This is a genomic window from Curtobacterium sp. Curtsp57, assembly GCF_047324335.1.
In the GTDB taxonomy this organism is placed as follows: domain Bacteria; phylum Actinomycetota; class Actinomycetes; order Actinomycetales; family Microbacteriaceae; genus Curtobacterium.
This window is the reverse complement of sequence record NZ_CP168511.1, coordinates 346,029-403,149: the sequence shown is the minus strand read 5'-3', so window position 1 is coordinate 403,149 and position 57,121 is coordinate 346,029. Positions and strand designations below refer to the sequence as shown.

The following is a 57,121-nucleotide window of genomic DNA, read 5'->3' as shown; positions in this document are numbered from 1 at the left end:
CCGACGTACGCGACGAGGTGCGCGAACGGGCTCTCGGACTGCGACAGCCCGACCCGTCCCCACGCGAACCCGCCGTACGGCCAGCTCCCGGAGAACCACTCGCGTCCGGTCCACAGTGCGGCGACCACGGCCGGGAGGCCCCACACGCGTCCGGCGGTCGAGGGCAGGAGGCGCGCGACCCAGCGGTACGTGAGGGCGATCGCGACGCTGCCGAGTGCGAACATGGCCGCCTCGAACAGCGCGAGCGCGAGCCACGGGACCGGACCCAGGTAGCGCCCGGCCCACGAGATGGCCGGCACCCAGAACGCGACTCCCCCGAGGTAGCCGAGCCATGCCGCACGGCGCCACCCCTGTCCCATGGCGGACAGCAGCAGACAGGCCACCGCGGGGTAGGCGAGGAACCACCACCCGGGCGACGGGAAGGACAGGGCGAAGAGCAGCCCACCGATGACCGCCAGCGGCAGCGCGATCCGCACCGGCAACGCCGCGAAGGGCGCGCGCGGACGCACACCGGTCTCGGGAACCTGCACCGGGCCTCCCGTCAGACCGTCGCGTACGCGACGATGCCGCGGCGGACCGCGTCCGTCGCACGTCGGGCGGTCTCGGCGAGCTCGGGGTCGCCGGCGTTCTTGATCTGGTCGAGGAGGTCGATGACCTGCTTGCACCACCGGACGAAGTCACCTGCCGCCAGGTCGAGCGACCGCAGGACGTCGTCGAGCGCCGAGCCGGACGCCCACCGGAACATGCCGACGGCGATCGCGGGGGTCGGCGGCTGCGAACCGGACAGCCGGGCGTCGCGCTCCACGTCGTCGAGGCGTGACCAGATCGTCAGGGTCTCGTCGAGCGCCGGGCGGAACGCGCCGCGCGGCAGTGCGTGCTCGGTCCCCGGAGCGTCCTCCCGACGGGGCTGGTAGACGATCGTTGCTGCCATCGCGGCGAGCTGTGCGGGCGTGAGGTCCTTCCACACCCCGGCCTCGAGGCACTCGGCGACGAGCAGGTCACGCTCGCCGTAGATCCGCTGCAGACGACGACCACCCGCTGCCACGGTGAGCTCGCCGTCCTCGGCGCCGCCAGGTGCGCCGTCGGCGTCGTTCCCGCTCGGCACGAGGTACCCGAGCTGGACGAGCACGTCGGTCACCCGGTCGAACGTCGTCGCGACGGCGCCGGTCCGGGAGCGGATCTGCTGCACGAGCTTGTCGTTGACGCGCTTGAGCTTGTACCAGCGCTCCGCCCAGCGGGCGTGCGCTTCGCGGTCGGGACAGGCGTGGCACGGGTGACGCTGCAGGGCGCGCCGCACCTCGGTGATCTGGGACTGCCGTTCCTGGCGGGCACCGTGCGAGGCTTCGCGGCCACCGGGGACGTTCGTGCGTTCGAGGTCCGAGAGTCGCCGTCGCAGCGCCGCGTACTCGGTGAAGTCGCCGAGGTGGCACGCCATCGACCGCTGGTAGCCGTCGAGCGACTCCTGCTGCGACCGCACCTTCCTGGCGAGGTCGACGACGGAGCGGTCCGCCTGGAACTGCGCGAAGGACGTCTCGAGGACCTCACGCGTGCGCTGTCGACCGAACTGCTCGATCAGGTTCACGGCCATGTTGTACGTCGGCTTGAACGAGGAGTTGAGGGGGTACGTCCGACGGCTCGCGAGCGACGCGACGGCCTGCGGTTCGAGGCCGTCGGTCCACTGGATGACCGAGTGCCCCTCGACGTCGATCCCCCGACGGCCGGCTCGACCCGTGAGCTGCGTGTACTCCCCCGGCGTGATCGGCACACGGGCCTCGCCGTTGAACTTCTCGAGCTTCTCGAGGACGACCGTGCGCGCCGGCATGTTGACCCCGAGCGCCAGGGTCTCCGTCGCGAAGACGACCTTGAGGAGCTTGCGCTGGAAGAGGTCCTCGACGACCTCCTTGAACGCGGGCAGGAGCCCGGCGTGGTGCGCCGCGACGCCCCGCTCGAGGCCTTCGAGCCACTCCCAGTACCCGAGGACGGCGAGGTCCTCGTCGAGGAGCGTCCGGCAGTGGTACTCCGCGGTCTCGCGGATCTCGTTCCGCTCCTCGCGGGTGGTCAGGGACACCCCGGACCGCAGGACCTGCCGGACACCCTGGTCGCACCCGTTGCGGCTGAACACGAAGAAGATCGCCGGGAGCAGCATCCGCTCGTCCAGCATGCGGGCGATGTGCTCGCGGTGCAGCTTCTCGGTGCGCGGACCACGGCGGTCGACGTACCCGCCACGACCCCGACGTCCGCGGTGGCCGCCACGACTGTCGTTGCGCGAGCCTCCGCCGACGAGACGCAGCAGCTCGGGGTTCACGCGGTTGGTCGCCGCGGCACCGGACGAGTCGAAGAGGTCGACCATCTTGTTGCCGACGAGCACGTGCTGCTCGAGGGGCACCGGACGGTCCTCGGACACGATGACGTCGGTGTCGCCGCGGACGGTCTGCAGCCAGTCGCCGAACTCCTCGGCGTTGGACACCGTCGCGCTGAGCGAGACCAGACGGACCTCGGTCGGCAGGTGCAGGATCACCTCTTCCCAGACCGCGCCCCGGAACCGGTCGGCGAGGTAGTGGACCTCGTCCAGCACGACCCATGCCAGGTCGTCGAGCAGGTCGGAGTCCGCGTAGATCATGTTGCGGAGCACCTCGGTCGTCATCACGACGACCCGTGCCCGGGGGTTGACGTTGGTGTCGCCGGTCAGGAGCCCCACCTCGGACTCCCCGTACGCCTCCACGAGTTCGGCGTACTTCTGGTTGCTCAGCGCCTTCATCGGCGTCGTGTAGAACACCTTCGCCGTCGGCTGCCGCATCGCCAGCCAGATCGCGAACTCGGCGACGATCGTCTTGCCGGCGCCGGTCGGAGCGGCGACGAGCACGCTCCGCCCCTGGTCGAGCGCATCGCACGCGGCGAACTGGAACGCGTCCAGGTCGAACCGCAGGTCCGCACGGAACAGCTCCAGGTTGCGCGACCGGCTCCGGACGCGGGCGGCCTGGAACCGCTCGGCCGCGCTCAGCCCGGTGTCGGTCACAGGCCGTACTCGGCGTCGAGCTTGGCCTGGCGCTTCGCGAGACGACGGTCGTGCAGCCAGGTCACCACGCAGGCGGCGACGTAGAGCACCATCATCGGGATCGCGAGCAGGAACATCGAGATGACGTCGGCGCTCGGGGTCACGATCGCGCAGAAGACCAGGATGCAGAGGATGGCCACGCGCCAGGACTTGATGATCGACTTCGCCTCGAGCACGCCGACGAAGTTCAGCAGCACCAGGAACACGGGCAGCACGAAGGCGATGCCGACGGCCACGATGAGCTTGATGACGAAGTCGTAGTAGGCCTTCGCATCGACGATGGAGGTGTCCTGGCTCGACACGAAGCTGCCGAGGATCCCGACGATGTGCGGCAGGACGTACCAGCCGAAGTAGCACCCGGCGAAGAACAGCGGGATCGCCGTGCCGAGGAAGCCCCACACGTACTGCTTCTCGCGCCGGACCAGCGCCGGGACGATGAACGCCCAGATCTGGTAGAGCCACACCGGGCTCGCGATCACGATGCCGATCGTGATCGCGATCTGCAGCTTGAGGTCGAACGCGCCCGTGATCATCGGGAAGTTCAGCTCGGCGGTGTGCCCACCGACCTTCGCCAGCTGGGACACGGGGGCGCGCAGCGAGTCGAGCACGAACGGGGTCAGGAACCAGCCGCCGACCGCACCGACGAGGACCGCGAGGACGGCCTTGAACAGGCGGTTGCGCAGCTCGATGAGGTGCTGCCCGAGGGACATGCGGCCTTCGGGTTCCTTCGGACGGCGACCCTGCCGCTTCTCTCGCCCGCGCGCGGTCGTCGAAGCCATGCGTCGATCCTACGGCAGCGCGGCCCCCGGTCGGCGGCAGGACGTGCGAACGCACAGCGCACCTTCGGGCGAGTGGTCACGACACCCCGCTCGGATCCGCCGACCGGTCAACGTCCGTCGTCGTCGGGATCACCGACCGACGGTCTGCGACCGGTGGGCGGTCGATGCGCGGGGTGTCGCGACCACTCGCCGCGGTCGGCGGCCTCTGCGGGTCCGGTGGGCGGTCGGCGGACGGGAGGCACGGTGCGGGCCGGGAACGAGCCTCCCGTCCGGTGGACGGTCGCGACCAGGGCCCGTCCGCTCCCACCGCGCGTCGGCACCGCCCGCGTCGACCCCCGCGCGGGGTCGCGGCGCCACGCGCGCGGCGGCGGGTCGCCACGCGCGCGGCGTCGCGTCGCCACGCGCACGGCGTCGCGCGCCGCTGCCGTCAGGACGCGGGGAGCGCGGACGCCGCGAAGGCGCGCACGGCGTCACGCGCAGCGGGCGGGTCGAGCACGACGGCCCGCCCCGGCAGGCCGGCGACGAGACGCACCACACCGTCGAACCCCGCGGACGCGGCGAGCCGGATGCGCACGCGCCGATCGGCGTCGGGCACGTCGGCGGTGTCCGCGAGGAAGTCCGCCACGAGCGGCAACGACGAGGCGTCGAGCTCCACGGTCACGATCACGTCGTCCGCGCTCTGCTGGAACAGCGTGTCGGGGATGGTGACGTCGTCCGTCGAGTGCGACGCCTGGCGGTCGTCGACGCGCACGGCCGACATCCGGTCCAGTCGGAACGTGCGGAGCGCTGCACGATCGAGGTCCCAGGCGCGGAGGTACCAGTCCGTGTCGATGGACTCCACGCGGAGCGGGTCCACCGAGCGCGTGCTGCCCTGGGTCCGCGGGCCGGCGTAGTCGAACACGAGTCCACAGCCGTCGGACATCGCCTGCCGGATGGTGGCGAGCGTGGCGTCGTGGCGCTCCTGGCCGACGGCGACGTTCGCGGATGCTCCACCAGCACCGCGGGAGAGCTTCGCCATGAGCGCCCGGATGGCGTCGCGGTCGGCGGCTTCCGGCAGCGCGGAGAGGTACTGCAGGCCTGCGATGAGCGCAGAGGCTTCTCGTGCGGAGAGCCGCGGGGAGTCGTCGATCGCCACGAGGTTCGTCAGCACGATCATGTCGTTCTGCTCGAAGTCGTCCCAGGCGATGTCGAACAGGTCGCCGTGCTGGTACTGCATCGTCTCGCCGGGGATCCCCGACACGGCGATGAGCTCCACCGCGCGGCGGATCCTGGTCTCCGGGACGCCGAAGTGCCGAGCGGCCTCGGCCACGGAGACCCGCTCGCGGTCGATCAGGTACGGCACCAGTGCGAGCAGGAACGCGAGCTTGTCCTGCGCCTGGAGCGGCTGGGGTTCAGCCACGGAGCACCCCTTCGCTGTGGTCGGCGACTCCGCCGTGGTCGGCGACGAGGCCGCGGAGACGGTCGAGCACGCGGTCGCGGACGTCCGCGGGTTCGAGCACCTGTACCTCTGGGCCGAAGGCGGCGAGTTCCTCGGCGAGGATCTGCGGGTCGACGTAGTGGAGCACGAGGACGCCATCGCCCTGTGCGGTGGTGTCCCGCCGACGGCCGAGACGGCGTTCGGCATCCGACCCGGGGAGGACCGCGATCGTCGCCGTGCGCTCGGACCAGAGCCGGTCGAGTTCCGCGAGGGTCCGCTCCCCCGCACCGGCGGGCGCCGGGTGGCGACCCGGCTCGTACGTCGTGACGGGACCGACGATCCGCGAGAGCAGGTAGTTCTTGTCGGAGTCCGTCGAGGGTTCGTGTGCGGCGAGCATCCACCGGCCGCCGTGCTGCACGAGCGCCAGCGGAGCGACATCGCGCCGTCGTGCTTCGTGTTCACCAGGGGTGATGTAGTCGAACCGGACGGCTGCCGCGCGGTCGAGCGCGGCACGGAGTGGTTCGAACGCGGCGTCCCGTGCGCGGAGCCGCGGAGCGTACGCGTCCATGCCGGTCGCGCCGGCGCGGCTGTCGTCATCACCGGCGGAACGGACCTTGAGGAGCGCTCGACGCGAATCGGACGACAGGGCCCCTTCACGCCACGCCATCGCCGCGAGCGACAGCAGCGCGGATTCGTCCGGGGTGAACCGGACGTCGAGGGGCAGGTCGTACTCGCCCTTCGGGATGCGGTACCGCAGAGTCTGGTTGTTGCCGGACGACCCGGGGGTCTCGATGGTCTCGAGCGGGATGCCGAGTTCGCGGACGTCGTCCTTGTCGCGTTCGAACTGCCGCTCGAGCGACGCGTTGTCACCACCGGCCGCGAACCGCTGTCGGTAGCCCTGGACGTTCGTCAGGATCTCGGACTTCGTCAGGCCCGACTCGGTCGACAGCAGCGCGAGCACGAGGCTGAACAGGCGTTCTTCCGCCGGTACGCGGGGCACACGGGTGGCTGGCACGAGCCGATCCTACGGCAGCGCGGGGGCACCGGAGTGCACCCGCGCGCGGGTTCGTGGAGAGCGGACGAACGTCGTCAGGACCGGGATCCGGGTCAGGACTTCATCGAGCCGAGCACGTCGATGACGTACGCGTAGGCCACACCCTGCTGGTGGACGATCGCGAGCACCTGGTCGCCGACCTTCCGGCCGACGAGCGCGCTGCGCACGCCTTCCTGGACCTGCCCCTTTGCGAGGGGCACGGTCTGGGCGCCGGTCCCGTCGGTCCAGCTCGACCCGGCGACCGTGGAGTCGTTGCCCCACGTGACGGCGGTGTACTTGATGACCGCGGTGTCCTTGTCGGTGAGCACCTCGCCGTGGCCTTTGCGGAGCAGGTGGGTCTCATCGGAGGACGGTGCCGCGGACGACGGCACCGTGATGCCGGGGGCACCGTCGGGCGCCAGGACGACGGCGGGCATGTGGTCACCCGCGAGCTGCGGGGTCCCGGTGGCGCGGGAGTCGAACGCCCGCTTGACGTCGATCACCGCGACGACGGCGTCCTCGGTCTTCTTGGTCGAGGTCGCGCCGCTCGACAGCGCACTCTGCGGCAGCGCCACGGCGAGCCGGTCGCCGACCTTCGCGCACTCGAGCGCCTTGCCGAGGGCACCGGCGTTCGAGGAACCCGCGGTGATCGGCGCGGTCGTGCCGGAGTACCCGCTGGTCTGCGCGACCTTCCCGGTGGCGCCGTCGACGAGCGTGTACTCGATGAGGACCGGCGTGCCGTTCCCCACCGTGCGGCCGTCGCCCTGCTTCAGGACCGAGACCTGGGTGCCCTTCGTGGTGAGCCCCGCGGGGATCGAGACCTTCGGCTCCTTGCCGAACGCGCCCGACGCGGTGACGGACTCGGACGCGGCACCGGGAGCGTTGCAGCTCGACGGCGTCGTGCCGGCTCCGCTCGACGCGCATGCCGTGAGCGACGCGGCCAGTCCGATGGTGACCAGGAGTGCGGGGATGGTGCGCACGGACCCTCTTTCCGTTCGATGCGGGGCGGGCAACGGTCGGTAGCCTACCGGTCGTCTCCATCAGGATCGGACGCGTCCATCGCGCCGGCTCCTGCCGCGTCCGCGGCTTCGGCGGCCGCGACCTTCCGGGCCTGTGCCGCCGCCTGGCGCGCCACCTTGCGGAGCTTCTTGTCGCTGGCGGACCGTTCGCCGACGGCGCCCGGCGTCCAGGCCTCGACGTCCTCGTCGGAGAACTCCGCCTTGCCTGCGCGTCGCTTCAGGTTCGGGAGGACCACACCGTCGGCCAGACGGCGTGCCGTCACGAGGAACCCGGTGTGTCCGACCATGCGGTGGTCCGGTCGGACGGCGAGCCCCTCGACGTGCCAGGTGCGCACGAGCGTCTCGCTCGACTGGGGGTCGGTGAACCGGCCGGTGTCGCGGAGCGCCTCCGCCGTGCGGCTCAGCTGCGTGACGGTCGCGACGTAGCAGACGATCAGCCCGCCGGGCACGAGCGCGTCGGCGGCCGCGTCGACGCACTCCCACGGCGCGAGCATGTCGAGCACGACGCGGTCGACGCTCTGGGGTTCGGTGGCACCGGGGAGCTCCTCGACGAGGTCGCCGACGGTCACGCTCCAGTTGTCCGGCACGGCGCCGAGGAAGGTGCCGACGTTCCCACGGGCGATCTCGGCGAACTCGTCGCGGCGCTCGAACGACTGCAGGCGGCCGGTCGGACCGATCGCGCGGAGCAGCCAGAGCGAGAGCGCGCCGGAGCCGACACCGGCCTCGACCACGCGGGCCCCGGGGAAGACGTCGGCGAACGCCACGATCTGCGCGGCGTCCTTCGGGTAGACGATCGCCGCACCGCGCGGCATCGACATGACGTAGTCGTTCAGCAGCGGCCGGAGCGCGAGGTACTCGTCGCCCGAGCTCGCGGTGATGACGGATCCGTCCGGCTGCCCGATCACGTCGTCGTGCGCGAGCATGCCGCGGTGCGTGTGGTAGATCACGCCGGGCTCGAGCGAGAGCGTCGTGAGCTTGCCCTTGGGGCCGGTGAGCTGCACGCGGTCGCCCGCGCGGAACGGCCCGCGCGGCGGGGTGTGCGGGGTGCCGCCGGTCGTGTGCGGCAGTCCGGTGGTGTCGGGGAGCTCGGCGTTCACCGTGCGACCTCCTCGGCGTCGGTGGCGGACCCACCGGCTCGTGCGGCCAGCGCCGGCGAGGTGAGTGCCACCAGCCGGTCCACGTCGACACCGGCGAGCGACGTCAGGTAGACGTCGCCGGCCGTCTCCGGCAGCGGCACGATGTGTTCGACGGCGATCGTGACGGCGCCGGACGCGACGGCCGCGGCGACACCGGTGGCGGAGTCCTCGATCGCGACGCATGCGGTGGCGTCGACGCCCAGCTGGGCGGCTGCGGTCAGGTACGCCTCGGGGTGGGGCTTCGGGTGCTCGACGTCGTCGCCGGCGACGACGACCCGGAACGGGTGGTCCGCCAGGGCGTCAGCGGCGACGAGCGCCATGGTGCGGCGGGACATCGTCACGAGTGCCGTGGGGATGCCACGGGCGTGCAGTTCCTCGATGAGCTCACGCGCACCGGGTCGCCACGGCAGGTCGTCGTGCGCCAGCCGCTCCATGACGTACGAGGTCATCCACTGGACGATCTCCTCGACCTCCATGTCGACGCCCTTGTCCCGCAGGATCTCCCCCGAGCGCTCGAGGCCGCTCCCCACCAGGGAGAGCCCGTCCTCGTGGGTCCACTCGGCGCCGTAGCGGCCGGTCAGCTCCACTTGGGACTGCTGCCAGATCGGCTCGGTGTCGATGATCGTGCCGTCCATGTCCCACAGCACGGCTGCGGGCTGGACGAGGGCGAGGGGATGCGCGGTCACGGGCGACGAGTCTACCGGCGCACGCGGTCGCCGAAGGCCCTGGGGCCTATTGTGGATGCCTGATCGTGTCCGGTCGGCTGTGGACGGTTCGCCTCCCGCGCCGACCCGCTCCACTCCACCTCCAGGAGGTCCGCTCCGTGCCACAGCACTCCCCCTTCAACGACGGCCGCCTGCTGGTCGTCGCGTTCGAGGGCTGGAACGACGCCGGGGAAGCCGCCAGTGGCCTCGCCCGGCGGATCGTCGACGCACTCGGGCTCGACGAACTGCGGGAGATCGACGGGGAGCAGTACGTCGACTACCAGTTCAACCGCCCGAACGTCGGCAGCGACGACAACGGCGTCCGCGGGATCCAGTGGCCGCGGATCGTGCTGCACGGCCCCGGCGACGTCGGACGCCCGGTCATCGGCGCGGCGGGTTCCCCGGCGGAGCGCGACGTCTTCGTGCTCGTCGGACCGGAGCCGTCCCGCACGTGGCGGGCGTTCTGCGCCGAGATCATCGACCTCGCCGACGTGTACTCCATCGACGCGGTGGTGTTCGTCGGCGCCATGCTCGCGGACGTCCCGCACACCCGTCCGATCTCGGTGTTCGTGTCGAGCGAGAACGCCGGCGTCCGTGCCGCGTTCGACGTCGACAAGTCGTCCTACGAGGGCCCCACTGGCATCCTCGGTGTGCTCTCCGACACGATGGACAAGGCCGGGCTCACGACGCTGTCCCTCTGGGCCTCGGTCCCGCACTACGTGCACAACGCGCCGTCGCCCAAGGCCACGCTGTCGCTCCTGGACAAGATGGAGGAGCTCACCGACGTCACGGTCCCCCGCGGCACACTCCTCGACGACGCGACGCAGTGGGAAGAGGGCATCGACGCCCTGGCCTCCGACGACGAGGACATGGCGTCGTACATCGAGCAGCTCGAGCAGGCACGCGACACCGTCGACTCCCCCGAGGCGTCGGGTGACGCCATCGCGCAGGAGTTCGAGCAGTACCTGCGGCGTCGGGAGCGCAAGGACGGCAAGGACGGTCCCGGCCAGGCGGGCGAGGGCCCGTGGCGGCCCCCGCAGCCACCGCAGTAGGAGCGCGCGACGACGGACGGGAGGTGGGCCCCACCAGCCGGTACCGGCGCACCGCGCCAGCGGGGTGACGGCCGAGCCTGGAGGGACGGTGCCAGCTGGCACCGAGCCTCCCGTCCGATTCGGCGCCCGTCCGGATCCCGCGCCCCGCCCGCCGCCTGCCGCCCGCCGCCCGCCGACTGGTCACGACACCCCGTCCGCCTCCGCCGACCGGCCACGAACTGTCGCTCGCGGGCAGCCGGAACGACGGATCGTGGCCGCTCGGCAGACGTGAGCGGGGTGTTGTGACCGGTCGGCAGGTGCCGCGGCAGACGTGAACGGGGTGTTGTGACCGGTCGGCAGGTGCCGCGGCAGACGTGAACGGGGTGTTGTGACCGGTCGGCAGATGCCTGGCGGCAGGTACCGGTAGTGGGCGCGCGTCAGGCGATACGGATGCCGAGCAGGGCGTCGACCAGGTCGACGAGCTCGGGCGTGCACCGGGTCCCGCCGGCGACCGCGGTGTCGACGGCCGCGACCGCACCCGGCGTGTCGAGGTCGTCGGCGACGCGCGCTCGGATGCGCGCGATGACGTCGTCGGCGTCATCGGCGTGTCCCGCGCCCGCCGTCGCCCACGAGTCCCAGGCTGCGAGCCGCCGGATGGCGCTCGACAGTTCGGCGTCGAACCACTCCCAGTCGTCCGAGTACCGGTGCGACAGGAGCGCGAGCCGGATCGCACGGGGATCGGCCCCGTCGTCGAGCAGGCCGCGGACGGTGACCAGGTTGCCGAGCGACTTCGAGATCTTTTCGCCCTGGTACGCGATCATGCCGGTGTGCACGTACGCGTGCGCCAACGGCTGGTGCGCCAGCGCCGCAGCGTGCCCAGCACTCATCTCGTGGTGCGGGAAGACCAGGTCGCTGCCACCGCCCTGCACGCTGATCGGCAGGCCCAACCGGTCGCCGGCGATGACGCTGCACTCGATGTGCCAGCCGGGGCGCCCCTCGCCGAGCACGGTCTCCCAGCGCGGCTCCCCCGCACGGGCGGCCCGCCAGAGCAGCGGGTCGAGCGGGTCGCGCTTGCCTGCTCGGTCCGGATCGCCGCCGCGGTCTGCGGACAGGGCCAGCATCGTCTCGCGGTCCATGCGGCTCTCGTCGCCGAGCGCCCAGGACTCGGTCGGACGGTTGACGTCGAAGTAGAGGTCGTCGCCGGCAGAGTCGGGCGTCGGCACGCTGTAGGCGTAGCCGGTCTCCTGCAGGAACGCGACGGCCTCGGCGATGCGCTCGACCTCGTCGGTGACGGCCACGTAGTCGTCGGGCGGCAGGATGCGCAGGGCTTCCATGTCCCGTCGGAACAGGTCGATCTGCGACGCCGCGAGCTCCTGCCAGTCGATGCCGTCACGGGTCGCCCGCTCGAGCAGCGGGTCGTCCACGTCGGTGGTGTTCTGCGCGTACTCGACGTCGAGCCCGGCGTCGCGCCAGGCCCGGCCCAGCGTGTCGAACGCCAGGTACGTCGCGGCGTGTCCCAGGTGCGTGGCGTCGTACGGGGTGATCCCGCAGACGTACAACGCCGCACGGTCGTCACCGTGGGTCGGGTCGACGGGCTTCCCGGTCGCCGTGTCGTGCACGACCGGACGGGGCCCGGTCCCGCCGACGTCGGGGACGGACGGGGCCTCCCAGGCCCTCACGGCTGGATCACTCCGAGCGACAGCAACACGATGAGAACAATACCGAGTGCGATGCGGTAGTAGACGAACGGCATGAAGCTGCGCTTGCTGATGTAGTTCATGAACGCCGCGATCACGACGAACCCGACGACGAACGCCACCACGGTCGCGATGACGGTGTCGGCCACCCCGAAGGGCGCGCCGGTGTCGCTGAGGCTGGTCGCGGCCTCGTACAGGCCGGACAGGAACACCGCCGGGATCGCGAGCAGGAACGCGAAACGCGCGGCTGCGGCACGGGTGTACCCGAGGGCGAGCCCCATCGAGACGGTGGCCCCGGAGCGCGAGACACCGGGGACCAGAGCGAGCACCTGCGCGATGCCGATCAGGATCCCGCCGCCGAAGGTCATGTGCTCGATCCGTCGTTCCTTGCGGCCGATGCGGTCGAGCACACCGAGGACGATGCCGAACACGATGAGGACGATCGCGACGATCCAGAGCGAGCGGAAGGTGGTCTCGATGGAGTGCTGCAGCAGGAGTCCGACGACGCCGATCGGGATCGTGCCGATGATCACGAGCCAGCCGAGTCGCACGTCGGGGTCGTTGCGCGGGACCCTGCCACCGAGCGCCCCGAACCAGCGTTTGACGATGCGCGTGATGTCCCGCCAGAAGTAGATGAGCACCGCGGTCTCGGTCCCGAGCTGCGTCACGGCGGTGAACGCGGCACCCGGGTCCTGCGCGTCCGGCAGGAAGAGTCCGACGATGCGCAGGTGTGCGCTGGAGGAGACGGGCAGGAACTCGGTCAGTCCCTGCACGAAGCCGAGGAAGATCGCCTCGAGGATGTGCACTGGCGCGGCCTTTCGGGTCGTGGTCGCCGGTGGCCACCCGACAGCATATCAATACGACGCGAGCAGGTCCCCGAGGACACGACGACCGAACGCGAGCGAGTCCAGCGGCACGCGCTCGTCGACACCGTGGAACATCGCCGGGAAGTCGACGCCGGCCGGCAGCTGGAGCGGCACGAAGCCGTAGCCCGCGATGCCGAGGGTCGACAGCGCCTTGTTGTCGGTCCCGCCGGACAGCAGGTACGGCAGCACGGGCGCACCCGGGTCGTGGCGGTCGAGGACGTCACGGACGGCGTCCACGAGCGGTCCGCCGAAGTCCTGCTCGAGACCGATGTCGCGGAAGGACATCACGACCTCGACGTCGTCGCCGGCGAGCTCCCGCACGCGATCGAGGACCGTCTCTTCGTCACCGGGGAGGCACCGGATGTCGATGAGCGCCTCGGCGGCGTCGGGGATGACGTTGTGCTTGTACCCGGCCTGCAGCACCGTCGGGTTCGAGGTCGTGTGGAGCGCCGCGTGGATGAACCGGGACGCCGATCCCGTCGCGAGGGCCACTTCGTCCGGGCCGGTCACCGCGGGGTCGACGCCGAGGAACCGTGCGACCTCGGCGACCATCGCCTCGGTCGTGGCGGACAGCCGGACGGGCCACTCCTCGCTGCCGATCCGGGCGACGGCCGCTGCGAGCTTGGTCACGGCGTTGTCGCGGATGACGTGCGAGCCGTGCGCCGCGGTGCCCTTCGCGACGAGCTTGATCCACATCAGGGCCTTCTCGCCGGTCTGCAGCAGGTAGGCGCGGCGATCACCGAGCGTGATGGAGTAGCCACCGACCTCGCTGATGGCGGCCGACGCTCCGGCGAACACCTCGGGGTGCTCGGACACGACGTGGTGAGAGCCGAGGACTCCCCCGGCTTCCTCGTCCGCGAAGTACGCGATCACGAGGTCGCGCTCTGGTGCCCCCTGCGCGGCGATCACGTCACCGAGGGCGGTGAGCATCATCGCGTCCATGTTCTTCATGTCCACCGCGCCGCGGCCCCACAGCATGCCGTCCTTGACCACGCCGCCGAACGGGTCGACGCTCCAGTTCGCGGGATCGGCCGGGACGACGTCGAGGTGGCCGTGCACGACGAGCGCCGGCTTGCTGCGATCACGCCCGGGGATGCGTGCGACGACGCTCACCCGGTCGGGCTCCGACTCGAACAGCTGCGGCGTCGCGCCGAGCTCCTGCAGCTTGGCTTCGACGTAGTGCGCCGCTTCCGTCTCGCCTCTCGAGCGGCCCTCGCCCCAGTTCGTGGTGTCGATCCGGATGAGGTCCCTGGCGATCGTCGCGGTGGCTTCGAGCTCGGTCGTGGTGGCCGCGGGATCCGTCGTCATGCTCCAACGCTATCGGGCACCGCTGACGCGCCGGAACTCGCCGTCGCCGGAGGACGCGCCCGGGATGCGCGCCCGTGTTCAACGTGCGTTCAGAGCCGTGCTAATGTCTTCTCCGGCAGCAACGCCGGGGAAATCCGCCGGAGCGGCCGACAACTGAAACGAACACCTGTCCGGGTGGCGGAATTGGTAGACGCGCTAGCTTGAGGTGCTAGTGCCCGTATTAGGGCGTGGGGGTTCAAGTCCCCCCTCGGACACGCAGTGTTGAGACACGCGGCGAACGGCTCACCTTCGGGTGGGCCGTTCGTTTTTGCGCGCCCGTTCGGCTCCTCCGTGACAGTCGTTGCGTCCGCAAGGAGCGACAGAGTCGCTGTCGTACGACAGCGGGTACGTCGCAACCGCGCGCGTGCAACTGTTGCGCCCGCAAGGAGCGACAGGGTCGCTGTCGTGCGACAGCGGCCTGGTCGTTCCGAGTCGGGAGGGTGCGCGGCCAACGGGACCAGCAGACGGACGGGAGGCCCGGTGCCAGCTGGCACCGGGCCTCCCGTCGGTCAGGCGGTCGCTACTTCGTCGCGTCCACGAAGGCGCGGCGCGGGTCGGTCTCCTTGATGAGCGAGGTCGCGTCGCGACCGGAGACCGCGCCGGTCACCCAGCCGATGACGATGCGCGCCTTGCGGTTCAGGGTCGGCATCGCGTAGACGTGGTACGCCCGGTGTGCGAGCCACGCGAAGAGGTTCGTCATCTTGATGCCCTTGATGTTCGCGGCACCCTTCCCGACGCCGTACGAGGCGACGGTCCCGATCGACGGGTGGCGGTACTCCTCGAGCGGCTTGCCCGTGATCGTCGCGACGACGTTGTCCGCCGCCACGACGGCCTGGCGCACGGCGTTCTGCGCGTTCGGCGGGTAGTACGCCGGCTGCTTGTCCGCGGTGAGGTCGGGGACCTGCGCGACGTCGCCGAGACCCCAGACGCCCGCGACGACCTCGTGCGTCTCCTCGTTCTCGACCTGGAGCTTCGCGTTGGCGGCGAGGTGCCCCTTCGGCCCGCGCGGCAGGTCGGAGGCGTCGAGGAGCGGGTTCGGCTTGACGCCGGCGGTCCAGACGAGCAGCCCGGTGGCGAACTCGTCGCCGTCGGAGAGCTTCACGACGCCGCCCTCGCAGCTCGGCATGGTGGTCTTCAGGCGGACGTCGATGCCGCGGGCGCGGAGGGACTCGAGGGTCCACTTCGACAGCTCGGGGCCGACCTCGGGTGCCACGCGGTCGAGCGCGTCGATGAGCACCCAGCGCGGCTGCTCCCCCGCGAGCGACGGGTAGGTCTTGATCGCGGCCTGCGAGACGTCGAACAGCTCACCGATCGCCTCGACGCCGGTGTAGCCGCCGCCGATGAAGATGCTGGTCAGGAGCCGGCGACGCTCGTCCTCGTCACGGGTCGCCGCAGCCTTCGCGATGTTGTCGAGCAGCTTCGCCCGGACGTACGCCGCCTCTTCCACGCTCTTGAAGCCGACACCGACCTCTTCGAGTCCGGGCGTCGGGAAGGTCCGCGTGACGGAGCCGAGCGCGACGACGAGCTGGTCGTAGCCGAGCGTGCGGTCGTCGCCGCCGGCCGTGGCGATCGAGACGGTCTTGTCGGCGGACGAGATCCCGGTGACCTTGCCCTGGATCACCCGGGTCTTGCGCAGCGCACGACGGAGCTCGACCGTGACGTCCTTCGGCGCGATGTGACCGCCGGCGACCTCTGGCAGGAACGGCAGGTACGTGTAGTACGTGTTCTGGTCGACGAGGGTGATGCGCATCGGGACGGTCGCGGCGTGCTTCTGGAGCTGCTTGACGGTTGTGTAGCCGGCCGAGCCGCCACCGAGGACGAGGACGTGAGGGATGGAGTCTGCCATTCCTCCGGTCTACTCGATCTGACCTTGCTGCGTCATGTACGCCGCGCAGAATGCCGAGATCCGGTCGAGATCAACGACGACCGTCGCGCAACCGCCACCACGCCGTCTCGGCGAGGTCGACCCCGAGGTACACCCCGTGCGCGGTCCGGCGCGACTCGGTGAGGCTGAAGCGGCGGAGACGGTACCCGCCACCGAACCGGTCGATGATCGCCTCGGGAGAGGACTCGGCCGTGCGCTTCACGAGCCAGGTCCGGTCGTCGACGGCGACGATCACGCGCGCACCCGGGTCACCGGCGGCCGCCGATGCGGGAGCGCAGCAGGTCGATGCGTTTCTGGATCTGCTCGATGCTCGCCTGTGCGACGGCCGGTCCCCCGCTGATCCGACGGAGTTCCGCGTGGATGGCGCCGTGCGGCTCGTTCGAGTGCCTGGACCAGATCGACACGAGCCGCTGGAGCTCCGACCGCTGTTCCTTGAGCGTCATGTACATGGGCCGGTTCTCGGGCGCTGCCGCCTTCGGTTGGCCGTCCTTCACGGCGCGACCCTTGGATCGCTTCGCCTGGGTGGCCTGACGCGCACGCAGCAGGTCGCGCACCTGGTCGGGTTCGAGGAGCCCGGGGATACCGATGAAGTCGAGTTCCTCCAGCGAGCCGATCTCGCCACCGGTGCCGAACTCACCCCCGTCGTAGAGGACACGGTCGAACGACGCCTGCGAGTCGAGGGCCTCGAACGGCTGCACGTCGAGGAGGCTCTCCGAGGCACGCTCTTCCTTGTTGGCCTCGGCGACCATCGCGTCTTCCGGGTTGTACATCCCGTCGTCGGCGTCCTTCGGGCGGTCGAGGGCGTGGTCGCGCTCGAGCTCGAGGGTCGCGGCGAGGGCCATCAGCCCCGGGACGCTCGGCAGGAACACCGACGCCGTCTCCCCACGGCGACGTGCACGCACGAAGCGGCCGATCACCTGCGCGAAGAACAGCGGCGTGCTCGCGCTGGTCGCGTACACCCCGACGCAGAGCCGGGGGACGTCGACGCCTTCCGACACCATCCGGACCGCGACCATCCACCGTGAGGTGTCCGCGGCGAACGCGCCGATCCGGCTCGACCCCGCCGCTTCGTCGGAGAGGACGACGGTCGGGCGCTCCCCCGTGATCTGCTGCAGGATCCTGGCGTACGCACGCGCGGTCGTGGTGTCGGTCGCGATGACCAGGCCGCCGGCGTCCGGCACACCGCGCCGGACCTCGGTCAGGCGCTTGTCGGCCGCCGAGAGCACCGCCGGCATCCACTCGCCTTCCGGCGACAGGGCCGTGCGCCACGCCTGCGCCGTGATGTCCTTGGTGACCTGCTCGCCGAGGGATGCCGACATCTCGTCGCCCATGCGCGTCTTCCAGCGCATCTGGCCGGCGTACGCCATGAACAGCACGGGACGGACCACGCCGTCCTGCAGGGCGCGTCCGTAGCCGTAGTTGTAGTCGGAGATCGACGTGCGGATGCCCTGCTCGTCGGGGGCGTACTGCACGAACGGGATCGGTGCGGTGTCCGAGCGGAACGGCGTCCCGGAGAGCGACAGGCGCCGGGTGGCCCCGCTGAACGCCTCCCTGATGCCGTCGCCCCACGTGAGTGCGTCCCCGCCGTGGTGGACCTCGTCGAGGATCACGAGCGTGCGCCCGCCCTCGGTGATCTTCCTGTGGACCTCGGGGTTCATGCCGACCTGGGCGTACGTGATCGCGACGCCCTGGTAGTGCCGGCCGAACATGCCGTCGCCGTTCTTGAACATCGGGTCGATGCGGATGCTCACGCGGTCGGCGGCGTCCGCCCACTGACGCTTCAGGTGTTCCGTCGGTGCGACCACCACGATGCGGTCGACGGTGCCCCGGGCGAGCAGTTCGGTCGCCAGCCGGAGCGCGAACGTCGTCTTGCCGGCACCGGGCGTCGCGGCCGCGAGGAAGTCGCGCGGTTCGGTCTCGAAGTACTTGGTGAGCGCTTCGACCTGCCAGGCGCGGAGCTTCGACGCGGTGCCCCATGCCGCGCGGTCCGGGAAGGCCGGCGAGAGGTGCTCCGCCGCGGCGTTGCCCGCGATCTCGGCCAGTTCGGCCGGCGCGAGTTCGGCCGATGCCGATCGGGCCTGCCCGAGTTCCTCCGACGGCGCCGTGGCCCGCTCGGTGTCGAGTCCGTCGGCCGCGGCGTGCTGCTGGTGTTCGTACTCCGCTGCGCTCACTGTCCCCGATTCTACCGTCACCCGATGTCCTGTCGGGCGTGCGGAGGTCGTTGCTCGGGCGTGCCGCGGACCAGCGACGCCGGTCGGAGCACGCCGGCGCCGAAGCGGGCCGTGACCGCGTCGACGGTGGTCTCGGTCTCACGCCACGGCGCGTCGTCGTCCCACAGCGCGTTGCTCGCCGCGGTCGGGACGAGGTTCTCGCCGCGGACCCCGATGAGCCGGATGCGGTTGCCCGGCTTGTGCAGCACGTCGTACAGCTCGACGGCTTCGCGGTGGATCCGGCGGGCCACGTCGGTCGGCTCGGCGAGGGTCCGCGAGCGGGTCACCGTCGTGAAGTCGGTGTAGCGGACCTTGAGGGCGATCGTGCGGGCCTGGACGTCGGCACGGCGCATGCGGACGGCGACCTTCTCCGCCAGGCGCAGGAGCTCCCGAGCGACGGCGTCGCGGTCGGTGAGGTCGGTGCCGAAGGTGACTTCGTGCCCGATCGACTTCTCGCCGACGGCCGTGTCGACCACGCGGGGGTCACGCCCCCACGACAGGTCGTGCAGACGCTGCCCACCGGCAGGGCCGAGCGCGGACACGAGTGAGCCGAGCGGCGTGGTCGCCAGGTCGCCGACGGTGCGGATGCCACGGCGCTCGAGGATCTCCTGCGTCTTGCCGCCCACACCCCACAGCGCGGACACCGGCTGCGGGTGGAGGAACGCCACGGTCTCGGCTTCGGGGACCACGAGGAGCCCCGCTGGCTTGGCGCGGCTGGAGGCGAGCTTGGCGACGAACTTCGTCGACGCGGCACCGACCGAGCAGTGCAGCCCGGTCGCCTCGAACACGGCGCGGCGGATCGCGGTGCCGATCTCCCACGGCGTGCCGTACATCCGGACGGCCCCGGCGACGTCGAGGAACGCCTCGTCGATGCCGAGCCGTTCGACCCTGGGGGTGAATCGATCGAAGACGTCCATCACCGCTTCGGAGTTCGCCCGGTACTTCTCGAAGTGCGGCTCGACGATGATCGCGTTCGGGCAGCGGCGCTTCGCGACGGCCATCGGCATCGCCGAGTTCACGCCGTACTTGCGGGCTTCGTAGGTGGCGGCCGTGACCACCGAGCGGTCGGAGTCGTGCCCGACGATCACCGGCAGCCCGCGGAGGTCCGGCCGGTCGAGCAGTTCCACCGAGGCGAAGAACGCGTCCATGTCGACGTGCAGCACCGTCGCCGTCAGGTCCGCGACCGGTTGGTCGGAGACGAGGCGGTTGCGTCCGTCCTGCTTGCTCACACCGAGATGGTGCCACCGACCGCCGACATCGGCGTCGAGGCGTCGCCGACGACCGTCATGCCGACCCGCTCGGCCAGCAGCGCGAGCGACTCGTCGATGCGACCGAGCGCGTGCACGCGGTCCCGCAGCGCGTCGCCGTCCGGACCGTCGGGGAGTGACTGCGCCACGTCCTCGAGCCGGTCGGTGATCCGGGTCCAGACCCCCTCGGCAGCGGCAGCGGGACCGGCCACGACCCGGTCCGACAGCGTGTCCACGGACGCGGCGAGGTGTTCGGCCGCACCGCGCAGGGTTGCGGGGACGACCGCCGGGGCCGCACCGGGCCTCCCGGCCAGCTCCCGCGCGAACGCCGCAGCCGCCTGCAGCGACGCCCGCATCCGCGCGTCGGCGCGCGCCGGCCCGCCCGTCGGGAACCGCACCATCGGCTTCAGGACGCTCTCGAGCTGGTACGTCGCGTTGTCGACGGCACGGGAGCGGGAGCGCAGGTCGAGCCGGTCCGACCGGGAGGCCGTGGTCCCGTCCGCCTCGTCGCCGTCGTCGGTCGCGTCTGCGTCCACCCCCACGGTCGCCAGCACGAAGGCCCGCACCGCCACGAGCTGCCGGCGGACGGCACGACGGACGACGCTGCGCGTCGCGAGCGGCAGCACCACCAGGCTGACCAGGATCGCGATGGTCGCGCCGAGCAGGTTCTCGGCGAGGCGCATCGGGATGAGCGCGTCCGTGAAGGTGCCCGAGTAGTCGTAGACCTGGCAGAGCACGACGACGAGGCACGCCGCCCAGACCGCGTACAGACCGCCGAACCCGTAGGTGCCGACGGCGAGCAGCACGCAGACCATGACCATCGTGACCCAGGGGTGGTCGGTGCCGAGGACGTGCACCAGTCCGATGCCGACCGCACCGCCGACGATCGTCCCGACGCCGCGGTGGATCCCCTTGCGGACACGCTCCGGGGTGGTGTTCGTGCCGGCGAGGACGATCATCACGCCGATGACGCCCCAGTAGAAGCGACTGCCGTCGAGGAGCAGGGCGAGTGGCTCCGTGATCGCGACGGCGATCGCCGCGTGCACCGCGGTCCGGAGCGACGCCGTCATGTGGAACCGGCGCCACGGTCCCTCGGCGATCTCGTCCGCGACGACCGGCACGGCGCCGACCGGGCGGCCACCCGCGAGGATCACCGGGGACGCGAACGGCACGCCGTCGCCCGCGCGGGGCAGCTCGTCGCGGAGTTCCCTCCAGCGCAGCCCGGCCGTCCGGAGGTCCGCGAACTCCCGGCCCATCCGCTGCACGAGCACCGCGGTCCGCGACCCCCGGTCGGCAGCGGTCGCCGTGATCGCGAACCGGGCTCCGAGCGTCCGCCCGGCGTCGTCCCCGGCGCTGCCGCCGTGCCGGAGCACCGTCGTGAACGCCCGGAGCGCTGCGTGCCGGACGTCCTCGGGCGCGCCCTGCTCGACGAGGGCCGCTGCGGCACGACCGAGCTCGTCGATCGCGAAGTGGGTGTCGAACACGAGTCGGTGCAGCTCGTCGGCCGTACCGTCGACGCCGCTCGCCGCGAGCATGCCGTCGACCGTCAGCGCGATCTCGTGGTACTGCGCACGCCGGTGCCGGAGCCGCCGGAGCGCGCGAGCACGACGGCGCGGTTCGTCGGCGGTCGCGAGGGCGGCGGTCGCCGCCTCGAGCACGTCCGACCCGCGCGCCACGAAGCCGCGCCGGGTGCGCATCAGGGAACGGTACGGGTTCGGACGGAGGAACACGGTCCGGATCACGATCGTCACGGCGAGGGAGCCGGCGACGACGATCGACAGCGGCAGCACCGCCGTCTCCGGGAGCGGCAGCAGCAGCCCGCACAGGTACCCGGAGAAGGCCACGATGGCGGTGTCGGACGCCCACTTCCCCCACTGGAACGCCAGGAACTGCACGAAGAGCAGCACGACGATGAGCACGAGTTCGACGATGCGGAACGGGTGCAGCGCGATGCTGCCGGCCAGGGCGATCACGAAGGGCACGACGACGGCACCGGTGCGCCCGGCGACGCGTCCTGCGCTCGGGTCGACGATGACCAGGCACGTGATGAACGCCGGCATCGCACCGATCATCAGCCCGAGGATCGCTGGCAGCCCGAACCCGAGGGCGATCGCGTACCCGACGGCCATGCCGGCCGGGACGCAGAGCAGGGTGCGGAGGGCGCCCTCGCTCTTCACGAAGCCCGGGTCGAGGACGAGCAGGCGATCCCACAGGCGCTGGCGGCGGGTCCGACGCCGTGGTGGCGTCCGGTGCGTGGGTGCGGAGCGGCCGCGGTCGGTCCGTTCGATCGTCGCGTCCGTCGTGCTCGTCACCTGGCGCATCGCCTCCTGCGGGGAAAACACCAATAGTACCGCATCTGAACTACTTTGCTGACGGGGGTCCGAGCACCTCGGTCGCGATCGTGCGCGCGGCCGAGTCCCGCGAGGACGGGTGGTACTGCCCGGCCCGCACGTCCCTGGCCAGCCGCGCGAGTTCGCTCGACGCCCGGTACGACCCGCCGCCGACGACCCGCATCGCCTCGTCCACGACGGACTGTGCGGCGTCCACCGTGCGGGCCTTGGTGCCGACGAGGAGCGGGAACCACCGGGGCCCGTGGTCCTCGAGCTCGTCCACGTCCCGAGCCAGCGCGTCCACCTGGAGCGCGACGGCGTCGACCGCCCCGCGCATGTCCGCGATCGCCCGGCGCACGTCCGGGTCGTCCGCACGCGACGTCCCGTCCATCCCCCGCCGGTCGCGGACCCGCTCCACCGCGAGGTCGAGCGCCCGCGTGGCGATCCCCACGTACACCGACGCGACGAGCAACTCGAACGCGGCGAACACCCCGAAGACGAGCGGGTCCGCGGTCGGCCCGACCGGCAGCGACCGCACGATCCGGTCCGCGGGCACGTGGACGCCCTCGAGCAGGGTCGTCCGGCTCTGCGTCGCCCGCATGCCGAGGGTGTCCCAGTCGTCGAGGTGCCGGATGCCCCCATCGGCACGGAGGGCGAACCCGTGCACCAGTCGCGGCTCGTCGCCCGTCGAGTCCTTCCCGAAGACGCTCAGCACGTCCCACGCTGGTGCCAGCGACGTGGAGACCTTCGTGCCCGTGAACCGGTAGCCGCCATGCCCGTCGGGCGCGGCCTCGGTCAACGAGTCGAAGAGCACACGGTCGTTGCCGGGTTCGCTGACCCCGAAGGCCAGCAGCCGGTCCGCCGCGGCGTGGTCCGTGACGGACTGGAGGAACGACTCACCACGAGCGGACACGCTGCGGGCCGCCTGCACCCAGACCTGGTGCATGCCGAGGGCCAGCGCCGTCGCCGGCGCGGCCCGGGCGATCTCCCGCTGGACCGCAGCAGTCGCGCGCAGACCGAGCCCGCTGCCGCCGTCCGCGATCGGCACCCCGATGCGCAGGTACCCGGCCGCACGGAGTTCGTCGAGGTCCTCGGTGCAGAACGCGTTCTCGGCGTCGTACCGTGGCGCGCGCTCCGCCAACCGGGCGAGCAGGTCGTCCGGAACGGTCCACGGCTTTGCCTTCGTCATGGCACGAGACTATGTTCCGAGGCGTGTCAGATCGTCATCCGTGGTCCAGGTACGTCGCGATCGGTGACTCGTTCACCGAAGGGCTCGGAGACCCGGACCCGACCGTGCCGGGTGGGTTCCGCGGCTGGGCAGACCGGGTCGCCGAGGTCCTCGCCCACCAGACCGACGACTTCGCGTACGCCAACCTCGCGATCCGCGGACGCCTGCTCCAGCAGATCATCGACGAGCAGGTGTCGGACGCGCTGGCGCTCGGGCCCGACCTGATCACGATCTCCGCCGGCGGCAACGACATCATCCGCCCGGGCTCGGACCCGGACGAGATCGCCTCGCGCTTCGACCAGACCGTCGCCGACCTGCGACGCGACGGCGCGACCGTCGTCATCTTCACCGGCCCGGACGTCGGCATGACCCCGGTGCTCGGGCTCGTCCGTGGCAAGGCGGCGATCTACAACGAGCACCTGCACGCCATCGCCCTCAAGCACGGTGCGCTCGTCGCCGACATGTGGGCGCTCCGGGTGCTCCGCGACTCACGCATGTGGGCGCCCGACCGGCTGCACCACTCCCCCATGGGCCACGCGACGATCGCCGCGGCCGTGCTCGACTCCCTCGGGGTGCAGCACGGACTCGAGCCATTCAACCCGGAGCCCCTCGCCGCGCGGCCCTGGCGCGAAGCCCGCGCCGAGGACCTCGGCTGGGCGAAGGAGTACCTCGTGCCGTGGGTCGTCCGCCGCATCCGGCACACCTCGTCCGGCGACGGCATCAGCCCGAAACGCCCGGAGCTGCAGACGATCGTCGAGCACCGGAGCGACACGCCCTAGCGCGTCAGCGACTCTGGACGAGCCCGAGCGCGTCAGGCACCCTGGAACGGGTTCGTCCAACGCCACCAGATGCCCGGATCCGGGATCGCCTGTTCCAGGACGAGCGGCACCGTCACCGGGTCGTGGTCCGTGATCGCGAACCGCACCCGTCCGATCCGCTCACCCTTGGTACCGAGCGTCACGGGGTCCAGCTTCGTCGTCGCCGTCACGGTGGTCTTGCCCCACACCAGGACCTCCGACGCGGACTCCGTCACGGCGTCGGTCTCGTCCTTCCACGGCGTCGAGTAGGTACCGAAGGTCTGCCCGGCATGGGTCAGCGTGACCACGTGGAAGTTGTCGGCAACCGAGTGCAGCAGTCGCTGGATGTCGGCGTCGAGCGCGTCGTGGTCCTTGCCGCCGAGCATCGCGCCGATCACCGTGACCGTCTTCCCGCCGCGCTGGTACGTCGCCGCGAAGAGCAGGCACGCACCGGCTTCGTCGAGGGTCCCGGTCTTGATGCCCTCGACCCCGTCGATCCCGAGCAGCTTGTTCGAGTTCTCGATGTCGCCGACGTCCGGGATCGTCGCCTGCTTCGTGCCGACGACCTCCTTCACCACCGGGTTCGCCAGCGCGAGCTTCCCGAGGTCCACCAGGTCCGTCGCCGTCGAGACGTTCTTCGCGTCGAGGCCCGTGGGCTCCTGGATGGACGTCTCGTCGAGGCCGTGCTCATCGAGCCACGACGCTGCGGCCTTCTTGTACGCGTCCATCGACCCGAACGCCCAGAGCGCCAGCGAGCCCGCGTAGTTGTTCGCCGACTTCATGAGCATGACCTGCAGCGTCTGGTACTCCGACAACCGGAGCCCTGACGGCATCGGGGCGACCTCGCCGTTCTGCGCGAGGTACTGCGCGTAGAGGCCCTCCATCTCCGGCGTGAACGCGATCGTCGGACCCGCCTGCCCCTGCGACAGGGGCTTGGCGTCCAGCACGACCAACGCGGTCACGACCTTCGAGATGCTCGCGATCGACCGCTGCTTCGTGTCACCGCTCGTGCGGAGGCTCTCCGGGAAGCCGGGCGCCTCGACCGCGGTCGCGCCGTACGACGGGAACGTCAACGCGGGCAACGAGGACGTCGGGGCCGCGTACGAGGTGGTCGTGGCGCTCGCCGGGGAGAACGGTACGACCGCTGCGGCGACGAGGTACCCCACCGCCAGGACGAGCACCGCGACGACCGAGATCGTCACCGGCCTCCTGACGGCGGAACGGGGGCGGCGGACGACACGTGACACGACAAGAGAGGGTACCGGGGCCGGGTACCGGCCACCTGCGGAACCGCCGCGATGTGGAGAAGGTTGGTCGAGCCTCCCGGCCCTATCCCCGCGCTCGCTGCGCCGACCGCACCGCCCACAGGCCGACGGCGCTCGCCGCCGCCACGTTGAGGGAGTCGACGCCGTGGTGCATCGGGATGCGCACCGTCGTGTCCGCGGCGGCGATCGCGGCGGACGTGAGCCCCTGCCCCTCGGTGCCCATCACCAGCGCGACGCGATCGGGCACGTCCGCCGCGAAGGCGTCGAGGTCGACCGAGCGGTCCGTCAACGCCATCGCGGCGAGGTGGAAGCCCTGCGCGCGGAGCGACTCCCCCGCCTCCGGCCAGTCGCCGATCCGTGTCCACGGGACCTGGAGCACCGTGCCCATGCTGACCCGGACGCTGCGACGGTAGAGCGGGTCGGCGCACCGCGGACTCACCAGCACCGCGTCCGCGCCGAGCCCCGCGACGCTCCGGAAGACGGCGCCGACGTTGGTGTGGTCGACGATGTCCTCGAGGACGACGACGAGCTTCGCGTCCCGGACGACGTCCTCGACGCTCGGCAGCTCGGGGCGCTGCATCGCCGCGATCGCGCCGCGGTGCATCCGGAAGCCGGTGAGGTCCTCGAGCAGGTCGTCCGGGCCGACGAACACCGGACCGTCGTGGTCGGCGACGAGCGGCAGCACGCTGTCCAGCCACTTCTCCTGCACCAGGATGCTCCGCGGGACGTGGCCGGCGCGGACGGCGCGTTCGATGACGGTGTTCGACTCGGCGATGTACAGGCCGCCCTCCGGTTCGGACACCCGTCGCAGCGCGACGTCGGTCAGTCGGGCGAAGTCGTCGAGGCGGGGGTCGTCGATGGTGTCGATGCGGACGGGGTGCACTGGTCTCGTTCCGGGGTCGTGGCGGCGCGTGGCGGCTGCTCGCGTCGCTGCTCACGTCGACGCGTGGCGGTATGGGAAGTGTCGGGGTCGGTCGGCTGTTGAGGGTACCGTGAACGTGATGGCGACGAGCGACGCGACCGACACGGCCCAGTTCGACCGGGTCGTGGACCTGCTCGCGGGCAAGCGCATCGCCGTGCTCTCGGGCGCCGGCCTCAGCACCGACTCCGGGATCCCCGACTACCGGGGCGGCGGCCGCGTCGTCCGGAAGCCGATGACCTTCCAGGAGTTCCGCGCCGACGCCGCGAAGCGCCAGCGGTACTGGGCCGGGTCGCACCTCGGCTGGCGGACCTTCGCCGCCGCACGGCCGAACGCCGGGCACGACGCCCTGGCCTCGCTCGAACGGGCCGGCGTCGTCACCGGGGTCATCACCCAGAACGTGGACGGACTCCACCTCCGCGCAGGGTCACGGCGGGTCGTCGAGATCCACGGCTCCATGGACCGCGCCGTCTGCCTGACGTGCGGGCAGGTGTTCGCCCGGGCAGACCTCGCCGGTGTCCTCGACGCGCTCAACCCCTGGATCGACGACCCCGACTCGGTGCGCCTCCAGCCCGACGGCGACGTCGAGATCACCGACGTCGAGCGCTTCGTGGTGCCCGACTGCACCGTGTGCGGCGGGATGCTCAAGCCCGACGTCGTCTTCTTCGGCGAGTTCGTCCCGACCGAGAAGTTCGCCGAGTCGGTGTCGATCGTCGCGGACGCCGACGCACTGCTCGTCGTCGGGTCGTCGCTCACCGTCAACTCCGGCGTCCGGCTCGTCGACCACGCGGCGCGGCGGAAGCACCCCGTCGTGATCGTCAACCGCGGTGCCACGCGGAGCGATCGGCGGGCGGCGGCGAAGATCGACGCCGGCACCACGGAGACCCTGGTCGCCCTGGCGTCCCGGCTGGCTCTGTCATGATCGAGTCGTGACCACCCTCCTGTACCTCGTGCGCCACGGCGAGACCGACTGGAACAAGCAGCGCCGCATCCAGGGCTCGACCGACATCCCGCTGAACGACACCGGACGGGCGCAGGCAGCAGCTTCGGCATCGCTGCTCGCGCACAGGTCGTTCGACGCCGTCGTCGCCTCGCCGTTGTCGCGCGCGTCGGAGACCGGGTCGATCATCGCGTCGAGACTCGCGCTCCCCGCGCCCACGACGTACCCGGGGCTCGCCGAGCGTTCCTACGGCGAGGCCGAGGGGCTGACCGACGACGAGGTCCTGGCGCACTACCCCGACGACGTCATCCCCGGGCGGGAGTCGCGGGCTGCGCTGCTCGCCCGCGCGACCGAGACCCTCGCCGAGATCGCGGTCCGGTACGACGGCGGCGTCATCGTGGTGGCCACGCACGGTGCCGTGATCCGGAGCGTGGTGAACGCCGCGGCTCCCGGGACCGCCGATCGACACCACACGCCGATCCGGAACGGGTCGATCCACTCCTTCCGGTGGGACCCGGAGCGCTTCCACGCGGAACTCGTCCGCTTCGACGACCCCATCGACGACGCGTCGGACGCGCCGGGCAAGTACTCCTTCGAGTACCAGAACCCGCTCGAACAGCGCAGCTGAGGCGGGCGGGGCGACCGGGCGCGCGGCGGTGCGCTGAGCTCGGCCGGCGCTGTGCTCGTCGCGGCGCAGCAGGGCGCGACACGGCGTGGCGACACGATCGAGTGCGCAACAATGCCGGCGGACAGCCCAAATCCGTCACCACGACCGCGCACTCGATCGCTCCCGAAACGCACCAGCCCTTCGAGTGCGCAGACCTGCAGCCCACGGACGGCTTCCGATCGGCACGATTGCGCACTCGACGCGCAGCGCACGTCGCGCCGCCGTCACTTCATCCCGGCACAAGCGCGAGGATGCCCCCGGTCCGACAACCCAGAAGTGACGACCTCAGCCGGCCCCTCGTCGCCATTTCCGCGCACTCGATCACTCACGAAGTCGCACTCGAAGTCGCACTCGAAACAGAAAACCGATCGAGTGCGCAGAAGCAGCGTCTGCACCACCCACCTCGTCGCCACTCGCGCGCGCTCGATGGACGACGCTCGACAATGCCCCGCGGGAACCCGCCCTCAGGCGCCGGGACCGCCGGTGAAGCCCGTCGCCCCATCTGGGCGCGCGGCCTTGGCGTTCGCCGTCCGGATCTCCTGATCGGCGTCGATGCCGGGCCGGGGCGCGAGCGGATCCTCCAGCCCCCGCAATGACCGCGCACGACGCGACGCCTGGACCCCCAGCACGACACCGACCGCCACGATCGCGAGGAACGCGACCAGCAGGGTGATGAACATGCCTGCAGCCTAGCGACTGATGCTCACACCCGCTGTGCGTCCGACGAACGCTCTGCGCGCCGCCGTCGCACGCGATCCACGAGGCGGCGTTCATCCACCAGGTCGCCATCGGTCACCAGGACGAAGGCCCACCGTTCGGCTTCGAAGCGTTCCCGGCGCGCGATGTCGCGGAGGTACGTCGCCCGGTCCTCCTGGTGGTGGCGTCCTTCGTACTCGATCGCGATCCGCAACTCCGGGTAGGCGAGGTCGACCCGCCCGAGGAATCGACCATCGCTGCCGCGCACATCGAGGTTGCACTCCGGCTCAGGCAGCCCGTGATCGACGAGCACCAGGCGCAACGCACTCTCCATCGGGGACTCGGAGCCCGGCCGGACCAACTCGACCGCTGCGCGCAGGCGGGTGATCCCCCTGATGCCACCGGCGCGGCTGACAGCGACCCGCAGATCGTCCAGCGAACACCACCGCTCGATGAGCTGGTCCCCCATGACGGTCAGCTCTCGGACGGACAGCACGGCGGCGCAGTCCAGCCACGTCCGGAGTGGATCGCTCGTCGGCAACCCCGCCGCTGTTCCGATGCGCGGAACCGATCTCGTCCTGTGACCGACGACTCCCGGCCGACGCATCTGCCGTCCGTTCGCGCCGGTCACGTGCAGTACGGGCTCGTCTCGTAGTCGCGCGGGCAGGGCGAGGCCCCACAAGGCCGCAGCGGTGGTGTGACTGAACCACTGGTTTGCACCGAGCAGCGGCCTGTACGCACGGGCCCGCAACTCGACGGTGTCGAGCGGAACGACCCGCGGTACGCGGAGCGAGCGAGTGGGACGGCCGAGGTCCCTCCCACGCATCCGTGACCGCGAGACACCTCGACGGCGCCCCTCGCGGACGGTGAACGAGGTGTTCCTGAGGAGCAGCGGAAGCGGACGAGCGAACACGGCACCACCCTCCCGAACACCGCGCATCCTCGCTGCCCAATGTGCGGATCCGTGGAGGCATCACGGCAACCTCGCCCTGTGGAGGACGTTGCCCGATCGTTGTCTCCACGCGCGGCACCGCTCCCGCGCGCGGACTAGCATCCTGTTCACTCGATGGCCCGAGCACGCGTGTGAGGGGATGACATGACGACCGAGGGACCGGGCCCGACCGGCCGACACAGCGACCGGTTCGGGGACGACGACGACCTCGGTCGCGCCTTCGGCACGGACACGTCCTCCGTGCCCGTGCGCACGACACCGCAACGCGTCCGCGCGTGGTCCCTGCTCCTGGCCGGGGTGGTCGTCGTGGCCGCGGTCATCATCGTCGTGCTCTCGATGATCATCGGCAGTGTCCAGACCGGCGTCGGCGGGATCTTCCCCCGACCGGACGCCAGCCTCCAGCGCTTCACGGAGGACGCCGGCGCGCTCGACGGTGTGATCTCGACCGACGCCACGAAGCCGACGAAGACGTCCTTCGCCAGCTACGACGTCACGGCCACGGTCACCGCGTCCACGGAGCTGTCACCGGACCAGCGCACAGCGCTCATCGACCAGCTGAGCGAGGCCGTGGCGGACGCGAGTGGCAACGGCGTGCACGTGTACGCGATCGCGGACCTGGGCGATGTGGACGTCGGGATCTCGCCGTCGAAGGCCCGCACCGACGAACGGCTCCGGCTCGCCCGTGCGATCCGGCAGGTCGCCGGCGTGCAGCAGGTCAGGTGCGTGTGGGCGGCCACGAGCGAGGGACGAGCCGACACGCCCGCCGGTCAGTCCGTCGAGGTGGAGACGGCTCCGACGGGTGTCGACGTCCCGGCGGTCCAGGCGCAGGTCACGGATGCCGTGCACCGGGTCTTCCCCGACGCCGCCGTGCAGGTCGTCGCCGCCAAGCAGTGAGCGGAGCCCCACTCCGGGCTCAGGCGCCGCGCGCCGCGACCGCCTGTTCGACCGCCCGGACGACCTGCTCGGCGGAGTCCTCCCACCGGAACCGGGCCGCCTGCACGACCGAAGCATCCGAGGCGGCGTCCCACCGAGCCTCCAGTCTGCGCACCGCCGCAGCGACCGCAGCAGGCGACGACGGGTCGAAGTACTCCGCCGCGTCTCCCCCGATCTCGCGGAAGATCGGGATGTCGCTGACGGCCACCGGCGTCCCGACCCCCATCGCCTCGACCAACGGGATCCCGAACCCCTCGTCGTACGACGCCGTGACCAGGGCGGTCGCCGACCGGAGCGCGTCGAGGTATTCCTCGTCCGACGCCCCGTCGTGGAAGACGACCGCGTCCGGGCCGGCGAGCGCGGACAGCCGGGCACGGTCGGCAGCGGACACGCGGGACATGCAGTGCAGCGTCCAGTCCGAACCAAGGAGCGGGAGCGCCGCGACGAGCGTCTCGACGTTCTTGTACGGCATGAAGGAGCCCATGTAGACGAGGGTCTTCGTCCGCGTTCCCCCCGCCGGTCGCACCGTGGCCGGGTCTGCTGCGTTGTACGCCACCGTCACCGGGCGCTTCGTCAGTCGGTGCGCCGTGATCAGCGCAGCGGTCGTCGATGACACCGTCACCACCCCGTCTGCTCCGTTCAGCAGGAGGCGCTGCGGCCACCACGACAGGTGGAACGCCCGCCAGCCGAGCCGGATCGGCCACGCGAACTCCCGCGGCGGCGTCCGGTTCCGGTAGTAGATCAGGTCGTGCAGCGTGAGGACGAGCGCGTACCTGCGCCCTCGTGACCCCATCGTCTGCATCGGTGAGAACACGGCGTCGAGTCCGAGACGGTTCACGTGGCGGGCGACGAGCGGCTCCCCCGCGTCGGTCGGCGCCGGGATCAGCTCCCACGGCAGGTCGTCCGGCAGCGACTCGAGCTGCCGTTCGTCGTTCACGAGCAGCGTGTAGTCGTGGCGCTCCGGAAGGTGCGCGACGACACCGGCCGTGAAACGGCTGATCCCGTCGTGCCGACCGATCCGGACGTACCGGCAGTCGATCCCGACGCGCAGGCGGCTCACGATGCGCGCCCGGTGTTCGGCCTGGAGGCCCGGTCCGCCTTGGCAGCGCGTGCGGGCTTCCGGACGGGGTCGGCCATCCGGCGCAGGGTCGCGCTGGCAGCGGCGGCCGGCGTCTCGTAGTGCACCAGGTGCCCGACCTCGGGGATGACGACGAGCTCGGCGTCACGGAGCCGATCGGCGAGCGCACGTTGTTCCGGCACGGCGGTGATGTCGTCACGCTCGGCAGCGATCATGAGCACGGGGACCTCGATACGGTCGGCGTACTCCGAGACGTCGTGGGTGACCGAGGTGCGGAAGGCCTCGAGCACGCTCGTCCGGTTGGCGAAGGCGGAGAAGTACCGGTCGTGCTGGTCGTGCACCCACCGGCGCATCTCCGGGTCCTTCGACTTGAGCATCGCGACGCTCATCGCCCGGACGATCGCGCGGTTCCTGAGGACGCCGAGGCCGACGGGTCGGGGCAGTGCAGCACCCGCGCGGTAGTACGCGATCGCGATGCCGGTGCCGATGGCACGGGGGCCCTGGAGCGCAGGAGCCGCGATCGGGTTCACCAGGACGAGCAGCCGCGTGTCGAGCCCGGCGGCGACCGCTGCGGACACCACGATCGACCCGAACGAGTGCCCGAGCACGACGGCGGTGCGGTCGAGGCCGAGCGCCGCGTGGAACCCGCGCAGCCACGACACGTACCCGTCGATGTCGGAGACCGCGAGCGGGTCGGAGATCCCGAAGCCGGGCAGGTCCGGGACGATCACGCGGACCCCGACGAGGTGCGCGGCGATCGATTCGAGCCCGTGGTGGTCGCCACGGAACCCGTGCACGGCGAGCACGGTCTGCGACGCGTCGGCTGGCCCGTACTCCCAGTAGTGCGTGGTGCGGCCGTCGACCTCGACGGCGCGGTGCACGACGGGCGTCGAGGCCATCAGCGACTGGTACGGAGAGAGCACGGGCGGTTGCATCCGCGCCAGTCTACGAAACCGACTCCGGTGCAGCAGGGAACACGCTCGGAGCCGTCGGCCTATCGTGTCCGGGGCGGGCGGAGATGCCCGTCGACCACGACGAGGAGCACGGTGACCTTCACAGCCCCGATCCAGCTGCCCGGACTGACGCTCGACCCCCTCTGGTACAAGCGGTCCGTCTTCTACGAGTGCATGATCCGCTCGTTCGTCGATTCGAACGGCGACGGTACCGGGGACCTGCAGGGCCTGATCAGTCGCCTGGACTACCTGCAGTGGCTCGGCGTCGACGCCCTCTGGCTGCCGCCGTTCTTCAAGTCCCCGCTGCGCGACGGCGGCTACGACATCGCGGACTACAAGGCGATCCTGCCGGAGTTCGGCACGCTCGAGGAGTTCCGCGAGCTCGTGACGAAGTCGCACGAGCGGAACATGCGCATCGTCATCGACATGGTGATCAACCACACGTCGGACCAGCACGAGTGGTTCCAGCAGTCCCGGGAGGACCCGGACGGTCCCTACGGCGACTTCTACGTCTGGCGCGACACCGACGAGCACTACGAGAACATCCGCATCATCTTCGTCGACACCGAGGAGTCCAACTGGACGTTCGACCCGGTCCGTCGACAGTTCTTCTTCCACCGGTTCTTCTCGCACCAGCCGGACCTCAACTTCGAGAACCCGGCGGTCGTCGAGGCCGTGTACGACGTCGTCCGGCACTGGCTCGACCTCGGCGTGGACGGCCTGCGGCTCGACGCCATCCCGTACCTCTTCGAGTCGGAAGAGGGCAACGGCGAGGGCGAGCCGGAGACGCACGAGTTCATCAAGAAGCTCCGCGCGATGGTCGACGAGGAGTACCCGGGCCGTGTCCTCATCGCCGAGGCGAACCAGTGGCCCCGCGAGACCGCCGCGTTCTTCGGGACGGACGAGGAGCCCGAGTGTCACATGGCGTTCGACTTCCCGGTGATGCCCCGCATCTTCTACTCGCTCCGCGCCCAGCACGCCAAGGAGCTCTCCGCGATCCTGTCCGAGACGCTCGACGTGCCGGACAGTGCGGCGTGGGGCGTGTTCCTCCGCAACCACGACGAGCTCACCCTCGAGATGGTCAGCGAGGAGTACCGGCAGGCGATGTACGGCTGGTACGGGTACGACCCGCGGATGCGGTCGAACATCGGTATCCGCAGGCGCCTCGCTCCCCTGCTCGACAACTCCCGCGCGGAGCTCGAACTCATCCACGCGCTGCTGTTCTCGCTTCCCGGTTCACCGTTCCTGTACTACGGCGACGAGATCGGGATGGGCGACAACATCTGGCTGCCCGACCGGGACTCCTCCCGCACGCCGATGCAGTGGACGCCGGACCGGAACGCGGGGTTCTCCACCGCGGACCCCGGGAAGCTGTTCCTGCCGGTCGTCCAGTCGCTCGTGTACAACTACGCGCAGGTCAACGTCGAGGCACAGCTCGCGCAGTCGCGGTCCCTGCTCCACTGGGTGCGCAACGTCATCCACGTGCGGAAGGCACACCCGGTGTTCGGCATGGGGTCGATCGCGGTGCAGGAGACCGACAACGAGAGCGTGCTCGCCTTCGTCCGCTCGTGGGAGGGTGCAGGCACCCAGTTCGGTGCCTCGGCCGAGGACGTGCTCTGCGTGTTCTCGTTCGCGGTCAACGCGACGACGGCGACCATCTCGGCGCCGGAGTTCGCGGGTCGTCCGCTCTACGACCTGTTCGGCGGCAGCTCGTTCCCGTCGTTCGACGACGAGGGCAACGTCACGCTGACGCTGGGCACGCAGTCGTTCTACTGGCTGCACGTCGGGGCCGCGCCGACCGCGTGAGCAGGCTTTGGCAGTCGTTCACCTGGCTGCACGTCGGGGCCGCGCCGACCGCGTGAGCAGGCTTTGGCAGTCGTTCACCTGGCTGCACGTCGGGGCCGCGCCGACCGCGTGAGCAGGCTTTGGCAGTCGTTCACCTGGCTGCACGTCGGGGCCGCGCCGACCGCGTGAGCAGGCTTTGGCAGTCGTTCACCTGGCTGCACGTCGGGGCCGCGCCGACCGCGTGACCGGGCGTGTCGGTGCGCGCGGTTAGCCTGACACCGTGACGTTCCCCACATCGCAGCTCGACACGCCGGCGGCCCCCCAGGACCTCTCGACACGTCCGTGGTGGCATGCCCTCGGCGTGTTCGACCTCGAGACCACCGGCATCGACGTCGAGACCTCCCGGATCGTCACGGCGCACGTCGGGCTGATCGACATGACCGGGCGCAGCATCGTCGAGGGCTCCTGGCTCGCCGACCCCGGGGTGGAGATCCCCGAGCAGGCATCGGCCGTGCACGGCATCAGCACCGAGCGTGCCCGCGCCGAGGGGCGTCCAGCGGGAGAGGTCGTCGCCGAGATCGTCGCCGCGATCGAAGCCGTGTTCGCGCGCGGCATCCCACTCGTGATCTACAACGCCCCGTACGACCTGACGCTGCTCGACCGTGAAGCCAAGCGGCACGGCATCGCCTCCCCCGTGATCGGCAACGTCGTCGACCCGCTCGTGATCGACAAGGCGCTCGACACCTACCGCAAGGGCAAGCGCACGCTCGAAGCCGCCGCCGAGCTGTACGGCGTCACCCTCTCCGACGCGCACGACGCGGGCGCGGACGCGATCGCTGCCGGCCGTGTCGCGCAGGCCATCGCGACGAAGTACCCGGACGACCTCACCGTCTCCGCCGAAGAGCTCCACCGCAAGCAGGTCGGCTGGTGCGCCGAGCAGGCCGCGTCGTTCCAGGACTACATGCGGAAGAAGCGCGACCCGTCGTTCACCGCCGACGGCCGCTGGCCCCACCGCACCGCGGACTGACGCTCTCGTCGACTCCTCGCCGCCCCCGCACAACGAAAAGCAGCTCGCACCGCGCAACGACGCGGTGCGAGCTGCTTTCGGTTGTGCGAGCGCGATCGGCACGAACGCGGAACGGGCGGCTCTCCCAGAGGAGAGCCGCCCGTCGAGCGCATGGCGTCTTACTTGCTGAAGCCCTTGAAGCGCTGGTTGAACTTCTCGACGCGACCGGCCGAGTCGAGGATGCGCTGCTTGCCCGTGTAGAACGGGTGCGACGCGGACGAGATCTCGACGTCGATGACCGGGTAGGTGGCACCGTCGAGCTCGATGGTCTTGTCGCTGTTCGCGGTCGAACGCGTCAGGAACGTCTCACCGGAAGCCAGGTCACGGAAGACGATGGCGCGGTACTCGGGGTGGATGTCGGTCTTCATGGAGATTCCTCGGATAGCAGTGTGTGTTGAGATGCGCAGAACCGCGCGGGAAGTCGTTGGCCTACGCCAGCCGTCTACGTTACCAGACAGCACGGCCGATGTGGAGCAGGGCTAGGCCGCGCGCGCCGAGAACCGGCCGGAGTCCTTCGACACGGTGAGCCCGATGCCGAACGCCTCGGTCAGGGTGGCGTCGGTCAGGACCTCGTCGATCGGTCCCGCCGCCTGGACGTGCCCGTCGGCCAGGATCAGTGCGTGCGTGAAGCCCTCGGGGATCTCCTCGACGTGGTGCGTCACGATGACGATCGCCGGCGAGTCACCGCTCTTCGCGTACCCACCGAGCGTGCGCACGAGACTCTCGCGCGCGCCGAGGTCGAGCGACGCTGCCGGCTCGTCGAGGAACAGGATCTCGGGGTCGGTCATGACGGCACGGGCGATCTGGACGCGCTTCTGCTCGCCGTCGCTCAGCTCACCGAAGGTGCGGTCGGTGAACGCGCCGAGGCCCCATTCGTCGAGCACGCGCTGCGCACGGCGGACGTCGAGCTCCTCGTACTCCTCGTTCCACCGCCCGGTGACCGAGTAAGCGGCGGTCAGCACGACGTCGATGACCTTCTCGGTGACCGGGATGCGACGCGCGAGGGCCGTCGACGCGAACCCGATGCGGGGCCGCAGGTCGAAGAGGTCGGCACCGCCGAGCTCGGTCCCGAGCACCTCGACCTCACCAGAGGTCGGGAAGCTCTGGGCCCCCGCGACCTGCAGCAGCGTGGTCTTGCCGGCGCCGTTCGCACCGAGCACGACCCACCGCTCGTCGTCCTGCACCTCCCACGAGACACCGTCGAGGATGGTGGCCCCGTTCCGGACCACGGACACGTCAGACAAGCGCACAACCGAGGGCATGTGATCACCCTACGGCAGCCGACCATCCGAAACGGGGCACACGCCGAGCGTCACTCCGCCAGGATCGACTCGATCTGCCCGAGCGCCTCGAGCATGCCCTCACGCATGCCCATCTCGAGCAATTGCTCGAGCTGCTCCGCCGTGGCGAAGTGCGCCGTGTTCGTCATCCTGGTGCGTCCACCGAGGTCCTCGAGCGTGACCTCCATGGTCGTGATCGGCATCGACGTGTCCGGCTGCCCCGACTCGTCCGCGAACCCGTCCTCGAGCCTGATGGAGTGCGGTTCGTCCACGGCGACGATCGTCCAGTAGCCGGCCGCCTTCGTGCCGTCCGGGCCGGTCATGAAGTAGTCGCTGCGTGACCCGGGCTCCAGCGAGTGCCGGACGAACGTGGCCGGCCACGACGGCGGTCCCCACCACCGTTCGAGTTGCCTGGGGTCCGCCCAGATCTGCCAGACCCGCTCGACCGGCGCGTCGAACTCGGCGGTGAAGGTCATGGTCAGGGCGTCGACGTCGTGCGTCGCGTCGATGGTGGTGCTCATCTTCCGGTCCCCCTCGGGGTCGGTGGGCTCCGTCACGGAGCGGTGTGCGGCCGATCGGCGGGGCCCTCGTCGCCGAGGAGCTCCGTGATCCGGTCGACCCGGTGCCGCCAGAGGTCCTCGTAGGACCGCAGCAGACGATCGGCGCGTCGGACGCCGCCGATCTCGCTCGTGACGATCTGCTCGCGCCCTCGCCGCTCCTTGCGGACGAGTTCGGCACGTTCGAGCACCGCGACGTGCTTCTGCACGGCCGCGAAGCTCATCGCGTACCCGGATGCGAGCGAGGACACCGACTGCTCACGCACGATGACGCGCCGGACGATGTCCCGGCGCGTCGCGTCCGCGAGGGCCGCGAACACGCGGTCCACCGCCTCGGCGTCCATCTCATCACGTACAACCATCGGGTTGTACGTTACGCCCGCCGCGCCCCGCGCGCAACGGACTGGAGGCTCGGGGTGACGTCCGTCAGGAACGTCACCCCGAGCCTCCAGTCCGGTTCAGGGCCGTGGTGCGGTCAGCGCGCCGCCAGGACCTGGTCGTACACGGCGCGCGTGCGCGTCGCGATCGCGGCCCAGGTGAACTCGGTCTCGACCCGGAGCCGACCCGCGCGACCCATCAGCTTCGCCAGCCCGATGTCGGACAGGACCTCGTTGAGGGCGGCCGCGAGGTCGGCGACGTACTTGTCGGGGTCGGTCGGCGTGCCGGTGCCGTCGGTGGCCTGGTCGATGGGCACGATGCGGCCGGTCAGCCCGTCGGCGACGACCTCGGGGATGCCACCGGTGCCGGTGCCGACGACGGGGATCCCGCACGCCATGGCCTCGAGGTTCACGATGCCGAGCGGTTCGTAGATCGACGGGCACACGAAGACGGTGCCGGAGGACAGGACCTTGACGATCTCCTCGTGCGCGAGCATCCGGTCGATCCAGACGACGCCGTCGCGGTGTGCCCGGAGGTCCTCGACGAGTCCGGTGACCTCGGCCATGATCTCCGGGGTGTCCGGGGCGCCGGCGCAGAGGACGATCTGGACCTCCGGCGGCAGCGACGCCACGGCGCGCAGCAGGTACGGCAGGCCCTTCTGGCGGGTGATGCGCCCCACGAAGACGACGCTCGGACGCTCCGGGTCGATGCCGAGGCCACGCACCGCGTCGTGGTCGACGTCCGGCTTCCACTCGTCGACGTCGATGCCGTTGTAGACGACGTGGACCTTCGCCGGGTCGATCGACGGGTACGAGCGCAGGATGTCCGCACGCATCGCCTTCGACACCGCGACCACCGCGTCCGCCTGCTCGAACGACTCGCGCTCCATCCAGCTGGACAGCCGGTAGCCGCCGCCGAGCTGTTCGGCCTTCCACGGCCGGAGCGGTTCGAGGCTGTGCGCCGTGACGACGTGCGGGATGCCGTGGGTGAGCTGCGCCAGGCGTCCGGCGGCGTTCGCGTACCAGGTGTGCGAGTGCACGAGGTCGGCACCCTCGACGTCCGCAGCCATCTGGACGTCGGTACCGAGGGCCTGGAGCGCGCCGTTCGCGTTCTCGAGCCCCGCTGGTGTCCGGTAGGCCCAGACGCCCTCTTCGTCGCGGAACCCCCCGAAGGCACGCACGCGCACGTCGGTGTCCGTTCCCGACCGCAACGCTGCGGTGAGCTCGGCCACGTGGACGCCAGCACCGCCGTAGACCTCCGGCGGATACTCTCTGGTCAGCAGATCGACTCGCACTGGTTCAACGTAACCGGTTCCCAGTGCTGACGCCTACTGTGAACGGCATGGCACCAAAGAAGGTCTTCGGCATCGTCCTCGCGGGAGGTGAGGGCAAGCGGCTCATGCCGCTGACGGCCGACCGGGCGAAGCCCGCTGTTCCGTTCGGCGGGAACTTCCGTCTCATCGACTTCGCACTCTCGAACCTGGTGAACTCCGGGTTGCAGAAGATCGTCGTCCTGACGCAGTACAAGTCCCACAGTCTCGACCGCCACGTCGCGAAGACGTGGCGCATGGAGGGCCTGCTCGGGTCCTACGTCGCGTCGGTCCCGGCGCAGCAGCGTCTCGGCAAGCGGTGGTTCGCCGGATCGGCCGACGCGATCCTGCAGTCGCTCAACCTGCTCCGTGACGAGCGCCCCGACATCGTCGTCGTCGTCGGCGCGGACCACGTGTACCGGATGGACTTCCACCAGATGGTCGAGGCACACATCGCCTCCGGCCGCAGCGCCACGGTCGCGGCGATCCGCCAGCCGATCGGTCTCGCCGACCAGTTCGGCGTCATCCAGGTGGCCGAGGACGACCCGACGAAGATCGACGCGTTCCTCGAGAAGCCGAAGGACGCCGTCGGCCTCGCGGACTCGCCCGACGAGATCCTCGCCTCGATGGGCAACTACGTGTTCGACGCCGACGCGCTCGTCGACGCCGTGCTGCGCGACGGCCAGCTCGAGTCGTCGGCGCACGACATGGGTGGCGACATCGTGCCGGACTTCGTCGCACGCGGCGACGCAGGCGTCTACGACCTGAAGGGCAACGAGGTTCCCGGCTCGAACGACCGCGACAAGTACTACTGGCGCGACGTGGGGACGATCGACTCGTTCTTCGACGCACACATGGACCTCATCGCGCCCGTGCCGGTGTTCAACCTGTACAACCAGGACTGGCCGATCTTCAACCAGCAGACCAACCTGCCGCCGGCGAAGTTCGTGCGGGACGCGAACGGCAACACCGGCGCGACCGTGGACTCGATCGTGTCGCTCGGGTGCCTGCTCTCCGGAGCCCAGGTCGAGCGCAGCGTCATCGGGCCGTGGTGTGGGATCGACTCCGGGTCGAAGGTGCTCGATTCGATCGTCTTCGAGCGGGCGTCGATCGGCGCCGGGTCGATCGTGAACCGCTCGATCCTGGACAAGGACGTCGTCCTCGCACCGGGTGCGCAGGTCGGCGTCGATCGGGAGGCCGACCTGGCCAGGGGCTTCACCGTCACCGATTCCGGGATCACCGTGGTGGGCAAGGGCGTGCGGGTCGAGGCATGACGGCACCCGACTCCGGACTCCGCCCACGCGTGGGCAAGGGCGTCCGCGTCGAGGCGTAGCCCCGTCCGACGTCACAGGAGGCGCGGCACCGCTACCGTTGTGGCGTGCCGCGCTTCCTCGTCGTCCTCGATGCCGATTCCACCTTGCTCGAGGACGAGGTCATCGAGCTGCTGGCCGACGCCGCCGGGACCCGGCCACAGGTCGCCGCGATCACGGAGCGCGCCATGCGGGGGGACATCGACTTCGGAGACAGCCTCCGGGAGCGTGTCGCGACCCTTGCTGGCCTCCCGTCCGCCGTCTTCACCGACGCCCAGCGCGCGGTCCACGTGACCCGCGGCGCGGACGAGCTCGTCCGCGGCGTGCACGCCGCAGGCGGCACCGTCGGCGTCGTCTCTGGCGGCTTCCACGAGGTCCTCGACCCGTTCGCCGCCGCGCTCGGCCTCGACCACTGCCAGGCGAACCGGCTCGAGGTCGTCGACGGCCGGCTCACCGGGCGGGTGCTCGGCGACGTCGTGGACGCGCACGCGAAGGCCGCCGCGCTCCGGACATGGGCCGGGGCGGACGGTGTGCCCCTCGCACGGACCGTGGCGATCGGCGACGGCGCGAACGACCTCGAGATGATGGGGGTCGCGGCGCTGTCCGTGGCGTTCGACGCCAAGCCGCGTGTCCGGGAGTCGGCGGACGTCGCGGTCGTCGACCGGGACCTCTCCCCTGTGCTCGCCGCCCTCGGCCTGCGCGGCTGAGCGCTGCCCGCGCCGGGCCCGAGTCCGCGCTAGTGCCCCATCCCGAGGCCACCGTCGACCGGGATGACCGCACCGGAGATGTACCCGGCGCCGTCACCGGCGAGGAAGAGCGTCGCGTCCGCGACGTCGTCGACGCTGCCGTAGCGCGCCGCCGGGATCTGCTTCTTGAACTCGGCCTGCAGTTCCTCCGGCAGCGCTGCCGTCATGTCCGTCTGGATGAACCCGGGCGCGACGACGTTCGCGGTGATGCCACGCGACCCGAGTTCGCGCGTGATCGATCGGGCCATGCCGACGAGGGCCGCCTTGGACGACGCGTAGTTGACCTGGCCGACCTGCCCGTAGGCCCCGACGACGCTGCCCATCAGCACGATCCGGCCGAACTTGGCACGCATCATGCCCTTCGTGGCCCGCTTCACGACCCGGAACGTCCCGGTCAGGTTCGTGTCGATGACGCTGGTGAAGTCCTCTTCCGACATGCGCAGCAGGAGCTGGTCGTTCGTGATCCCGGCGTTCGCGACGAGCACCTCGACCGGTCCGAGCTCTGCCTCGACCTGCGTGAAGGCGGCGTCGACCGACGCGGTGTCGGTGATGTCGGCCTGCACCGTGAGCGCACCCTCTGGTCCGCCGAGGCCGCTCCTGGACGTGACGGCGACCCGGTGTCCTTCCGCCACGAACCGCTCCGCGAGGGCGAATCCGATGCTGCGGTTGCCGCCGGTGATGAGGACGGTACGGGGGGTGGTCATGGAGGCTCCGTTCGGTGGCGATCTCGTGCGCTGCGGACCGGGTCTCCCGGCCGACACGCCCGCACGAGCCTACCCGGGCCCACATCGCGCGCGTGATGTGACCATGTGCGCGTGATGTGTCCATGTGTCGGTGCGCGGGCTTAGGCTTGTCAGAGGGAAGACGGAGACCGAACGCATGAAGACGACGCGACGCATCACGCGACGCACGACGCAGGCCATCACGGCACTGCCGGAGACACCGCAGCGCGACCGGAAACACCGTCTGTCGCGGTACATCTGGCAGATGGCCGTGCGCGTGATCCTCTTCGTCGGGGCAGTCCTCGTCTACACCGTCTGGCACAGCCCGTGGCTCGCGCTCATCCCGATCGTCCTCGCGGCGGTCATCCCCTGGGTCGCCGTGGTCATCGCGAACGCCGGCAGCCACACCGAGTCCGACTATGTCGCTCCGGCTGGCGCGCTCGTCCGTGTCGCTGACATCGACCCGCGCCTCCGCGAACAGCAGGAAGACGCGCGGGCACAGGCCTACCGAGACGAGCAGGACCGCCTGCGCGAAGGTGCCCAGCACGCGCAAGAAGAATGGCAGCGCAACGGAGACCGCTCCCGCGTGTGGGGCCACCGCTGATGGGCGCCACGTTCGACCTCTTCACCGAGCCGGGTTCGACCCCGGTGTGCTCCCGCGCCGGCTGCTCGACCGCCGCCAGCTGGCGGGTGAACTGGCGGAACCCACGCATCCACGCCATCGACCGCGTGAAGATCTGGGCGGCCTGCGACGAGCACCGTGACTTCCTCGCCGGGTACCTCCGCTCCCGGACGTTCCCGGTCCGGGTCACCGGCATCGACGAAGACGTCGACCAGCTCGACGACGCCAAGCACGACGCGCACGACCAGCCGAAGAACGACGTCGGCGAACGGGCGCGCTCGGCGAACGAGCGATGACCGACGACTTCGACCCGGGTTCCCGGTACGGCCGCCGCCACGCCGAGAAGCTCCGTCGCGCTGCCGAGCGGGAACGCCGGGCGGCCGTCGACGCCGGCGTGGTGGAACGCGATCCCGACGAGCCCTTCGTCGGCTGGCGGTTCGTCGGGAGCCGTCGCTGGCTCGGGTACTTCGCCATCGCCGTCGCGTTCGCCATCGTCTGCGCCCTGTTCGGCATGTGGCAGTGGGACCGCAGGAACGAGGCCGTGCGCGAGAACCAGCAGATCGCGGCGAACTACGACCACACCCCGGTGCCGGTCGACCAGGCACTCCCCCGGGCCTCGAGCTGGGACGACGACCAGACCTGGCTCCGGGTCGAGGTCACCGGGCGCTACGACACCGACGACCAGCTCCTCGTCCGGAACCGCGTGCACAACGGACAACCCGGCTTCGAGGTCCTCACGCCGCTCGTCACCGCGGACGGCCGCGCCTTCGTCGTCGATCGCGGGTGGGTCCCGACGGGCAACCGGCAGGACGCACCCGACAGCATCCCGGCCGCACCGACCGGGCAGGTCACCGTCGTGGCCCGTCTGCAGCAGAGCGAGCCGCGCATCCCCGGGCGGACCGATCCGGCCCACACCGACCAGGTCCAGTCCGTGACGCTCGCCGACGTCGCAAAGAAGGTCGACGCCCCGATCTGGACGGGTGCCTACGGCCAGCTCGCATCGGAGACCCCGGCGCCGACCGAGGCCCGCCCGCTCGGGTGGGACCGGCCGAGCGCGGACACCGGCCTCCACCTCAGCTACTTCATCCAGTGGTTCATGTTCGCCGCCGGCGGGTTCGGCTTCCTGGCCTACCTGATGGTGCAGGAGTACCGGAACCTCAACCAGGACGACCCGGAAGAGCGCGAGCGCGCCCTCGAGCGGCAGCGGCGCAAGGACGCGAAGCCCAAGTCGGACGCCGACATCGAGGACGAGCTCCTCTCACGCTGACCGCGGCGCGCTGACCGGCCCGAATGGTCACGACACCTCGCCGGTCGTTCGCCGAGTGGTCACGGTCCGTCGCTCAGCGTGGCTCACGACGACGATCCTTGCCCACTCGACGAAGGTGAGCGGGCCGTCGTGACCAGTCAGGGGAACGATCCTGGTCGGGTCAGCATCCCGCAGTTGCCTGCGCGGCACTACGCGAGCTCGATGAGCTCCGCGTAGTCCTTGTTCCAGTGGTCCTCGGTGCCGTCGGGCAGCAGGAGCACCCGTTCGGGGTTGAGCGCCTCGACCGCACCGGCGTCGTGCGACACGAGCACCACGGCGCCCTCGTAGCCCGCCAGTGCGCCGAGGATCTCCTCGCGGGACGCCGGGTCCAGGTTGTTCGTCGGCTCGTCGAGGAGCAGCACGTTCGCACCGGAGACCACGATCATCGCGAGCGACAGCCGGGTCTTCTCGCCACCGGAGAGCACGCCGGCCTTCTTGTAGCCGTCGTCCCCCGTGAAGAGGAACGACCCGAGGACCCGACGTGCCTCGGTCTCGTTGAGCTCCGTCGACGCCGACACCATGTTCTCGATGACGGTGCGGTTCACGTCGATGTTCTCGTGCTCCTGCGCGTAGTAGCCGATACGCAGACCGTGCCCCGGCTGGATCTCGCCCGTGTCGGGCGCGTCGGCGCCGGCGAGGATACGGAGCAGGGTCGTCTTGCCTGCACCGTTGAACCCGAGGATGACGACGCGCGAGCCGCGGTCGATCGCCAGGTCGACACCGGCGAAGATCTCCAACGAGCCGTAGGACTTCGACAGCCCCTCGGCCATCAGCGGCGTCCGACCACATGCGACCGGCGTCGGGAACCGGAGCTTCGCGACCCGGTCGACGGCGCGCTCGTCCTCGAGGCCGGCGAGCAGCTTGTCGGCCCGCGCGACCATCTGGTGCGCCGCGGCCGCCTTCGACGCCTTGGCACCGAATCGAGCAGCCTGGTCCTTGAGGGTGGCCGCCTTCTTCTCGGCGTTCGCGCGTTCCTTGCGGCGACGTTCCTCGTCGGCGACGCGCTGCCGCTGGTACAGCTTCCAGCCCATGTTGTAGATGTCGATGGTCTGGCGGTTCGCATCGAGGTAGAACACCCGGTTGACGACCTCGTCGACGAGTTCGACGTCGTGGGAGATCACGATGACGCCGCCGGGGTAGGTCTTGAGGTGCTCACGGAGCCAGACGACGCTGTCGGCGTCGAGGTGGTTCGTCGGCTCGTCGAGGATCATGGTCTCGGCATCCGAGAACAGGATCCGGGCGAGCTCGATGCGACGACGCTGACCACCCGACAACGTCTTCAGCTGCTGGTCGAGGATGCGGTCCGGGAGCTTGAGGTTCGACGCGATCGACGCCGCCTCGGCCTCGGCCGCGTAGCCGCCGAGCGCGTTGAACTGGTCGTCGAGGCGCGAGTAGCGGCGCATCGCCTTCTCGGCCACGGCCGGGTCGTCGCTGGCCATGTCGAGCGTGGCGAGCCGGATGCCCTCGACGAGTTCGCCGAGACCGCGAGCGTCGAGGATGCGCTTCCGCGCGGTGTCCTCCGGGTTGCCCGAGCGCGGGTCCTGCGGCAGGTAGCCGATCTCGCCGGAGCGCTCGATCTTGCCGTCGGTCGGCGGGGTCTCCCCCGCCAGGGCCTTGGTCATCGTGGTCTTCCCGGCGCCGTTCCGGCCGACGAGACCGATCTTGTCGCCCTTCTCCACGCGGAAGGACACGTTCTCCATCAGGAGGCGGGCCCCGACTCGGATCTCGAGGTCGTGCACGGCAAGCACAGTGGAAGTCCAATCAGTTGGTGGTTTTGCACAACGACGTGCGCATGAGGTGCACCGCTACGCTGACGGGACCGATGGTCCTGAACAGGACCAGCAGTCCATTCTAGGAGAATCCATGACGAACGCCACCGGGTTCGCTCCCCGCGCAGTCCTCGCCGACCGTCTGCGGACGCACGGCCTCGCCACCGATGCCGCGCTCATCGCCGGCGGAACGCTCTTCACCGCGGCGATGGCCCAGGTCGAGGTCCCGATGTGGCCCGTCCCGATCACCGGGCAGACCCTCGCGGTCGTGCTCGTCGGTGCGACCCTCGGTGCCCGCCGCGGAGTGCTCTCGATGCTCGTCTACGCGATCGCCGGGCTCGCCGGCGCGCCGTTCTTCGCGGACATGCAGGGCGGCCTGCACGCGCTGACCCTGCCGAGCTTCGGGTACGTCATCGGGTTCATCCCCGCCGCCGGCGTCGTCGGGTGGCTCGCACGCCGCAACTGGGACCGCCACGTGGGGCGCGCCGCGGTGGCGTTCACGCTCGCGAGCGCGATCCCGTTCGTGACGGGACTCCCCTACCTCGCCGTCGCGCTCGGTGCGCTCGGCCTGCCGAACGACCTGCAGTCCGTCCTCGCTGCCGGCCTGTACCCGTTCGTCGTGGGCGGCCTCGTGAAGGCCCTCATCGCCGCGGGCATCGTCCCCCTCGTGTGGAAGGTCGTCGGCCGCCGCTGACGCGTCACGCGCCCGCGCGAAGGGCCCCAGACCGCTGGTCCGGGGCCCTTCGCGTTCGGGTGCGGGTGCGGGTGCGGGTGTGCCGGGACGCGTCTGCGGCGACCGGTCACGACACCCCGACAGCATCCGGCGACCGGTCACGAACCGTCGGCCGATGGCTACCCAGCCGACGGTTGGCGACCACCCGGCGTACGTGAGCGGTGTGTCGTGACCAGTGAACGGCGCGGGCTCTGCGCGACCCAGCCCATGACGAACGGGAGGCGCGGTGCCAGCTGGCACCGCGCCTCCCGTCTGTGTGTGGTCGCGACTAGATCGAGAAGCCGAGCGCGCGCATCATCTCGCGCCCGTCGTCGGTGATCCGCTCCGGACCCCACGGCGGCATCCAGACCCAGTTGATGCGGAACGCGTCGACGATGCCGTCGAGCGCGTTCGCGGTGTCGCCCTCGATGACGTCGGTCAGGGGGCAGCCCGCGCTCGTCAGCGTCATGCTGATGATCAGCGCGGTCGCCTCGTCGTCCCAGGCGAGGTCGTAGATGAGCCCGAGGTCGACGATGTTGACGCCGAGCTCCGGGTCCTGGACCTCCTTGAGGCCCTCGACGACCTCGTCGAACTTCTCCGGTGCGAGTGCGGTGATCATGGTCAGTGCGCCTCGGCCGCGGCTGCGGCCTGCACGTAGCGGTCGTAGCCCTCGTTCTCGAGCCGGTCCGCGAGCTCGGGGCCGCCCTGCTCGGCGACCTTGCCCGCGACGAACACGTGCACGAAGTCCGGCTTGATGTAGCGCAGGATGCGCGTGTAGTGCGTGATGAGCAGCACGCCGAGGCCCGTGGCGGCCTTCGCGCGGTTGACGCCCTCGGAGACGATCTTCAGGGCGTCGACGTCGAGCCCGGAGTCGGTCTCGTCGAGGACGGCGAACTTCGGCTTGAGGAGCTCCAGCTGCATGATCTCGTGGCGCTTCTTCTCGCCGCCGGAGAAGCCCTCGTTGACGTTGCGCTCGGCGAAGGCCGAGTCCATCTTGAGGTCGGCCATCGACTGACGGAGGTCCTTCACCCAGGTGCGGAGGGCGGGAGCCTCGCCGTCGATCGCGGTCTTGGCGGTGCGGAGGAAGTTCGAGACGGTGACGCCCGGGATCTCCACCGGGTACTGCATCGCGAGGAACATGCCGGCGCGGGCACGCTCGTCGACGCTCATCGCGAGGACGTCCTCGCCGTCGAGGGTGATCGAGCCACCGACGACGTTGTAGCGCGGGTGGCCGGCGATCGTGTAGGCGAGGGTGGACTTGCCCGAGCCGTTCGGCCCCATGATCGCGTGGATCTCGCCCTCGTTGATGGTGAGGTCGACGCCCTTGAGGATCTCCTTGACACCCTGGTCGGTGTCGATCGAGACCTGCAGATCGCGGATTTCGAGAGTGGACATTGCGTTCCTTCGGTTGCAGCTGGGTCGCGGCGTCAGCCGCGGGGAAGAGGTGGGGTCGCTAGTCGATGGGGACGGGGTCGTGCACGTCGACGTAGACGTCGCCGTCGCGGACCTCGACCCGGAAGACCGGGACGGGCTCGTACGCGGGGAAGTTCTGCGGCTTGCCGGTGGTCAGCGAGAAGCGGGATCCGTGCGCCCAGCACTCGAGCGAGTCGCCCTCGACGAAGCCCTCGGCGAGGGAGATGTCCCCGTGCGTGCACGTGTCACCGATGGCGTGCACCGTGCCCGCGGAGTCCTTCACGATCGCCACAGCGGTGCCGTCGACGACGACGCGCATCGGGCTGTCCACCGCGATGTCGCCCTCGGAGCAGACCTTCTCGGCCATCAGGCGTCCGAGCCGTCCGCCTCGGCCGACGGCGCGACGAGCACGGTCCGCCCCTCGGCGAGCTCCTGCTCGACGGCGGCGATGAGGCGTTCCTCGAGCTCGGGGGCGCCGATCTTCTGGATGACCTCGACGAGGAAGCCGAGCACGACGAGTCGGCGTGCTTCTTCTTCCGGGATGCCGCGGGCCTGCAGGTAGAACAGCTGCTCGTCGTCGAACCGACCGGTCGCACTCGCGTGCCCGGCGCCCTGGATGTTGCCCGTCTCGATCTCGAGGTTCGGGATGCTGTCCGCGCGGGTGCCGTCGGTCAGGACGAGGTTGCGGTTCTGCTCGTACGAGTCGGTGTCGTCGCCGGCGCGCCCGATCAGCACGTCGCCGATCCAGACGGTGTGCGCACCCTGACCCTGCAGCGCCCCCTTGTAGTTGACCCGACCGCGCGTGTTCGGCGCGTCGTGGTTCACGTAGACCTGCTGCTCGATGTACTGACCCGCATCGGCGAAGTACACGCCGTACATCTCGGTGTCGGCGCCCTGGGCGCCGAGGTGCGTCGACGGGTTGACCCGGACGACGTCGCCGCCGAGCGAGACCACGACGTGCTTGAGGAAGGCGTCGCGGCCGACCTCGGCGAACTGCGTCGACACGTGGACGGTGTCGTCGGCCCAGTCCTGCAGCGACACGACCGTCAGGCGGGCGTTGTCGCCGACGACGATCTCGACGTTCTCGCTGAGGAGCGCCGAACCGCGGTTGTCGATGACGACGATGCCCTGCGCGTTCGGCTCGGCCGTGACGACGGTGTGCGCAGCGCGGGGCTGCGTGCCGAAGTCCGAGCGGGTGATGGTGATCGACTCGTAGGACTCGGTCGCCTTGATCGTCACGGCGAGGACGGCGTCACGAGCGGTCCAGGCAGCGGCCGCCGCCCGGTCCTCCGGGAGACCCGCCGTGCCGACGCGGGGGTCGTCACTGCGACCCCACTCCACGTCGGCGCCGTCGGTCTCCGTCGCCAGGAACGGGTACGCGGAGCCGTCGAGCCCACCCGCGAGGAGCGGTGCGAGCTTGTCGAGCGGCGCGAACTTCCAGTTGACCTCTCGGCCGGTGACCGTCGGGAAGTCGTCGATGTCGCCCGACTGCGGGCGCGCCGAACGGGTCTGGACGGGGACCTTGGAGTCCCATCCGCCGTCGGAGTGCGCCTTCGCGCCGTGCTGGACCGTGGCGGACGCAGGCTCGACCGGCTGGTCGATGCGGGGTGTCTGGGTGGGGCTGGACATCTAGCCGACGGATCCTTCCATGCTCATCTCGATGAGCTTGTTGAGTTCGAGTGCGTACTCCATCGGGAGCTCGCGGGCGATCGGCTCGATGAACCCGCGGACGATCATCGCCATCGCCTCGTCTTCTGCCATGCCGCGTGACATGAGGTAGAACAGCTGCTCTTCGCTCACGCGCGACACCGTCGCCTCGTGGCCGAGCTGCACGTCGTCCACACGGATGTCGATCGCCGGGTACGTGTCCGACCGGCTGATCGTGTCGACGAGGAGCGCGTCGCAGCGGACCGTGTTCGCCGCGTGGTGCGCATTCGGGTCGACCCGGACCTCGCCGCGGTAGCCCGCACGGCCGCCGCCACGGGCGATCGACTTCGAGACGATCGAGGACGTCGTGTACGGCGCCATGTGGATCATCTTCGCGCCGGCGTCCTGGTGCTGGCCGGGGCCCGCGAAGGCGACCGAGAGCGTCTCGCCCTTGGCGTGCTCACCGGCGAGGTAGATCGACGGGTACTTCATCGTGACCTTGGAGCCGATGTTGCCGTCGATCCACTCCATCGTGGCGCCCTCGTGCGCGATGGCACGCTTGGTGACGAGGTTGTAGACGTTGTTCGACCAGTTCTGGATCGTCGTGTAGCGCACGCGGGCGTTCTTCTTCACGATGATCTCGACGACGGCCGAGTGCAGGGAGTCCGACTTGTAGATCGGGGCAGTGCAGCCCTCGATGTAGTGGACGTACGAGTCCTCGTCCGCGATGATCAGCGTCCGCTCGAACTGGCCCATGTTCTCGGTGTTGATCCGGAAGTAGGCCTGCAGCGGGATCTCGACGTGGACGCCCTTCGGGACGTAGACGAACGAGCCGCCGGACCACACGGCCGTGTTCAGCGCGGCGAACTTGTTGTCGCCGGCCGGGATCACGGTGCCGAAGTACTCCTCGAAGATCTCGGGGTGCTCGCGGAGGGCCGTGTCGGTGTCCATGAAGATGACACCCTGCTGCTCCAGGTCCTCGCGGATCTGGTGGTAGACCACCTCGGACTCGTACTGCGCGGCGACACCGGCGACGAGGCGCTGGCGCTCTGCCTCGGGGATGCCGAGCTTCTCGTAGGTCGCGCGGATGTCCTCGGGGAGGTCCTCCCACGACTGCGCCTGCTTCTCCGTGGAGCGCACGAAGTACTTGATGTTGTCGAAGTCGATGCCCGTCAGGTCGGCACCCCACGTCGGCATGGGCTTCCGGCCGAAGAGCTGCAGGCCCTTGAGCCGGTTCTTCAGCATCCACTCGGGCTCGTTCTTGAGGTTCGAGATGTCGGTGACGACCTCTTCCGAGATCCCGCGACGCGCAGAGGCGCCGGCGGAGTCGGAGTCGGACCAGCCGAATTCGTACTGGCCGAGCCCTTCGAGTTCTGGACGGTCGATGAGCACGTCGGACATGGTCTCCTCGTTTCCTTCTCGTGGCAGCTTCCGGTTCCAACCGGTCGGCGTCGGGCGCCATTCCATCGCGAACCGCCGACAGGGCGATCACGGTGCTGCTACCTCGCAACGTCATGGTTCCACGCAGTCCTGGGCATGATCGGCGATCTCGGCCCATTCGGAGCCGGCGCCTGCCTAGACTTGACTGCTGCTGAACCCTCGAATCCTACAGGTTCACTGCACGGAACAACAGGAAGGCACCACCCTCGTGACACGCGTCGGATCCCCCGTCGGCCAGGAGACCCGGACCAGGTGGTGGTCCCTCCCCCGCGTCGTCGACCAGCGGGTGGTCGTCCTCGCCTGGGCGTCGTTCGTCGTCGAGGTCGTCCTGATCGGCACGGGTGGGCTCGTCCGCCTCACCGCGTCCGGCCTCGGATGCCCGACCTGGCCCCGATGCACCGCCGACTCCCTCGTGTCGACGCCGGAGATGGGCGTCCACGGGATCATCGAGTTCGGCAACCGTCTGCTGACCTTCGTGCTCGTGATCGTGGCCATCGCGATGTTCCTGCTGGTCGTCCGGACGCGTCGTACCCGCCCGGAGTTGTTCTGGCTCGCGTTCGCCCAGGGCGCAGCGATCCCCGTGCAGGCGGTCATCGGTGGTCTGAGCGTCCTCACGAACCTGAACCCCTACGTCGTCGGGCTGCACTTCGTCGTGTCGACGCTCCTGACCGCGGTGACGGCCACCCTCGTCTACCGGTCGATGAACGGGCCTCGCACCGCCTCGCGGCTGGTCCCCGGATGGTACGTCGGCGTCGTCCGGGGCACGATCGCCGCCACCGCCGTCACGGTCCTCATCGGCATCCTGACCACGGGCAGTGGCCCGCACGCCGGCGCGGACGAAGCGGTCGACGGCGGCCGCCTGCACCGCACGGGGCTCGACCCGGCGATCCTGCAGCACGTGCACGCGGTCCCGGCGTACGTCCTCTTCGCGCTGACCCTGGTGCTCGTCGTCGGTGCCGTGCGACTGCACCTCTCCAGCCGATGGGCGCTCGTCCTGCTCGTCGTGGAGTTCGTGCAGATCGCCGTCGGCCTGACCCAGGCACGCACCGGGCTGCCGGTCGGGCTGGTCGGCACGCACATGGTCCTCGCCGGGCTGCTCGTCGGCGCCGTCACCGTCGTGACGCTGTCCACGCGGGCATCGGGCGGGCGCAAGGCGGTCCGGGAGCCCCTGCCCCGCTGACCCCCACCGCACCCGCCACCCGCGAAAGCGACAGTGTCCGCCCGGATCCCGGGCGGACACTGTCGCTTTCGCATCTGGACGCACGCACCCAGGGGACGCTGCGTCACGCGCCGGTCACGGTCGGACGGGAGGCTCGTGGCGGGCCCGCAACGAGCCTCCCGTCCGACCGCTCCGCCCGTTCCCGCCCACAACGCGCGAATCGCCGCCCGCGGCGGCGGCGCGCCTGCGGCGGCGCACCCGCGCCAGCCCCAGGCCGCAGCACCTAGAAGGTGAAGACCTGCGGGAGCAGGGGGTCGATGCCCACCGCGATGAAGAGCAGCGTCAAGTAGGTGATCGAGCTGTGGAAGACCCGCATCGGCTGGACCTGTTCCACGTGCTGGATCGCCCGGTTGTAGAGCTTGTGCGACTCGACGACGAACCAGACACCGCCCGCGAGCGCAACGACCGAGTAGAGCGGCCCCATGTGTGCGACCGGGATGAGCAGCAGCGAGCAGACGAGCGTCGCCCACGCGTACAGCACGACCTGCAGACCGACGACCGTGCGACCCCGGACGACGGCGAGCATCGGCACGTCGGCGGCGTCGTAGTCGTCGCGGTACTTCATCGACAGCGGCCAGTAGTGCGGCGGGGTCCAGAGGAAGATCACCATGAAGAGGATCACGGGCGCCCAGGTCAGCGACCCCGTGACGGCCGCCCAGCCGATGAGCACGGGCATGCAACCGGCTGATCCGCCCCAGACGATGTTCTGCGGCGTGCGGCGCTTCAGCCACAGCGTGTAGACGAAGACGTAGATCAGGATCGCGGCGACGCTGAGCGCTGCGGCGAGCCAGTTGACCAGGAACCCGAGGACCGCGGTCGACCCGATCGCGAGCACCCACGAGAACACCAGTGCTTCACGATCCGAGAGCTCGCCGGTGACGAGCGGCCGCGTGCTGGTCCGCTTCATGAGGCGGTCGATGTCGCGGTCGATGTAGCAGTTGAACGCCGACGCCGACCCGGCCGACATCGCGCCGCCCAGCAGCGTCCAGAAGACCAGCCACAGGTTCGGCACCCCGCGCTCGGCGAGGAACATCGTCGGCGCCGTCGTGACGAGCAGCAGCTCCATCACACGCGGCTTCGTCAGCGAGACGTACGCTCGGACCTTGCGGGACAGCGTCGAGCGACGCTCGGTGTCGGGCCTGGTCACGGTGGCAGTCGGCAAGGGGACCTCAGTCTGTTCGCTTCAGCTCGCACGCTCGGTGGACGACGCCATCGGCGTCCGGGCATGCGCTGACCCGGAATGTTCACGGGTCATCGACAGTTTACGGGATGGAAGCGCCGCGACGATGCCCCGCTCCCCATCCGGTGGAGAAGTCGACGAGATGCGTCCCGAGACCGCCGCAGAACCGCGGAACAGCGGGCGACACGCCCGGAGCGGCAACGCGCGAGGACCGCGTCCATGAACATCGGGGGTCACCTGAACCCCTTCTGAGTGGCGGGTCACTATGCTGGAGACGCCCTCCCGCAGTGTGCCCCGACGAAGCCGGCCGCGAAAATGCGCCGGTCGGCCGCCGGTGACGGCGACACGACGGAGCCCCGGGATGGGAACCATGTCCGTGCGATGGCACGAGCCCTCGCACATGTCGCTACAGAAGGGTCAACATCCAAGTGGCTGAATTCACCTGGGACGCCATCGACCGGAAGGCCGTCGACACGGCCCGCGTTCTCGCCGCCGATGCGGTCGAGGCCGCCGGCAACGGTCACCCCGGCACCGCGATGAGCCTCGCGCCGCTCGCACACCTCCTCTTCCAGAAGGTGATGCACCGCGACCCGAGCGACTCCACGTGGATCGGCCGTGACCGGTTCATCCTCTCCGCTGGACACGCATCGATCCTCCAGTATGTGCAGTTCTACCTGCACGGCTACGGCCTCGAGCTCGAGGACCTCCAGCACCTCCGCAAGTGGGGCTCCAAGACCCCGGGTCACCCGGAGTACGGCCACACCGACGGTGTCGAGATCACCACCGGCCCGCTCGGCCAGGGCCTCGCGTCCGCCGTGGGCTTCGGCTACGCGCAGCGCTACGAGCGCGGTCTCTTCGACGCAGAAGCCGGCGAGGGCCAGTCGCCCTTCGACCACTTCACCTACGTGATCGCCGGTGACGGCGACATGCAGGAGGGCGTCACCAACGAGGCAGCGAGCCTCGCGGGCCGTCAGCAGCTCGGTCGCCTGGTCGTCTTCTACGACTCGAACCAGATCTCGATCGAGGACGACACCGACATCTCCTTCTCGGAGAGCGTCCCGGACCGCTACGAGGCCCTCGGCTGGCACGTCCAGACCGTCGACTGGAAGAAGACCGGCGAGTACACCGAGGACGTCGAGTCCCTGTACGCCGCGATCGAGGCCGCGAAGGCCGAGACGACCAAGCCGTCGCTCATCGTCCTCAAGACGATCATCGGCTGGCCGTCGCCGACCAAGCAGAACTCCGGCAAGATCCACGGCTCCGCGCTCGGCGCCGAGGAGATCAAGGGCCTCAAGGAGGTCCTCGGCTTCGACCCCGAGCAGACCTTCCACGTCGACCCCGAGGTCCTCGAGTACACCCGCGGCGCGGTCGCCAAGGGTCAGGCACAGCACGCCGAGTGGCAGAAGACCTTCGACGCGTGGGCCGAGTCCCACCCGGAGCAGAAGGAACTGTTCGACCGCGTCATGTCGAAGACCCTCCCCGAGGGCCTCGAGGCAGCGCTGCCGGACTTCCCGACCGACAAGGCCGTCTCCACCCGCGCCGCGTCCGGCAAGGTCATCAACGCCATCGCGCCGCTGATGCCCGAGTTCTGGGGCGGTTCCGCGGACCTCGCGGAGTCGAACCTCACCACGATCGAGGGCGCCAAGTCCTTCGGCCCGCTCGACGCGGCCACCAAGGCCTGGAGCACCGACCCGTACGGCCGCGTGCTGCACTTCGGCATCCGCGAGCACGCGATGGGCTCGATCCTGTCCGGCATCGTCCTGCACGGGAACACCCGCCCCTTCGGCGGCACGTTCCTCATCTTCAGCGACTACATGCGCCCGGCCGTCCGTCTCGCCGCGCTCATGCAGGCGCCGGCGATCTACGTCTGGACGCACGACTCGGTCGCCCTCGGTGAGGACGGCCCGACGCACCAGCCGATCGAGCAGCTCTCCGCACTCCGCGCGATCCCGGGTCTCGACGTCGTCCGTCCGGCCGACGCCAACGAGGTCGCGTACGCGTGGCTCGAAATGCTCAAGCACCAGGACCGCCCGGCCGGCATCGCGCTGAGCCGTCAGAACCTCCCCGTCTTCGAGCGTGGCGACGGTGACGCGTCCGGCGAGGTCTTCGCATCCGCGAAGAACGTCGGCAAGGGCGCGTACGTCCTGGCCGAGGCGCCGAACGGCACCCCGGACGTCATCCTCATCGCGACCGGCTCCGAGGTGCAGATCGCGGTCGAGGCCCGTGAGCAGCTCAAGGCCGAGGGCATCAACGCCCGCGTCGTGAGCGCCCCGTCGCTCGAGTGGTTCCGCGCCCAGAGCGAGAACTACCAGGACCAGGTCCTGCCGAAGGACGTCACCGCGCGTGTCTCGGTCGAGGCCGGGATCGCGATGAGCTGGCGCGACATCGTCGGCGACAAGGGCCGCAGCGTCTCGATCGAGCACTTCGGTGCGTCGGCCGACTACCAGACGCTCTTCAAGGAGTTCGGCTTCACGACGGAGCACGTCGTGGCCGCCGCGAAGGAATCCATCGCGGCTTCCTGACCCTGATGGGCCGGGTCCGGTTCGCCGGATCCGGCCCTTCTTCCGGGAGGCCCGGCTCGGCTCCGCCAGTCGCCTCCCGGCCCCACACCACGACACCAGGGCCCGCATCACCTCCGCGACGCGGGCCGGTCGACGAAAGAAGAAGAGAAACACATGGCTGACACCACCCCCACCGCCGAGCTCTCCGCCGTCGGCGTGAGCATCTGGCTCGACGACCTCTCCCGCGAGCTCCTCGAGACCGGCCGTCTCGACGGCCTCATCGAGGACCGCAACGTCGTCGGCGTGACCACCAACCCGACGATCTTCGCGTCGGCACTCGCCAAGGGCGAGCGCTACGACTCGCAGGTCAAGGAGCTCGCCGCCGCTGGCACCGAGGTCACCGACGCGATCTTCGCGATCACCACGCAGGACGTCGCGAACGCGTCGGACCGCTTCAAGGCGATCTACGACGGCACCAAGGGCTTCGACGGCCGCGTCTCGATCGAGGTCGAGCCGGGCCTCGCCCACGACACCGCGAAGACCATCGAGCAGGCCAAGTTCCTGTACGAGAAGGTCGGCCGCGAGAACGTCCTCATCAAGATCCCCGCGACGCTCGAGGGCCTGGAGGCGATCACCGAGGTCATCGGCGCCGGCATCTCCGTCAACGTCACCCTGATCTTCTCGCTCGAGCGCTACCGCGCCGTCATCGACGCCTACCTCGGTGGCCTCGAGAAGGCGAAGGCGGCTGGCCACGACCTCTCGAAGATCCACTCGGTCGCCTCGTTCTTCGTGTCGCGCGTCGACACCGAGATCGACAAGCGCCTCGACGCGATCGGCTCGGACGAGGCGAAGGCCCTCAAGTCCAAGGCCGGCGTCGCCAACGCGCAGCTCGCCTACCAGGTCTGGGAGCAGGCGTTCGACTCCGAGCGCGCCAAGGGCCTCCTCGAGGCCGGTGCCAACACCCAGCGTCCGCTCTGGGCCTCGACCGGTGTCAAGGACCCGTCGCTCTCCGACACGCTCTACGTGACCGAGCTCGCCGCCCCGCACACCGTCAACACCATGCCGGGCAAGACCCTCGAGGCCACGTTCGACCACGGCCAGGTGCACGGTGACGCGATCTCCGGCTCCTACGACGCCGCCAACGGCGTCATGGACCAGCTCGCCGCGGTCGGCATCGACTACGACGACGTCGTCGCGCTCCTCGAGAAGGAGGGCGTCGACAAGTTCATCGTCTCCTGGGGTGAGCTCGTCGAGACCGTCAAGACCGCTCTCGAGAACGCCAACAAGTAAGTGACGGTCTCCATCGCAGCCACCGGCGACGCCGCGCGGGCCATCGACAAGATGGTCCCGCAGCTCGTCGCCGACCTGGTCGCGTCGGGGATCACCGCGGAGGACCCCGAGCTCTGGGGTCCGGCAGCCGAGGCCGAGGCGTCCGAGCGCCTCGGGTGGGTGGAGGCCGTCTCGGTCTCCACCCCCCTCGTGGCGCAGATCGAGGCCCTGCGCGACTCCCTCCGTGCCGAGGGAGTCGACCACGTCGTGCTCGCCGGCATGGGGGGATCGTCGCTCGCTCCTGAGGTCATCACGCGGACGTACGGCGTCCCGCTGACGATCCTCGACTCGACGAACCCGGCACAGGTCCGGGCCGCCGTGGAGCACGACCTCGAGCGCACCGTCCTCGTCGTCTCGTCGAAGTCCGGTTCCACGATCGAGACCGACGCTCAGCGCCGGGTGTACGAGCAGGCGTTCCGCGATGCCGGGATCGACCCCGCGCAGCGCATCGTCGTCGTCACCGACCCGGGTTCGCCGCTCGAGGCGTCTGCTCGCGACGCCGGCTACCGGGTGTTCACCGCCGACCCGAACGTCGGCGGCCGGTTCTCCGCACTCACCGCGTTCGGCCTCGTGCCGTCGGGTCTGGCCGGAGCGGACATCCAGGAGCTCCTCGACGAGGCCGACGCCATCTCGGCGCTCCTCGCCG

The 57,121-nt window shown here is 70.3% G+C and carries 53 protein-coding genes and 1 tRNA gene (2 of these 54 only partly in view); 18 read left to right on the top strand and 36 right to left on the bottom strand.

Translation table 11 applies throughout. The annotated features are described in order from the left end of the window. The 8 genes from lnt to ACEN9V_RS01755 form a co-directional block, all read right to left on the bottom strand. A protein-coding gene (gene lnt / locus ACEN9V_RS01790) for an apolipoprotein N-acyltransferase (protein WP_413601885.1) crosses the window boundary here: on the bottom strand, window positions 1-530 show its start. 1,015 nt of this gene lie to the left of the window's left edge; only the first 530 of its 1,545 coding nucleotides appear in the window; its start codon is at window positions 528-530; its stop codon lies beyond the left edge, outside the window. 11 nt (window positions 531-541) lie between these two features. Then, window positions 542-3,016, bottom strand: a complete 2,475-nt coding sequence (locus tag ACEN9V_RS01785; RefSeq protein ID WP_413601884.1) for a DEAD/DEAH box helicase — start codon at window positions 3,014-3,016, stop codon at window positions 542-544. Beyond that, window positions 3,013-3,765 carry a twin-arginine translocase subunit TatC gene (gene tatC / locus ACEN9V_RS01780; protein ID WP_281267580.1) on the bottom strand — a complete coding sequence of 251 codons (753 nt, stop codon included), beginning with the start codon at window positions 3,763-3,765 and terminating at the stop codon, window positions 3,013-3,015. The genes ACEN9V_RS01785 and tatC overlap by 4 nt, the downstream gene beginning before the upstream one ends. A 496-nt stretch (window positions 3,766-4,261) precedes the next feature. Beyond that, complete coding sequence (locus ACEN9V_RS01775; RefSeq protein ID WP_413601883.1) at window positions 4,262-5,233, bottom strand: helix-turn-helix transcriptional regulator; 972 nt, start codon at window positions 5,231-5,233, stop codon at window positions 4,262-4,264. Then, window positions 5,226-6,266 (bottom strand): helix-turn-helix transcriptional regulator, encoded by a 1,041-nt coding sequence (locus ACEN9V_RS01770; protein WP_413601882.1) that lies wholly within the window; start codon window positions 6,264-6,266, stop codon window positions 5,226-5,228. Before ACEN9V_RS01770 ends, ACEN9V_RS01775 begins: the two co-directional genes overlap by 8 nt. Window positions 6,267-6,358: 92 nt before the next feature. Next, entirely contained in the window at window positions 6,359-7,264 is a 906-nt protein-coding gene (locus ACEN9V_RS01765) for an FKBP-type peptidyl-prolyl cis-trans isomerase (RefSeq protein WP_413601881.1), read from the bottom strand. Window positions 7,265-7,308: 44 nt separating this feature from the next. Beyond that, window positions 7,309-8,370 carry a tRNA (adenine-N1)-methyltransferase gene (locus ACEN9V_RS01760; protein ID WP_413603027.1) on the bottom strand — a complete coding sequence of 354 codons (1,062 nt, stop codon included), beginning with the start codon at window positions 8,368-8,370 and terminating at the stop codon, window positions 7,309-7,311. A 26-nt stretch (window positions 8,371-8,396) separates the two neighbouring features. Further along, on the bottom strand, window positions 8,397-9,125 hold the full coding sequence (locus tag ACEN9V_RS01755) for an HAD family hydrolase (RefSeq protein ID WP_281264607.1): 729 nt from the start codon (window positions 9,123-9,125) through the stop codon (window positions 8,397-8,399). Window positions 9,126-9,262: 137 nt separating this feature from the next. On the opposite strand from ACEN9V_RS01755, the gene ACEN9V_RS01750 reads away from it, so the two are divergent. After that, window positions 9,263-10,195 carry a PAC2 family protein gene (locus tag ACEN9V_RS01750; protein ID WP_413601880.1) on the top strand — a complete coding sequence of 311 codons (933 nt, stop codon included), beginning with the start codon at window positions 9,263-9,265 and terminating at the stop codon, window positions 10,193-10,195. 416 nt (window positions 10,196-10,611) lie between these two features. Here the strand turns inward: ACEN9V_RS01750 and mshC are convergent, their stop codons facing one another. Genes mshC through ACEN9V_RS01735 form a run of 3 tightly spaced genes read right to left on the bottom strand, consistent with a single transcriptional unit; the run spans window position 10,612 to window position 14,045 of the window. Further along, on the bottom strand, window positions 10,612-11,853 hold the full coding sequence (gene mshC, locus ACEN9V_RS01745; RefSeq protein ID WP_413601879.1) for a cysteine--1-D-myo-inosityl 2-amino-2-deoxy-alpha-D-glucopyranoside ligase: 1,242 nt from the start codon (window positions 11,851-11,853) through the stop codon (window positions 10,612-10,614). After that, complete coding sequence (locus ACEN9V_RS01740; RefSeq protein ID WP_413601878.1) at window positions 11,850-12,677, bottom strand: undecaprenyl-diphosphate phosphatase; 828 nt, start codon at window positions 12,675-12,677, stop codon at window positions 11,850-11,852. The genes mshC and ACEN9V_RS01740 overlap by 4 nt, the downstream gene beginning before the upstream one ends. A gap of 48 nt (window positions 12,678-12,725) precedes the next feature. Then, window positions 12,726-14,045: a M20/M25/M40 family metallo-hydrolase gene (locus ACEN9V_RS01735; protein ID WP_413601877.1), complete on the bottom strand. Its 1,320-nt coding sequence runs from the start codon at window positions 14,043-14,045 to the stop codon at window positions 12,726-12,728. A 168-nt stretch (window positions 14,046-14,213) separates the two neighbouring features. Between ACEN9V_RS01735 and ACEN9V_RS01730 the strand changes: the two genes are divergently transcribed. Next, window positions 14,214-14,299 (top strand) — tRNA-Leu (locus ACEN9V_RS01730). Window positions 14,300-14,604: 305 nt separating this feature from the next. Here ACEN9V_RS01730 and ACEN9V_RS01725 read toward each other — a convergent pair. The 6 genes from ACEN9V_RS01725 to ACEN9V_RS01700 form a co-directional block, all read right to left on the bottom strand. Beyond that, a complete protein-coding gene (locus tag ACEN9V_RS01725; protein WP_413601876.1) occupies window positions 14,605-15,930 on the bottom strand; it encodes an NAD(P)/FAD-dependent oxidoreductase in 1,326 nt (441 codons plus the stop codon). 70 nt (window positions 15,931-16,000) lie between these two features. Then, window positions 16,001-16,204, bottom strand: coding sequence for a hypothetical protein (locus ACEN9V_RS01720; RefSeq protein ID WP_281264613.1), 204 nt, complete (start codon window positions 16,202-16,204; stop codon window positions 16,001-16,003). Between the two features lie 13 nt (window positions 16,205-16,217). Further along, window positions 16,218-18,011, bottom strand: a complete 1,794-nt coding sequence (locus ACEN9V_RS01715) for a DEAD/DEAH box helicase (RefSeq protein ID WP_413603026.1) — start codon at window positions 18,009-18,011, stop codon at window positions 16,218-16,220. A 146-nt stretch (window positions 18,012-18,157) separates the two neighbouring features. Next, window positions 18,158-19,408 (bottom strand): DNA polymerase IV, encoded by a 1,251-nt coding sequence (gene dinB / locus ACEN9V_RS01710; RefSeq protein ID WP_281264614.1) that lies wholly within the window; start codon window positions 19,406-19,408, stop codon window positions 18,158-18,160. Further along, window positions 19,405-21,768 (bottom strand): FUSC family protein, encoded by a 2,364-nt coding sequence (locus ACEN9V_RS01705; RefSeq protein ID WP_413601875.1) that lies wholly within the window; start codon window positions 21,766-21,768, stop codon window positions 19,405-19,407. The genes dinB and ACEN9V_RS01705 overlap by 4 nt, the downstream gene beginning before the upstream one ends. A 19-nt stretch (window positions 21,769-21,787) precedes the next feature. Then, the gene (locus tag ACEN9V_RS01700; RefSeq protein ID WP_413601874.1) at window positions 21,788-22,945 is read right to left on the bottom strand and encodes an acyl-CoA dehydrogenase family protein; all 1,158 of its coding nucleotides are present in this window, start codon (window positions 22,943-22,945) and stop codon (window positions 21,788-21,790) included. A gap of 23 nt (window positions 22,946-22,968) precedes the next feature. On the opposite strand from ACEN9V_RS01700, the gene ACEN9V_RS01695 reads away from it, so the two are divergent. Next, window positions 22,969-23,763, top strand: a complete 795-nt coding sequence (locus tag ACEN9V_RS01695) for an SGNH/GDSL hydrolase family protein (RefSeq protein WP_413601873.1) — start codon at window positions 22,969-22,971, stop codon at window positions 23,761-23,763. A 32-nt stretch (window positions 23,764-23,795) separates the two neighbouring features. Here the strand turns inward: ACEN9V_RS01695 and ACEN9V_RS01690 are convergent, their stop codons facing one another. Then, on the bottom strand, window positions 23,796-24,983 hold the full coding sequence (locus ACEN9V_RS01690; RefSeq protein ID WP_413601872.1) for a D-alanyl-D-alanine carboxypeptidase family protein: 1,188 nt from the start codon (window positions 24,981-24,983) through the stop codon (window positions 23,796-23,798). Between the two features lie 127 nt (window positions 24,984-25,110). Beyond that, a complete protein-coding gene (locus tag ACEN9V_RS01685) occupies window positions 25,111-25,929 on the bottom strand; it encodes a TrmH family RNA methyltransferase (protein ID WP_413601871.1) in 819 nt (272 codons plus the stop codon). Window positions 25,930-26,047: 118 nt separating this feature from the next. Between ACEN9V_RS01685 and ACEN9V_RS01680 the strand changes: the two genes are divergently transcribed. Next, window positions 26,048-26,887 (top strand): Sir2 family NAD-dependent protein deacetylase, encoded by an 840-nt coding sequence (locus ACEN9V_RS01680; protein WP_413601870.1) that lies wholly within the window; start codon window positions 26,048-26,050, stop codon window positions 26,885-26,887. Window positions 26,888-26,894: 7 nt separating this feature from the next. Continuing rightward, window positions 26,895-27,533 (top strand): histidine phosphatase family protein, encoded by a 639-nt coding sequence (locus ACEN9V_RS01675; protein WP_413601869.1) that lies wholly within the window; start codon window positions 26,895-26,897, stop codon window positions 27,531-27,533. Between the two features lie 503 nt (window positions 27,534-28,036). Here ACEN9V_RS01675 and ACEN9V_RS01670 read toward each other — a convergent pair. Together ACEN9V_RS01670 and ACEN9V_RS01665 are read right to left on the bottom strand one after the other, a co-directional pair. Further along, window positions 28,037-28,252, bottom strand: a complete 216-nt coding sequence (locus tag ACEN9V_RS01670; RefSeq protein WP_413601868.1) for a hypothetical protein — start codon at window positions 28,250-28,252, stop codon at window positions 28,037-28,039. A 23-nt stretch (window positions 28,253-28,275) separates the two neighbouring features. Then, window positions 28,276-28,590 carry a hypothetical protein gene (locus tag ACEN9V_RS01665; RefSeq protein ID WP_413601867.1) on the bottom strand — a complete coding sequence of 105 codons (315 nt, stop codon included), beginning with the start codon at window positions 28,588-28,590 and terminating at the stop codon, window positions 28,276-28,278. Between the two features lie 774 nt (window positions 28,591-29,364). Between ACEN9V_RS01665 and ACEN9V_RS01660 the strand changes: the two genes are divergently transcribed. Beyond that, the gene (locus tag ACEN9V_RS01660; RefSeq protein WP_413601866.1) at window positions 29,365-30,114 is read left to right on the top strand and encodes a hypothetical protein; all 750 of its coding nucleotides are present in this window, start codon (window positions 29,365-29,367) and stop codon (window positions 30,112-30,114) included. A 19-nt stretch (window positions 30,115-30,133) separates the two neighbouring features. On the opposite strand, the gene ACEN9V_RS01655 is transcribed toward ACEN9V_RS01660, so the two are convergent. Together ACEN9V_RS01655 and ACEN9V_RS01650 are read right to left on the bottom strand one after the other, a co-directional pair. Further along, window positions 30,134-31,204 (bottom strand): glycosyltransferase family 4 protein, encoded by a 1,071-nt coding sequence (locus ACEN9V_RS01655; protein ID WP_413603025.1) that lies wholly within the window; start codon window positions 31,202-31,204, stop codon window positions 30,134-30,136. Between the two features lie 5 nt (window positions 31,205-31,209). Then, a complete protein-coding gene (locus ACEN9V_RS01650; protein ID WP_413601865.1) occupies window positions 31,210-32,166 on the bottom strand; it encodes an alpha/beta fold hydrolase in 957 nt (318 codons plus the stop codon). A gap of 111 nt (window positions 32,167-32,277) precedes the next feature. Between ACEN9V_RS01650 and treS the strand changes: the two genes are divergently transcribed. Together treS and ACEN9V_RS01640 are read left to right on the top strand one after the other, a co-directional pair. Continuing rightward, window positions 32,278-33,990, top strand: a complete 1,713-nt coding sequence (gene treS, locus ACEN9V_RS01645; RefSeq protein WP_281264626.1) for a maltose alpha-D-glucosyltransferase — start codon at window positions 32,278-32,280, stop codon at window positions 33,988-33,990. A 259-nt stretch (window positions 33,991-34,249) separates the two neighbouring features. Continuing rightward, window positions 34,250-34,996, top strand: a complete 747-nt coding sequence (locus ACEN9V_RS01640) for a 3'-5' exonuclease (RefSeq protein WP_281264627.1) — start codon at window positions 34,250-34,252, stop codon at window positions 34,994-34,996. A 158-nt stretch (window positions 34,997-35,154) separates the two neighbouring features. On the opposite strand, the gene ACEN9V_RS01635 is transcribed toward ACEN9V_RS01640, so the two are convergent. The 5 genes from ACEN9V_RS01635 to glgA all read right to left on the bottom strand — a co-directional run bounded on the left by ACEN9V_RS01635 (window position 35,155) and on the right by glgA (window position 38,544). Then, a complete protein-coding gene (locus ACEN9V_RS01635; protein WP_071300737.1) occupies window positions 35,155-35,403 on the bottom strand; it encodes a type B 50S ribosomal protein L31 in 249 nt (82 codons plus the stop codon). A gap of 111 nt (window positions 35,404-35,514) precedes the next feature. Further along, on the bottom strand, window positions 35,515-36,297 hold the full coding sequence (locus ACEN9V_RS01630) for an ABC transporter ATP-binding protein (protein ID WP_281264628.1): 783 nt from the start codon (window positions 36,295-36,297) through the stop codon (window positions 35,515-35,517). Window positions 36,298-36,347: 50 nt separating this feature from the next. Continuing rightward, complete coding sequence (locus ACEN9V_RS01625; RefSeq protein WP_413601864.1) at window positions 36,348-36,836, bottom strand: SRPBCC family protein; 489 nt, start codon at window positions 36,834-36,836, stop codon at window positions 36,348-36,350. 32 nt (window positions 36,837-36,868) lie between these two features. Further along, on the bottom strand, window positions 36,869-37,234 hold the full coding sequence (locus ACEN9V_RS01620) for an ArsR/SmtB family transcription factor (RefSeq protein WP_413601863.1): 366 nt from the start codon (window positions 37,232-37,234) through the stop codon (window positions 36,869-36,871). Window positions 37,235-37,347: 113 nt separating this feature from the next. Beyond that, window positions 37,348-38,544 carry a glycogen synthase gene (gene glgA / locus ACEN9V_RS01615; protein ID WP_413601862.1) on the bottom strand — a complete coding sequence of 399 codons (1,197 nt, stop codon included), beginning with the start codon at window positions 38,542-38,544 and terminating at the stop codon, window positions 37,348-37,350. Between the two features lie 47 nt (window positions 38,545-38,591). On the opposite strand from glgA, the gene ACEN9V_RS01610 reads away from it, so the two are divergent. Together ACEN9V_RS01610 and serB are read left to right on the top strand one after the other, a co-directional pair. Then, a complete protein-coding gene (locus tag ACEN9V_RS01610) occupies window positions 38,592-39,833 on the top strand; it encodes a glucose-1-phosphate adenylyltransferase (RefSeq protein WP_413601861.1) in 1,242 nt (413 codons plus the stop codon). A gap of 104 nt (window positions 39,834-39,937) precedes the next feature. Then, the gene (gene serB / locus ACEN9V_RS01605) at window positions 39,938-40,576 is read left to right on the top strand and encodes a phosphoserine phosphatase SerB (protein WP_413601860.1); all 639 of its coding nucleotides are present in this window, start codon (window positions 39,938-39,940) and stop codon (window positions 40,574-40,576) included. A 29-nt stretch (window positions 40,577-40,605) separates the two neighbouring features. Here the strand turns inward: serB and fabG are convergent, their stop codons facing one another. After that, window positions 40,606-41,319 (bottom strand): 3-oxoacyl-ACP reductase FabG, encoded by a 714-nt coding sequence (gene fabG / locus ACEN9V_RS01600; protein WP_413601859.1) that lies wholly within the window; start codon window positions 41,317-41,319, stop codon window positions 40,606-40,608. A 175-nt stretch (window positions 41,320-41,494) separates the two neighbouring features. Between fabG and ACEN9V_RS01595 the strand changes: the two genes are divergently transcribed. The 3 genes from ACEN9V_RS01595 to ACEN9V_RS01585 are packed head-to-tail and all read left to right on the top strand — an operon-like array spanning window position 41,495 to window position 43,226. After that, the gene (locus ACEN9V_RS01595; protein ID WP_413601858.1) at window positions 41,495-41,941 is read left to right on the top strand and encodes a DUF3099 domain-containing protein; all 447 of its coding nucleotides are present in this window, start codon (window positions 41,495-41,497) and stop codon (window positions 41,939-41,941) included. Further along, window positions 41,941-42,255, top strand: coding sequence for a hypothetical protein (locus ACEN9V_RS01590; RefSeq protein ID WP_402728793.1), 315 nt, complete (start codon window positions 41,941-41,943; stop codon window positions 42,253-42,255). The genes ACEN9V_RS01595 and ACEN9V_RS01590 overlap by 1 nt, the downstream gene beginning before the upstream one ends. Further along, window positions 42,252-43,226, top strand: coding sequence for an SURF1 family protein (locus ACEN9V_RS01585; RefSeq protein WP_413601857.1), 975 nt, complete (start codon window positions 42,252-42,254; stop codon window positions 43,224-43,226). Before ACEN9V_RS01590 ends, ACEN9V_RS01585 begins: the two co-directional genes overlap by 4 nt. Window positions 43,227-43,414: 188 nt before the next feature. On the opposite strand, the gene ACEN9V_RS01580 is transcribed toward ACEN9V_RS01585, so the two are convergent. After that, window positions 43,415-45,013, bottom strand: coding sequence for an ABC-F family ATP-binding cassette domain-containing protein (locus ACEN9V_RS01580; RefSeq protein ID WP_413601856.1), 1,599 nt, complete (start codon window positions 45,011-45,013; stop codon window positions 43,415-43,417). 115 nt (window positions 45,014-45,128) lie between these two features. Between ACEN9V_RS01580 and ACEN9V_RS01575 the strand changes: the two genes are divergently transcribed. Next, complete coding sequence (locus tag ACEN9V_RS01575) at window positions 45,129-45,728, top strand: biotin transporter BioY (RefSeq protein ID WP_413601855.1); 600 nt, start codon at window positions 45,129-45,131, stop codon at window positions 45,726-45,728. Between the two features lie 307 nt (window positions 45,729-46,035). Here the strand turns inward: ACEN9V_RS01575 and ACEN9V_RS01570 are convergent, their stop codons facing one another. The 5 genes from ACEN9V_RS01570 to sufB are packed head-to-tail and all read right to left on the bottom strand — an operon-like array spanning window position 46,036 to window position 50,207. Next, a complete protein-coding gene (locus tag ACEN9V_RS01570) occupies window positions 46,036-46,365 on the bottom strand; it encodes a metal-sulfur cluster assembly factor (RefSeq protein ID WP_071300728.1) in 330 nt (109 codons plus the stop codon). A 2-nt stretch (window positions 46,366-46,367) separates the two neighbouring features. Then, window positions 46,368-47,141: a Fe-S cluster assembly ATPase SufC gene (gene sufC, locus ACEN9V_RS01565; protein ID WP_281264639.1), complete on the bottom strand. Its 774-nt coding sequence runs from the start codon at window positions 47,139-47,141 to the stop codon at window positions 46,368-46,370. Window positions 47,142-47,199: 58 nt separating this feature from the next. Further along, complete coding sequence (locus ACEN9V_RS01560) at window positions 47,200-47,526, bottom strand: non-heme iron oxygenase ferredoxin subunit (RefSeq protein WP_413601854.1); 327 nt, start codon at window positions 47,524-47,526, stop codon at window positions 47,200-47,202. Beyond that, window positions 47,526-48,788: a Fe-S cluster assembly protein SufD gene (gene sufD, locus ACEN9V_RS01555; RefSeq protein ID WP_413601853.1), complete on the bottom strand. Its 1,263-nt coding sequence runs from the start codon at window positions 48,786-48,788 to the stop codon at window positions 47,526-47,528. The genes ACEN9V_RS01560 and sufD overlap by 1 nt, the downstream gene beginning before the upstream one ends. Then, window positions 48,789-50,207 carry a Fe-S cluster assembly protein SufB gene (gene sufB / locus ACEN9V_RS01550; RefSeq protein WP_402728798.1) on the bottom strand — a complete coding sequence of 473 codons (1,419 nt, stop codon included), beginning with the start codon at window positions 50,205-50,207 and terminating at the stop codon, window positions 48,789-48,791. A gap of 247 nt (window positions 50,208-50,454) precedes the next feature. On the opposite strand from sufB, the gene ACEN9V_RS01545 reads away from it, so the two are divergent. After that, window positions 50,455-51,426, top strand: a complete 972-nt coding sequence (locus tag ACEN9V_RS01545; protein WP_413601852.1) for a COX15/CtaA family protein — start codon at window positions 50,455-50,457, stop codon at window positions 51,424-51,426. A 262-nt stretch (window positions 51,427-51,688) separates the two neighbouring features. On the opposite strand, the gene ACEN9V_RS01540 is transcribed toward ACEN9V_RS01545, so the two are convergent. Beyond that, complete coding sequence (locus ACEN9V_RS01540) at window positions 51,689-52,627, bottom strand: heme o synthase (RefSeq protein ID WP_413601851.1); 939 nt, start codon at window positions 52,625-52,627, stop codon at window positions 51,689-51,691. A gap of 446 nt (window positions 52,628-53,073) precedes the next feature. Here ACEN9V_RS01540 and tkt point away from each other — a divergent pair, with 446 nt between their 5' ends. From tkt to ACEN9V_RS01525, 3 genes are all read left to right on the top strand, one after another. Beyond that, a complete protein-coding gene (gene tkt, locus ACEN9V_RS01535) occupies window positions 53,074-55,167 on the top strand; it encodes a transketolase (protein WP_413601850.1) in 2,094 nt (697 codons plus the stop codon). Between the two features lie 153 nt (window positions 55,168-55,320). Then, the gene (tal, locus tag ACEN9V_RS01530; protein WP_413601849.1) at window positions 55,321-56,436 is read left to right on the top strand and encodes a transaldolase; all 1,116 of its coding nucleotides are present in this window, start codon (window positions 55,321-55,323) and stop codon (window positions 56,434-56,436) included. After that, window positions 56,437-57,121: the beginning of a glucose-6-phosphate isomerase gene (locus tag ACEN9V_RS01525; RefSeq protein ID WP_413601848.1), read on the top strand. Its footprint extends 923 nt past the window's final position; the window shows 685 of its 1,608 coding nt (coding positions 1-685); it begins with the start codon at window positions 56,437-56,439; its stop codon lies off the right edge, out of view.

What these genes read in the sequence shown, in the direction of transcription:
- ACEN9V_RS01700 (WP_413601874.1), bottom strand. Translation starts at nt 22,945, where the DNA reads ATGACGAAGGCAAAGCCGTGGACCGTTCCGGACGACCTGCTCGCCCGG.
- tal (WP_413601849.1), top strand. Translation starts at nt 55,321, where the DNA reads ATGGCTGACACCACCCCCACCGCCGAGCTCTCCGCCGTCGGCGTGAGC.
- ACEN9V_RS01625 (WP_413601864.1), bottom strand. Translation starts at nt 36,836, where the DNA reads ATGAGCACCACCATCGACGCGACGCACGACGTCGACGCCCTGACCATG.
- ACEN9V_RS01570 (WP_071300728.1), bottom strand. Translation starts at nt 46,365, where the DNA reads ATGATCACCGCACTCGCACCGGAGAAGTTCGACGAGGTCGTCGAGGGC.
- ACEN9V_RS01590 (WP_402728793.1), top strand. Translation starts at nt 41,941, where the DNA reads ATGGGCGCCACGTTCGACCTCTTCACCGAGCCGGGTTCGACCCCGGTG.
- ACEN9V_RS01650 (WP_413601865.1), bottom strand. Translation starts at nt 32,166, where the DNA reads ATGCAACCGCCCGTGCTCTCTCCGTACCAGTCGCTGATGGCCTCGACG.
- ACEN9V_RS01635 (WP_071300737.1), bottom strand. Translation starts at nt 35,403, where the DNA reads ATGAAGACCGACATCCACCCCGAGTACCGCGCCATCGTCTTCCGTGAC.
- sufD (WP_413601853.1), bottom strand. Translation starts at nt 48,788, where the DNA reads ATGTCCAGCCCCACCCAGACACCCCGCATCGACCAGCCGGTCGAGCCT.
- ACEN9V_RS01620 (WP_413601863.1), bottom strand. Translation starts at nt 37,234, where the DNA reads ATGGTTGTACGTGATGAGATGGACGCCGAGGCGGTGGACCGCGTGTTC.
- sufB (WP_402728798.1), bottom strand. Translation starts at nt 50,207, where the DNA reads ATGTCCGACGTGCTCATCGACCGTCCAGAACTCGAAGGGCTCGGCCAG.
- ACEN9V_RS01585 (WP_413601857.1), top strand. Translation starts at nt 42,252, where the DNA reads ATGACCGACGACTTCGACCCGGGTTCCCGGTACGGCCGCCGCCACGCC.
- ACEN9V_RS01725 (WP_413601876.1), bottom strand. Translation starts at nt 15,930, where the DNA reads ATGGCAGACTCCATCCCTCACGTCCTCGTCCTCGGTGGCGGCTCGGCC.
- sufC (WP_281264639.1), bottom strand. Translation starts at nt 47,141, where the DNA reads ATGTCCACTCTCGAAATCCGCGATCTGCAGGTCTCGATCGACACCGAC.
- ACEN9V_RS01660 (WP_413601866.1), top strand. Translation starts at nt 29,365, where the DNA reads ATGACGACCGAGGGACCGGGCCCGACCGGCCGACACAGCGACCGGTTC.
- ACEN9V_RS01560 (WP_413601854.1), bottom strand. Translation starts at nt 47,526, where the DNA reads ATGGCCGAGAAGGTCTGCTCCGAGGGCGACATCGCGGTGGACAGCCCG.
- ACEN9V_RS01575 (WP_413601855.1), top strand. Translation starts at nt 45,129, where the DNA reads ATGACGAACGCCACCGGGTTCGCTCCCCGCGCAGTCCTCGCCGACCGT.
- ACEN9V_RS01595 (WP_413601858.1), top strand. Translation starts at nt 41,495, where the DNA reads ATGAAGACGACGCGACGCATCACGCGACGCACGACGCAGGCCATCACG.
- ACEN9V_RS01680 (WP_413601870.1), top strand. Translation starts at nt 26,048, where the DNA reads ATGGCGACGAGCGACGCGACCGACACGGCCCAGTTCGACCGGGTCGTG.
- ACEN9V_RS01670 (WP_413601868.1), bottom strand. Translation starts at nt 28,252, where the DNA reads ATGTTCATCACCCTGCTGGTCGCGTTCCTCGCGATCGTGGCGGTCGGT.
- ACEN9V_RS01610 (WP_413601861.1), top strand. Translation starts at nt 38,592, where the DNA reads ATGGCACCAAAGAAGGTCTTCGGCATCGTCCTCGCGGGAGGTGAGGGC.
- fabG (WP_413601859.1), bottom strand. Translation starts at nt 41,319, where the DNA reads ATGACCACCCCCCGTACCGTCCTCATCACCGGCGGCAACCGCAGCATC.
- tatC (WP_281267580.1), bottom strand. Translation starts at nt 3,765, where the DNA reads ATGTCCCTCGGGCAGCACCTCATCGAGCTGCGCAACCGCCTGTTCAAG.
- ACEN9V_RS01630 (WP_281264628.1), bottom strand. Translation starts at nt 36,297, where the DNA reads ATGCCCTCGGTTGTGCGCTTGTCTGACGTGTCCGTGGTCCGGAACGGG.
- ACEN9V_RS01735 (WP_413601877.1), bottom strand. Translation starts at nt 14,045, where the DNA reads ATGACGACGGATCCCGCGGCCACCACGACCGAGCTCGAAGCCACCGCG.